At 32.0% G+C, this 57,155-nt stretch carries 64 protein-coding genes, 2 tRNA genes and 1 pseudogene (2 of these 67 only partly in view); 35 read left to right on the top strand and 32 right to left on the bottom strand.

What is annotated here, in order from left to right; all coding sequences use genetic code 11:
• Both A9601_RS11955 and pgeF read left to right on the top strand, forming a co-directional pair.
• Nucleotides 1-448: the final stretch of a Tab2 family RNA-binding protein gene (locus A9601_RS11955; RefSeq protein WP_011818037.1), read on the top strand. 458 nt of this gene lie to the left of the window's left edge; only the last 448 of its 906 coding nucleotides appear in the window; the start codon falls outside the window, past its left edge; its stop codon occupies nt 446-448.
• Between the two features lie 22 nt (nt 449-470).
• Nucleotides 471-1,253, top strand: coding sequence for a peptidoglycan editing factor PgeF (gene pgeF, locus A9601_RS18300; RefSeq protein WP_343205481.1), 783 nt, complete (start codon nt 471-473; stop codon nt 1,251-1,253).
• A gap of 6 nt (nt 1,254-1,259) precedes the next feature.
• Here pgeF and A9601_RS11945 read toward each other — a convergent pair whose 3' ends face one another.
• The 3 genes from A9601_RS11945 to hemH form a co-directional block, all read right to left on the bottom strand.
• Nucleotides 1,260-1,610, bottom strand: a complete 351-nt coding sequence (locus A9601_RS11945) for a hypothetical protein (protein WP_041484518.1) — start codon at nt 1,608-1,610, stop codon at nt 1,260-1,262.
• Nucleotides 1,611-1,677: 67 nt separating this feature from the next.
• A complete protein-coding gene (gene ilvB / locus A9601_RS11940; RefSeq protein WP_011818034.1) occupies nt 1,678-3,441 on the bottom strand; it encodes a biosynthetic-type acetolactate synthase large subunit in 1,764 nt (587 codons plus the stop codon).
• 136 nt (nt 3,442-3,577) lie between these two features.
• Complete coding sequence (gene hemH, locus A9601_RS11935; protein ID WP_011818033.1) at nt 3,578-4,753, bottom strand: ferrochelatase; 1,176 nt, start codon at nt 4,751-4,753, stop codon at nt 3,578-3,580.
• A 66-nt stretch (nt 4,754-4,819) separates the two neighbouring features.
• Here hemH and A9601_RS11930 point away from each other — a divergent pair, with 66 nt between their 5' ends.
• The 5 genes from A9601_RS11930 to A9601_RS11910 all read left to right on the top strand — a co-directional run bounded on the left by A9601_RS11930 (nt 4,820) and on the right by A9601_RS11910 (nt 9,250).
• The gene (locus tag A9601_RS11930; protein ID WP_011818032.1) at nt 4,820-5,989 is read left to right on the top strand and encodes a site-specific integrase; all 1,170 of its coding nucleotides are present in this window, start codon (nt 4,820-4,822) and stop codon (nt 5,987-5,989) included.
• Between the two features lie 34 nt (nt 5,990-6,023).
• Complete coding sequence (gene cobO, locus A9601_RS11925; protein ID WP_011818031.1) at nt 6,024-6,716, top strand: cob(I)yrinic acid a,c-diamide adenosyltransferase; 693 nt, start codon at nt 6,024-6,026, stop codon at nt 6,714-6,716.
• Nucleotides 6,717-6,844: 128 nt separating this feature from the next.
• Nucleotides 6,845-7,549 carry a UMP kinase gene (gene pyrH / locus A9601_RS11920; RefSeq protein ID WP_011818030.1) on the top strand — a complete coding sequence of 235 codons (705 nt, stop codon included), beginning with the start codon at nt 6,845-6,847 and terminating at the stop codon, nt 7,547-7,549.
• 22 nt (nt 7,550-7,571) lie between these two features.
• Complete coding sequence (frr, locus tag A9601_RS11915; protein WP_011818029.1) at nt 7,572-8,120, top strand: ribosome recycling factor; 549 nt, start codon at nt 7,572-7,574, stop codon at nt 8,118-8,120.
• On the top strand, nt 8,117-9,250 hold the full coding sequence (locus tag A9601_RS11910) for an NAD(P)/FAD-dependent oxidoreductase (RefSeq protein WP_011818028.1): 1,134 nt from the start codon (nt 8,117-8,119) through the stop codon (nt 9,248-9,250). The genes frr and A9601_RS11910 overlap by 4 nt, the downstream gene beginning before the upstream one ends.
• A 24-nt stretch (nt 9,251-9,274) precedes the next feature.
• Here A9601_RS11910 and tal read toward each other — a convergent pair whose 3' ends face one another.
• The 4 genes from tal to A9601_RS11890 all read right to left on the bottom strand — a co-directional run bounded on the left by tal (nt 9,275) and on the right by A9601_RS11890 (nt 13,992).
• The gene (tal, locus tag A9601_RS11905; RefSeq protein ID WP_011818027.1) at nt 9,275-10,276 is read right to left on the bottom strand and encodes a transaldolase; all 1,002 of its coding nucleotides are present in this window, start codon (nt 10,274-10,276) and stop codon (nt 9,275-9,277) included.
• A gap of 90 nt (nt 10,277-10,366) precedes the next feature.
• Entirely contained in the window at nt 10,367-12,118 is a 1,752-nt protein-coding gene (locus A9601_RS11900; RefSeq protein WP_011818026.1) for a peptidoglycan D,D-transpeptidase FtsI family protein, read from the bottom strand.
• Entirely contained in the window at nt 12,118-12,546 is a 429-nt protein-coding gene (locus A9601_RS11895) for a hypothetical protein (protein ID WP_011818025.1), read from the bottom strand. The genes A9601_RS11900 and A9601_RS11895 overlap by 1 nt, the downstream gene beginning before the upstream one ends.
• A gap of 84 nt (nt 12,547-12,630) precedes the next feature.
• A complete protein-coding gene (locus A9601_RS11890; RefSeq protein WP_011818024.1) occupies nt 12,631-13,992 on the bottom strand; it encodes a CPBP family intramembrane glutamic endopeptidase in 1,362 nt (453 codons plus the stop codon).
• Between the two features lie 116 nt (nt 13,993-14,108).
• On the opposite strand from A9601_RS11890, the gene A9601_RS11885 reads away from it, so the two are divergent.
• Nucleotides 14,109-15,437 carry a histidine phosphatase family protein gene (locus A9601_RS11885; RefSeq protein ID WP_011818023.1) on the top strand — a complete coding sequence of 443 codons (1,329 nt, stop codon included), beginning with the start codon at nt 14,109-14,111 and terminating at the stop codon, nt 15,435-15,437.
• A gap of 53 nt (nt 15,438-15,490) precedes the next feature.
• Here A9601_RS11885 and lepB read toward each other — a convergent pair whose 3' ends face one another.
• From lepB to A9601_RS11860, 5 genes are all read right to left on the bottom strand, one after another.
• The gene (lepB, locus tag A9601_RS11880; RefSeq protein ID WP_011818022.1) at nt 15,491-16,150 is read right to left on the bottom strand and encodes a signal peptidase I; all 660 of its coding nucleotides are present in this window, start codon (nt 16,148-16,150) and stop codon (nt 15,491-15,493) included.
• A 29-nt stretch (nt 16,151-16,179) separates the two neighbouring features.
• Nucleotides 16,180-16,536: a Spx/MgsR family RNA polymerase-binding regulatory protein gene (locus tag A9601_RS11875; protein WP_011818021.1), complete on the bottom strand. Its 357-nt coding sequence runs from the start codon at nt 16,534-16,536 to the stop codon at nt 16,180-16,182.
• Nucleotides 16,533-17,087 carry an inorganic diphosphatase gene (locus tag A9601_RS11870; protein ID WP_011818020.1) on the bottom strand — a complete coding sequence of 185 codons (555 nt, stop codon included), beginning with the start codon at nt 17,085-17,087 and terminating at the stop codon, nt 16,533-16,535. The genes A9601_RS11875 and A9601_RS11870 overlap by 4 nt, the downstream gene beginning before the upstream one ends.
• Nucleotides 17,077-17,331: a hypothetical protein gene (locus A9601_RS11865; protein ID WP_011818019.1), complete on the bottom strand. Its 255-nt coding sequence runs from the start codon at nt 17,329-17,331 to the stop codon at nt 17,077-17,079. The genes A9601_RS11870 and A9601_RS11865 overlap by 11 nt, the downstream gene beginning before the upstream one ends.
• Nucleotides 17,332-17,427: 96 nt before the next feature.
• Nucleotides 17,428-17,778, bottom strand: a complete 351-nt coding sequence (locus tag A9601_RS11860; protein ID WP_011818018.1) for a hypothetical protein — start codon at nt 17,776-17,778, stop codon at nt 17,428-17,430.
• 174 nt (nt 17,779-17,952) lie between these two features.
• On the opposite strand from A9601_RS11860, the gene A9601_RS11855 reads away from it, so the two are divergent.
• From A9601_RS11855 to A9601_RS11840, 4 genes are all read left to right on the top strand, one after another.
• Nucleotides 17,953-19,755, top strand: coding sequence for a proline--tRNA ligase (locus tag A9601_RS11855; protein ID WP_011818017.1), 1,803 nt, complete (start codon nt 17,953-17,955; stop codon nt 19,753-19,755).
• A gap of 26 nt (nt 19,756-19,781) precedes the next feature.
• Nucleotides 19,782-20,219 (top strand): photosystem II protein Psb27, encoded by a 438-nt coding sequence (psb27, locus tag A9601_RS11850; RefSeq protein WP_011818016.1) that lies wholly within the window; start codon nt 19,782-19,784, stop codon nt 20,217-20,219.
• An 81-nt stretch (nt 20,220-20,300) separates the two neighbouring features.
• Nucleotides 20,301-21,611 carry an adenylosuccinate synthase gene (locus A9601_RS11845; protein ID WP_011818015.1) on the top strand — a complete coding sequence of 437 codons (1,311 nt, stop codon included), beginning with the start codon at nt 20,301-20,303 and terminating at the stop codon, nt 21,609-21,611.
• Between the two features lie 15 nt (nt 21,612-21,626).
• Nucleotides 21,627-22,628 carry an adenosine kinase gene (locus tag A9601_RS11840; protein WP_011818014.1) on the top strand — a complete coding sequence of 334 codons (1,002 nt, stop codon included), beginning with the start codon at nt 21,627-21,629 and terminating at the stop codon, nt 22,626-22,628.
• A 5-nt stretch (nt 22,629-22,633) separates the two neighbouring features.
• Here the strand turns inward: A9601_RS11840 and cutA are convergent, their stop codons facing one another.
• Nucleotides 22,634-22,939 (bottom strand): divalent-cation tolerance protein CutA, encoded by a 306-nt coding sequence (cutA, locus tag A9601_RS11835; protein WP_011818013.1) that lies wholly within the window; start codon nt 22,937-22,939, stop codon nt 22,634-22,636.
• Between the two features lie 13 nt (nt 22,940-22,952).
• Nucleotides 22,953-23,750, bottom strand: coding sequence for a precorrin-6A/cobalt-precorrin-6A reductase (locus A9601_RS11830; RefSeq protein ID WP_011818012.1), 798 nt, complete (start codon nt 23,748-23,750; stop codon nt 22,953-22,955).
• 28 nt (nt 23,751-23,778) lie between these two features.
• On the opposite strand from A9601_RS11830, the gene A9601_RS11825 reads away from it, so the two are divergent.
• A complete protein-coding gene (locus tag A9601_RS11825) occupies nt 23,779-24,204 on the top strand; it encodes a single-stranded DNA-binding protein (RefSeq protein WP_011818011.1) in 426 nt (141 codons plus the stop codon).
• Nucleotide 24,205: 1 nt separating this feature from the next.
• Here the strand turns inward: A9601_RS11825 and A9601_RS11820 are convergent, their stop codons facing one another.
• Nucleotides 24,206-24,388 carry a hypothetical protein gene (locus tag A9601_RS11820; RefSeq protein WP_041484592.1) on the bottom strand — a complete coding sequence of 61 codons (183 nt, stop codon included), beginning with the start codon at nt 24,386-24,388 and terminating at the stop codon, nt 24,206-24,208.
• Nucleotides 24,389-24,429: 41 nt separating this feature from the next.
• On the opposite strand from A9601_RS11820, the gene A9601_RS11815 reads away from it, so the two are divergent.
• The 3 genes from A9601_RS11815 to A9601_RS11805 all read left to right on the top strand — a co-directional run bounded on the left by A9601_RS11815 (nt 24,430) and on the right by A9601_RS11805 (nt 26,988).
• A complete protein-coding gene (locus tag A9601_RS11815; RefSeq protein ID WP_011818009.1) occupies nt 24,430-24,960 on the top strand; it encodes a DUF2854 domain-containing protein in 531 nt (176 codons plus the stop codon).
• 63 nt (nt 24,961-25,023) lie between these two features.
• A complete protein-coding gene (gene argB, locus A9601_RS11810) occupies nt 25,024-25,875 on the top strand; it encodes an acetylglutamate kinase (RefSeq protein ID WP_011818008.1) in 852 nt (283 codons plus the stop codon).
• A 3-nt stretch (nt 25,876-25,878) separates the two neighbouring features.
• Nucleotides 25,879-26,988 (top strand): DUF3153 domain-containing protein, encoded by a 1,110-nt coding sequence (locus A9601_RS11805; protein WP_011818007.1) that lies wholly within the window; start codon nt 25,879-25,881, stop codon nt 26,986-26,988.
• Here the strand turns inward: A9601_RS11805 and priA are convergent, their stop codons facing one another.
• Nucleotides 26,989-29,265, bottom strand: a complete 2,277-nt coding sequence (gene priA / locus A9601_RS11800) for a replication restart helicase PriA (protein ID WP_011818006.1) — start codon at nt 29,263-29,265, stop codon at nt 26,989-26,991.
• 320 nt (nt 29,266-29,585) lie between these two features.
• On the opposite strand from priA, the gene rpoD reads away from it, so the two are divergent.
• Nucleotides 29,586-30,770, top strand: a complete 1,185-nt coding sequence (gene rpoD / locus A9601_RS11795; RefSeq protein WP_011818005.1) for an RNA polymerase sigma factor RpoD — start codon at nt 29,586-29,588, stop codon at nt 30,768-30,770.
• Between the two features lie 97 nt (nt 30,771-30,867).
• Complete coding sequence (hemC, locus tag A9601_RS11790; RefSeq protein WP_011818004.1) at nt 30,868-31,818, top strand: hydroxymethylbilane synthase; 951 nt, start codon at nt 30,868-30,870, stop codon at nt 31,816-31,818.
• 6 nt (nt 31,819-31,824) lie between these two features.
• Here the strand turns inward: hemC and A9601_RS11785 are convergent, their stop codons facing one another.
• Both A9601_RS11785 and A9601_RS11780 read right to left on the bottom strand, forming a co-directional pair.
• Nucleotides 31,825-32,412 (bottom strand): inorganic diphosphatase, encoded by a 588-nt coding sequence (locus A9601_RS11785; protein ID WP_011818003.1) that lies wholly within the window; start codon nt 32,410-32,412, stop codon nt 31,825-31,827.
• Nucleotides 32,413-32,475: 63 nt separating this feature from the next.
• Nucleotides 32,476-33,980: pseudogene (locus A9601_RS11780) on the bottom strand (carboxypeptidase M32).
• Between the two features lie 108 nt (nt 33,981-34,088).
• Here A9601_RS11780 and A9601_RS11775 point away from each other — a divergent pair.
• The 4 genes from A9601_RS11775 to A9601_RS11760 are packed head-to-tail and all read left to right on the top strand — an operon-like array spanning nt 34,089 to nt 37,617.
• Nucleotides 34,089-34,544, top strand: a complete 456-nt coding sequence (locus tag A9601_RS11775) for a secondary thiamine-phosphate synthase enzyme YjbQ (protein ID WP_011818002.1) — start codon at nt 34,089-34,091, stop codon at nt 34,542-34,544.
• 36 nt (nt 34,545-34,580) lie between these two features.
• Nucleotides 34,581-34,871, top strand: coding sequence for a 4a-hydroxytetrahydrobiopterin dehydratase (locus A9601_RS11770; protein ID WP_011818001.1), 291 nt, complete (start codon nt 34,581-34,583; stop codon nt 34,869-34,871).
• A gap of 29 nt (nt 34,872-34,900) precedes the next feature.
• Entirely contained in the window at nt 34,901-36,052 is a 1,152-nt protein-coding gene (locus tag A9601_RS11765) for a CobW family GTP-binding protein (RefSeq protein ID WP_011818000.1), read from the top strand.
• Nucleotides 36,053-36,078: 26 nt separating this feature from the next.
• Nucleotides 36,079-37,617, top strand: a complete 1,539-nt coding sequence (locus A9601_RS11760; RefSeq protein WP_011817999.1) for an ABC transporter permease — start codon at nt 36,079-36,081, stop codon at nt 37,615-37,617.
• Here the strand turns inward: A9601_RS11760 and A9601_RS11755 are convergent.
• Genes A9601_RS11755 through A9601_RS11740 form a run of 4 tightly spaced genes read right to left on the bottom strand, consistent with a single transcriptional unit; the run spans nt 37,614 to nt 40,775 of the window.
• On the bottom strand, nt 37,614-38,570 hold the full coding sequence (locus A9601_RS11755) for a lysylphosphatidylglycerol synthase domain-containing protein (protein ID WP_011817998.1): 957 nt from the start codon (nt 38,568-38,570) through the stop codon (nt 37,614-37,616). The genes A9601_RS11760 and A9601_RS11755 overlap by 4 nt on opposite strands.
• The gene (gene larC, locus A9601_RS11750; RefSeq protein ID WP_011817997.1) at nt 38,567-39,799 is read right to left on the bottom strand and encodes a nickel pincer cofactor biosynthesis protein LarC; all 1,233 of its coding nucleotides are present in this window, start codon (nt 39,797-39,799) and stop codon (nt 38,567-38,569) included. The genes A9601_RS11755 and larC overlap by 4 nt, the downstream gene beginning before the upstream one ends.
• A gap of 51 nt (nt 39,800-39,850) precedes the next feature.
• Nucleotides 39,851-40,450: a hypothetical protein gene (locus A9601_RS11745; RefSeq protein WP_011817996.1), complete on the bottom strand. Its 600-nt coding sequence runs from the start codon at nt 40,448-40,450 to the stop codon at nt 39,851-39,853.
• Between the two features lie 31 nt (nt 40,451-40,481).
• Nucleotides 40,482-40,775: a hypothetical protein gene (locus A9601_RS11740; protein WP_011817995.1), complete on the bottom strand. Its 294-nt coding sequence runs from the start codon at nt 40,773-40,775 to the stop codon at nt 40,482-40,484.
• Between the two features lie 72 nt (nt 40,776-40,847).
• On the opposite strand from A9601_RS11740, the gene xth reads away from it, so the two are divergent.
• Both xth and hemL read left to right on the top strand, forming a co-directional pair.
• Nucleotides 40,848-41,693, top strand: a complete 846-nt coding sequence (gene xth, locus A9601_RS11735; protein WP_011817994.1) for an exodeoxyribonuclease III — start codon at nt 40,848-40,850, stop codon at nt 41,691-41,693.
• 226 nt (nt 41,694-41,919) lie between these two features.
• On the top strand, nt 41,920-43,221 hold the full coding sequence (gene hemL, locus A9601_RS11730; RefSeq protein WP_011817993.1) for a glutamate-1-semialdehyde 2,1-aminomutase: 1,302 nt from the start codon (nt 41,920-41,922) through the stop codon (nt 43,219-43,221).
• 71 nt (nt 43,222-43,292) lie between these two features.
• On the opposite strand, the gene A9601_RS11725 is transcribed toward hemL, so the two are convergent.
• The 5 genes from A9601_RS11725 to A9601_RS11705 form a co-directional block, all read right to left on the bottom strand.
• Entirely contained in the window at nt 43,293-44,096 is an 804-nt protein-coding gene (locus tag A9601_RS11725; protein WP_011817992.1) for a prohibitin family protein, read from the bottom strand.
• 108 nt (nt 44,097-44,204) lie between these two features.
• Complete coding sequence (locus A9601_RS11720; protein WP_011817991.1) at nt 44,205-44,414, bottom strand: hypothetical protein; 210 nt, start codon at nt 44,412-44,414, stop codon at nt 44,205-44,207.
• 26 nt (nt 44,415-44,440) lie between these two features.
• On the bottom strand, nt 44,441-44,938 hold the full coding sequence (locus A9601_RS11715) for a YajQ family cyclic di-GMP-binding protein (RefSeq protein WP_011817990.1): 498 nt from the start codon (nt 44,936-44,938) through the stop codon (nt 44,441-44,443).
• 66 nt (nt 44,939-45,004) lie between these two features.
• Complete coding sequence (locus tag A9601_RS11710; RefSeq protein ID WP_011817989.1) at nt 45,005-45,517, bottom strand: hypothetical protein; 513 nt, start codon at nt 45,515-45,517, stop codon at nt 45,005-45,007.
• Between the two features lie 25 nt (nt 45,518-45,542).
• The gene (locus A9601_RS11705) at nt 45,543-46,652 is read right to left on the bottom strand and encodes a phosphotransacetylase family protein (protein WP_011817988.1); all 1,110 of its coding nucleotides are present in this window, start codon (nt 46,650-46,652) and stop codon (nt 45,543-45,545) included.
• Nucleotides 46,653-46,807: 155 nt separating this feature from the next.
• Here A9601_RS11705 and A9601_RS11700 point away from each other — a divergent pair, with 155 nt between their 5' ends.
• Nucleotides 46,808-47,527: an SDR family oxidoreductase gene (locus A9601_RS11700; protein ID WP_011817987.1), complete on the top strand. Its 720-nt coding sequence runs from the start codon at nt 46,808-46,810 to the stop codon at nt 47,525-47,527.
• Nucleotides 47,528-47,530: 3 nt separating this feature from the next.
• Here the strand turns inward: A9601_RS11700 and map are convergent, their stop codons facing one another.
• Nucleotides 47,531-48,370, bottom strand: coding sequence for a type I methionyl aminopeptidase (gene map / locus A9601_RS11695; RefSeq protein WP_011817986.1), 840 nt, complete (start codon nt 48,368-48,370; stop codon nt 47,531-47,533).
• Nucleotides 48,371-48,465: 95 nt separating this feature from the next.
• Between map and A9601_RS11690 the strand changes: the two genes are divergently transcribed.
• The 6 genes from A9601_RS11690 (at nt 48,466) to gltX (ending at nt 51,304) form a co-directional block, all read left to right on the top strand.
• The gene (locus A9601_RS11690) at nt 48,466-48,774 is read left to right on the top strand and encodes a PepSY domain-containing protein (protein ID WP_011817985.1); all 309 of its coding nucleotides are present in this window, start codon (nt 48,466-48,468) and stop codon (nt 48,772-48,774) included.
• 23 nt (nt 48,775-48,797) lie between these two features.
• The gene (gene rplS, locus A9601_RS11685; RefSeq protein ID WP_011817984.1) at nt 48,798-49,277 is read left to right on the top strand and encodes a 50S ribosomal protein L19; all 480 of its coding nucleotides are present in this window, start codon (nt 48,798-48,800) and stop codon (nt 49,275-49,277) included.
• A 53-nt stretch (nt 49,278-49,330) separates the two neighbouring features.
• A tRNA-Trp gene (locus A9601_RS11680) sits at nt 49,331-49,403 on the top strand.
• Nucleotides 49,404-49,438: 35 nt separating this feature from the next.
• Nucleotides 49,439-49,633, top strand: a complete 195-nt coding sequence (locus A9601_RS11675; RefSeq protein WP_002807701.1) for a hypothetical protein — start codon at nt 49,439-49,441, stop codon at nt 49,631-49,633.
• A 149-nt stretch (nt 49,634-49,782) separates the two neighbouring features.
• Nucleotides 49,783-49,856, top strand: a tRNA-Asp gene (locus tag A9601_RS11670).
• A gap of 17 nt (nt 49,857-49,873) precedes the next feature.
• Nucleotides 49,874-51,304 (top strand): glutamate--tRNA ligase, encoded by a 1,431-nt coding sequence (gltX, locus tag A9601_RS11665; RefSeq protein WP_011817983.1) that lies wholly within the window; start codon nt 49,874-49,876, stop codon nt 51,302-51,304.
• Here gltX and A9601_RS11660 read toward each other — a convergent pair whose 3' ends face one another.
• The 3 genes from A9601_RS11660 to tsaD all read right to left on the bottom strand — a co-directional run bounded on the left by A9601_RS11660 (nt 51,305) and on the right by tsaD (nt 53,923).
• Entirely contained in the window at nt 51,305-52,510 is a 1,206-nt protein-coding gene (locus A9601_RS11660) for a cation:proton antiporter (protein ID WP_011817982.1), read from the bottom strand.
• Nucleotides 52,511-52,670: 160 nt separating this feature from the next.
• The gene (locus tag A9601_RS11655; protein WP_011817981.1) at nt 52,671-52,847 is read right to left on the bottom strand and encodes a high light inducible protein; all 177 of its coding nucleotides are present in this window, start codon (nt 52,845-52,847) and stop codon (nt 52,671-52,673) included.
• A 5-nt stretch (nt 52,848-52,852) separates the two neighbouring features.
• Nucleotides 52,853-53,923 carry a tRNA (adenosine(37)-N6)-threonylcarbamoyltransferase complex transferase subunit TsaD gene (tsaD, locus tag A9601_RS11650; protein WP_011817980.1) on the bottom strand — a complete coding sequence of 357 codons (1,071 nt, stop codon included), beginning with the start codon at nt 53,921-53,923 and terminating at the stop codon, nt 52,853-52,855.
• A gap of 74 nt (nt 53,924-53,997) precedes the next feature.
• On the opposite strand from tsaD, the gene A9601_RS11645 reads away from it, so the two are divergent.
• Together A9601_RS11645 and psaJ are read left to right on the top strand one after the other, a co-directional pair.
• Nucleotides 53,998-54,552: a photosystem I PsaF protein (subunit III) gene (locus A9601_RS11645; protein ID WP_011817979.1), complete on the top strand. Its 555-nt coding sequence runs from the start codon at nt 53,998-54,000 to the stop codon at nt 54,550-54,552.
• Nucleotides 54,553-54,580: 28 nt separating this feature from the next.
• Entirely contained in the window at nt 54,581-54,715 is a 135-nt protein-coding gene (psaJ, locus tag A9601_RS11640) for a photosystem I reaction center subunit IX (RefSeq protein WP_011862490.1), read from the top strand.
• A 14-nt stretch (nt 54,716-54,729) separates the two neighbouring features.
• Here the strand turns inward: psaJ and gmk are convergent, their stop codons facing one another.
• Nucleotides 54,730-55,284 carry a guanylate kinase gene (gmk, locus tag A9601_RS11635; protein WP_011817978.1) on the bottom strand — a complete coding sequence of 185 codons (555 nt, stop codon included), beginning with the start codon at nt 55,282-55,284 and terminating at the stop codon, nt 54,730-54,732.
• 73 nt (nt 55,285-55,357) lie between these two features.
• On the opposite strand from gmk, the gene A9601_RS11630 reads away from it, so the two are divergent.
• Both A9601_RS11630 and A9601_RS11625 read left to right on the top strand, forming a co-directional pair.
• Nucleotides 55,358-57,058, top strand: a complete 1,701-nt coding sequence (locus A9601_RS11630) for an Rqc2 family fibronectin-binding protein (RefSeq protein ID WP_011817977.1) — start codon at nt 55,358-55,360, stop codon at nt 57,056-57,058.
• Between the two features lie 29 nt (nt 57,059-57,087).
• A protein-coding gene (locus A9601_RS11625; protein ID WP_011376025.1) for a hypothetical protein crosses the window boundary here: on the top strand, nt 57,088-57,155 show its 5' portion. 193 nt of this gene lie beyond the right edge of the window; the window shows 68 of its 261 coding nt (coding positions 1-68); its start codon is at nt 57,088-57,090; its stop codon lies beyond the right edge, outside the window.

The following is a 57,155-nucleotide window of genomic DNA, read 5'->3' as shown; positions in this document are numbered from 1 at the left end:
AAACCCTCCTACACCTCTACCAGAAGCAGTCAGGGGTGATGCTTTAACTATATCTGAAATATCAATTGGCGAATTAAAATCAGCAGAAAATTGGCCCATGGAATTTGGAGATATTTTCCCAATTCAGCAAAATGTTAATGATAATTACTTAGTTCCAGGATTAAGACTTTTTAGCAAAGATAGATCTTTAGCACTTTCTGCATGGTTTAGTTGTTTAGAACCTATTAAATTAGTCGTAAATAAGAACCAACTCATACTTGAAGCTGCAGAAGATGATAAGTGGCTGGTAACTGATTTACCAGAAAAAGATGCAAACATTTTGAATACAAAGTTTTTGGAGAATAAAAAAAATTCTTTTGGCTATCAATTTATTTCAATACAGTCAACGCCGTATATCGAAAAATTTGCAGGATTCTGGATCTTAAGAGATATTGAATTAATTTCATAAATTCAGTTTAGGAGCAGGAACTATTCCTTACAAAGAAATATATTTCTCAAAAGATGAAATTTATATTCAAAACAAAAAATTTGAGTATTATTCATCACCTATTCTTAGTCAAAATAATTTCAAACATGCATACTTCACGAAGTCTTGCTCTGAGAAATTTCTTCAATTATTAGGGAATCACTTTAAAGAAAATTCAATAAATTGTGTTTCCAATCAAATGCACAGCAATGTGATAGTGTTTGGATCTCATTCGCACAAAGGAACCAAGACTGATGCAGATGGTCTTTTTGGCAATAAATGCAGTCAAAACTTATGGGTTTACACAGCTGATTGTATGCCAATATTCTTTGCAGATAAAAGAACAAGAAATGTAGCAATCTTGCATTGTGGAAGAAAAGGTTTAGAAAAAAAAATAATAAAAAATCTGGTAAAAATTTTCGATACTTTTGGGACATCTAGAGATGACTTACTTGTTGCAATAGGACCAGCGATTTCTAAGGAACATTATCTAGTTGATAAAATGACACTCAAAGAATTTTATAGAAAGGCCGAAAACAAAAACATAACTGTCAAATTGACTAAAACTAAAAAAGATCTTAGTTTTAGTGATTCAAATCACATCAAAGAGCAAAACTTAGATCAACTTGATCTAAAAAGATCTGCCTATAAACAACTTTTAAATGAGAACATCCCTCATACAAATATAGACATCTCAAATTTATGCACATACAAATTCAATAATGAATTTTATTCCTGGAGAAGGAGCAAAACAATCTCGAGACAATGGAATCTTATTTGCTCATAAAGATAATTAACTTGAACAAATTTCACCAGTTAAGTCTTTAGCAACTAATAATTCGGTCATCTCCTTAGTCCCTTTTATATTAAAAACTTTTGCTAACAAAATATTCTCTTTGAAACCAAAGGGTTTTATTTTCACTTTGCTTCCCCTTGGGAATTCTTTCTTAAGTAAATTAGTTGCTTCAAGCTCATCATTTTCATTTACATCTACACAAAATAATCCAATCGTTAAATTTCTATTTTGATCCCCCACCAAAATAGTATTTGAACTTTTAATTTGAAGAATTTCAGCCGAGTTAACTATTACAGGATTAAAAACAATCAAGCAGATTATAAGTAAAAATTTTGATAATTTTTTCAATTCAGAAATATCTAAGGTTTGAATTATATTAAAGTTAATTTTTTGTAAAAGAAGAATTCAAAAAAAATTAATCTTCACAATTAACATATCCAACCATTTGAGCATTACTTTTACCAGGAGGAACCATTGGATAACAATTTTCACCTCTTCTGACAAGAATATTAATTAAGGCAGGGCCATCATGATCAAGCGCACTTTTTAATTCATTCTGTAATTGTTTTCTATCAGAAATTAAGTATCCTTTAACTCCAAAAGATTCAGCAAGTTTTACAAAATCAGGTTCACCACAACTCATATCAGATGAGGAATATCTTTCATCGTAGAAACTTTCCTGCCATTGTCTTACCATCCCTTGCCAGCGATTATTGATAATAATCAATTTCACCTTTAGACCATATTGAGATAAAGTGCCTAATTCTTGAATATTCATTAATACACTTGCATCTCCTGCAATACAAATTACATCTGAATTAGGTAAGGCTGCTTTTACTCCAATTGCCGCTGGCAATCCAAAACCCATAGTTCCTAAGCCTGCACTACTAATCCATTTTCTTGGAGAATTCCTAAGATATTGAGCAGCCCACATTTGATGTTGTCCTACATCTGTAGTGACATAAGCTTCTGGTGAAAGTTCCCTCACTTTTAAAAGAACTTCCTGTGGATAAATTTCTCCTTCTTTAGGCGGGTCATATAAAGGGTGTTTATTTTTCCAAAAATCAATTTTTTCTAACCAGTTTTTCGTCCGACAAGTAAATTTATTTTTTAGAGATTGCTCATTAATTTTTAGAATAGCTTTTGAAACATCAGAAACAATTGCAACATCTACGCGTCTATTTTTATTAACTTCTGCTGGGTCAATATCTATATGAATTACCTTTGCATTAGGCGCAAAAGTATCTAATTTTCCTGTAACCCTATCATCGAATCTAGCTCCAACAGCAATTAAAAGATCACATTCTGTAACAGCAAAATTTGCGTAAGCAGTTCCGTGCATTCCCAACATCCCTACTGATAAATTGTCTTTTTCATCAAAAGCGCCCTTACCCATTAAGGTTGTAGTTACGGGTATTTGATAATTCTTTGCCAAAGTTCTTATTTCATCATGAGCTCCTGAAGATATTGCCCCACCTCCCACATATAAAAGAGGTCTTTCAGAATCTTCTATAAGTTTAATTGCTTTATTAATATCGAAATCATTAATATCTCCGTTCCTTTTAAATCCTTTAGGAATAATCTCACCAGGCAAAACTCTTTGGTAATTAAAGAACTCCTGACCTACATCTTTGGGTATATCAATTAAAACAGGTCCAGGTCTACCAGAGGAGGCTATGAAAAAAGCTTCCGAAACTACTTTCGCGATATCTGAAGGATTTCTTATTACCCATGAATGTTTCACTATTGGAAGAGTTATACCAAAAATATCAGTTTCTTGAAAAGCGTCTGTCCCTATAGCAGGTCTTGGGACTTGGCCTGTAACTACAACTAGGGGGACTGAATCCATTTGAGCAGTTGCAATTCCAGTTACCAAATTTGTCGCACCTGGACCTGAGGTACCAAAACATACTCCTACTTCACCAGTAGATCTTGCATATCCATCAGCGGCATGGGAACCACCTTGTTCATGCCTTACCATGTAATGCTTTAACCAACCTTCTTGTTCCGCCTTATGAACAGCGTCATATATAGGTAGTATGGCTCCACCAGGATATCCAAATATAACTTTTACCCCATGAATTTTTAAAGAATCCATTAGTGCATCTGCACCAGTTATCCAAACTGGATTTTCATGTTTTGAACTACCCTTTGAAAAGGATCTCGAAGTAAGAGTCACTAAAGAAATTCAATATTTACTATAAATTTTAAACTTAATTAAATACTTTTGCCTCATTTAGAAATGTAATGTCAGAAATGTATTCAGAAAATCTTTCAATAGATTTAATTTTTTTCAAGTAAAAATCAATTGTTCTTTATAAAATGCCAAGTTTATGTAGAGGTCCAGAGCCTGAAATAAGTTCAATAAAAAGCACAAGAAAAATAATCATTGCCACCCTTCCGTTCCACACCTCTGAACTATTATTCCAACCCCATTGCCACTTTTCTTGGGGATAAAGTTTAACTTTTTCAGGCAACTTAGAAGCCTCCTCTAAATTAACTTGAGGCCCTTCCAAACAGGAAATCACGAGATCACTTAGACCTTCAATAAAAGTAGGATGAGTATTTAAAGCTTTAACTCTCCGAAAGTTTTTAATACCAGCCTTTTCAGCAATTTCTTTATATTCAATATCAATTTCTTGCAATGTTTCAATATGCTCTCCAACAAAACTTATTGGAACCACAATCAGATCATTAACATTTGATCTTCCAAGATCAGCTAACACTTCTTCTGTATAAGGCTTCAACCATTCAACAGGACCAACTCTACTTTGATAAGAAAGTGTATGAGGGTTAGTATGTCCTAAACATTTTTCCAGCTCATTTATTATTAAGAGAGAACAATCTTCAATTTGTTGTTTGTAAGGGTCTCCAGCTTCCTCTACGTAACTCTTAGGAACTCCATGAGCAGTAAAAAATATATGCGCTTTTGAAGGCAATTCACAAAGTGAAATTTGTTCAGAAATTAATTCAACCATAGACTTTAAATAACCTGATTGACTGAACCAACTCCTAACACATCTCATTGGAACCCTCTTAAATTCATCATCAGCATCCCTCAATTTTTTTAATTCCCTAAAGCTCGAACCACTAGTACTTATCGAAAAATGTGGATACAAAGGTATTACAACAACTTGATCTATGCCGTCGGCTTTCATATCAGCTATTGCTGATTCAGTAAAAGGATGCCAATATCTCATGGCAATATAGGTAGTAGCATTAAGTCCTTTATCCCGTAATTTAGATTGTAATTCTCTCGCTTGTTGTTCAGTTATCCTTCTGATAGGAGAACCTCCACCTATAGAAAGATAAGCCTGTTGTGAAGTAGTACTCCTCAGCGTACTAATTAACCAAGCTAGGGGCTTTTGAAAAACAGGAAAAGGCGTCCTGATTATTTCTGGATCAGAAAAAAGATTGTATAAGAATGGGCCTACATCAGTAATGCGTTCAGGCCCTCCTAAATTCATTAGTAAGACGCCTATTTTATCCATCTTAAAATTTATGGAGATTGAAAATCAACATACAAAACGTCATTATATGGACAATTATATAAGTAAATGAACTTAATTCAGGAAATTAATAATGTCAATGATAAATTTGCTACTCAAGGAAGCAAGCTTAAAATTGAGAAGAGAGGAGAGAAATTAAATATTCGTGGTTCACTACCCTCCAAAGAAGATAACAATAACTTTAAAATTCAAAGAATATCTCTTGGTTTAAACGCTGATATTTCTGGATTAGAGGAGGCCAAAAAAAAATTACAATTAATCAATTTGCAATTGGAATTGAATCAATTTGATTGGATTAACTGGATTGGCAACCCTTATAAAAAGCAAATAAAAGATGGTTCTGAATTCCCAAATAGATTAAATCAATTTGAAGAATTTTTTTTTAAAGAAAACAAAAGTGATTTTCGAACCAGCACTAGAAAAACTACTTGGAAAAGTTCTTACAAACCATATATGAAAAGAATCCTAAATATTTACAATGATTATGAAAATGAATCTTTAGAAAGAATATTTCAAAAAACACTTGAAAGTTACAAGGAAGGTAGCAGAAGTAGGAAACAATGCGCTACTTCTCTTAGTGTTTTGGCTAAGTTTTTGGAAATTAAACTACCAGAGGATTGGAAATTAAATTCTAGAGGATATGGTCTGAACAAAGCAGGATTTAGGGATCTGCCTAAAGACGAGTTAATTGTGAAACTTTGGGAGACAATCCCAAACAAATCTTGGAAATTTGTTTTTGGTTTGATGGCTACATACGGATTAAGGAATCATGAAGTATTTTTTTGTGATTTAAGTTCTCTAACTAATTTTGGGGACAAAATTATTAGAGTTTTACCTACTACTAAAACTGGGGAGCATCAAGTTTGGCCATTTCATCCTGAATGGGTTGAAAAGTTCGAATTATCAAAACTTGGTGAAAATCCAGAACTACTACCAAATATTAATACAGACCTTAAAATTACAACTTTACAAAATATTGGAAAAAAAATTACAGATCAGTTTAAGCGTTACTCTTTACAAATAAAACCTTATGATCTAAGGCATGCATGGGCAGTAAGAACAATTTTTTATGATTTGCCTGATACTGTTGCTGCCAGAATGATGGGACATTCGGTTAGTTTACATACTCAAACTTATCATCACTGGATTACTAAAAGAGATCAACAACAGGCAGTAAATAATGCACTTTTAAAAGTTAAAAGAGCTAAAAATATTTAAAGATTTATAATTATTTAATAAAAATTTGGATCATATGCAAGAAAAACCTTCATCTTCCGAGAAAATATTTAACCTCGATAATCAAGCAAATAAACTTGGAATGGGAGGTAAATTATCACCAGATAGCGATGAGAGCTCATATAAAAAAAGAATGCAGCAAAGAAAAGATATTCAAGCCGAAAGACTACAAATTAGAAAAACAAAAAAAGGATTATTGATTGTTTTTACAGGGAATGGGAAGGGCAAGACAACTGCATCTTTAGGTATGGCTTTAAGGACGATAGGACATGGCTATAAAGTAGCAATAATTCAATTTATAAAAGGAGGCTGGACCACTGGAGAAGAGAAAGCACTTAAAAATTTGTCTTCAAACATATCTTGGCATTCATTAGGTGAGGGATTCACTTGGGAAACACAAGACAGGATAAGAGATGAACAATTAGTTCAAGAGGCATGGCAACTAGCCAAAAAATACATAAAGAACGAATCTTATAAACTTATCATTCTTGATGAAATTAATATTGCGACAAAACTTGGTTATCTTGCACCCGAAGACATAATAACTTTTCTAGAAAGCTTAAATAATAGAAAAAATCATATTGTCTTAACTGGAAGAGGAGCGTCTGATTCAATTATCAATTACGCTGATTTAGTTACAGAAATGAAACTAATAAGGCATCCATTTAAAGAACAAGGAATAAAAGCACAAAAGTGTGTTGAATTTTAAATTGAAGCAAATTAATATTTAAATTTTATTTAGTCAGATTTAGAAATGTTTAAAGACGCAAGCAATATCTGAACAAACAATAAATTTGGTGCATTTACTTGCTAATGTCTTAAAAGTACAATTATTGAATGACTTACAAAAGAGTTCTCTTAAAACTTAGTGGTGAAGCACTAATGGGTGAAAAACCTTATGGTATTGATCCTGCTATAGTTCAGTCAATCGCGGAGGATGTTTCAAAAGTAGTCGAAAATAATGTACAACTTGCAATAGTTGTTGGGGGTGGGAATATTTTTAGGGGGCTTAAAGGGTCTGCAGATGGCATGGATAGAGCGACGGCTGATTATGTTGGAATGCTAGCAACAGTAATGAATGCAATTTCACTTCAAGATGGTCTTGAAAGAGTTGGAGTTGCAACCAGAGTGCAAACAGCCATCGAAATGCAGGAAATTGCCGAACCCTACATCAGAAGAAGGGCCATGAGGCACCTAGAAAAAGGTAGAGTTGTAGTCTTCGGAGGTGGATGCGGAAATCCATTTTTTACAACTGATACTACGGCAGCTTTGAGGGCAGCAGAGATTAACGCTGAAGTTGTTATGAAGGCTACTAAGGTTGATGGAGTATACGATCGTGATCCAAATCAATTTAAAGAAGCAAAAAAATATTCCTCTCTCAGTTATCAACAAGTTCTTAGTGATGAAATTGCAGTAATGGACAGTACTGCAATTGCACTTTGCAAAGATAATAATATCCCAATTATGGTTTTTGATATATTCAAAAAAGGGAATATTTCTAGAGCTGTTGCTGGTGAGCCAATAGGCTCTTTAATTAGTTAAAGATCATTTAATTTTTTTAATTATGAAAGAAAAAGAAATTCAAGAAAATATGAATAAAAGTATTGAAGCTACACAAAGAAACTTTAATACAATTAGAACAGGTAGAGCTAATGCTTCATTGTTAGACAGAGTAAGTGTTGAGTACTACGGAGCAGAAACACCAATCAAATCGCTTGCCACCATAAGCACTGTTGATTCACAAACAATCTCAATACAACCTTTCGATATTTCATGTTTACAAGCTATTGAGAAATCTATTTCTATGAGTGATTTAGGTATTACTCCAAATAATGATGGGAAAGTAATAAGAATAAATGTTCCTCCTTTAACAGAAGAAAGAAGAAAAGAATTTTGTAAATTAGCCTCTAAATACGCTGAGGAAGGAAAAGTAGCCTTGAGAAATATCAGAAGAGATGCTGTTGATAAAGAAAAAAAAGACGAAAAAGATGGCCTTATTTCAATTGACGAATCGAGAGATAATCAATCTGAAATTCAGAAAATTACTGATAAATATATCGCTTTAATAGAAACTAAATTGTCTGAAAAAGAGAAGGAAATTCTAAAAGTTTGATAGAATTTGATGTTGTAATAATTGGTGGAGGTCTATCAGGATCTTCCACTGCTCTTAACCTATCAAAGAAAGGATATTCAGTTTTAATTATTGAAAAAGAAAAATCCCAAGATTACAAACCATGTGCAGGTGGGATGGCATCTTCAATGCAAAGATTTCTTCCTTTAAATATAGAAGATTGCATAGAATCAAAAATTAAAAATGTTGAATTCAGATGGAAGGCTGCAGATAATGTAACTGCTGATCTGACTGGTGAATCGCCATTTTGGATTGTTAAAAGAGAAAAACTAGATCAATTATTACTTAATGAATCCTTGAGTAATGGAGCTCAGATAATGAGACCATTATTGATAGAAAAAATCATAAAAAAAAATGATAAATGGGAAATTACTTGCAATAACAAAATAAAATATATTACAGAATTTCTTGTAATTGCAGATGGCTCCCAATCGAAATGGGCGAGTTATTTCAATTTAGGGCCAAGAAAACCGAAATTTGCCAACACAATCTCATTAAGATTGAAAGGGTTAGGTGAAATACCTAGAGATGCAGTTAGATTTGAGTTTGGATTTATAAAATATGGTTTTGCATGGGCATTCCCCCTAAGAGAAAGCTTAAATATTGGTTTAGGTACTTTTATAAATAATGGTCTCTTAGAAAATCAGGCTATAAATAAACAAGTTATCAGAAGCTTCGGTTTTGATGATTTTACTAATAAAACAATTACTAAGAAACTGAGAATATGGAATGGCTTCCACTCAATTAATGGTGACAAAGTTTTAGCGGTTGGAGATGCAGCATCTCTATGTGATCCATTTTTAGCTGAAGGAATTAGACCATCTTTAATTAGCAGTTTTTATGCTGCAGAATACATAGATCAGTTCCTATCAGGGAAAGTAGATGATTTAAATCTTTATACGAAGAAGATTAACAACATTTGGGGGAAATCAATGGCTTGGGGGAGGAGAATAGCGCAGGTATTTTATAGATTTCCCAGAACTGGATATCAATTAGGTGTCAAAAGAAAAACAGCACCTAAACGTATTGCTCAAATATTATCAGGAGAAATGAGTTATGAAGATATTGCTAAAAGAGTTATCAGACGACTATTAACAAAAAGGGGGGCTTAATTCTTTTTCAATTCGAACTTAACTTTAGTTAGCAGGAATCAATTTATGATTTTTAATTTCTGAATATCTCTTTATTAGCAGCTCTTCTAATTCTTCTATAGCCTTACTGAATCCAGTGATTCCTTCACTAAGCTTTTCACTTGCCATTTGGTCTTCTAACATACTTAATCTGAAATCTTTTTCTTCAAATTCGTAATCAATAGAATTATTTATTTGGGTACTTTCATCTAATTTCCTAACTAACTCCCCTTTTTCTTTTTTAAGTTCCTCAAGAAATTTTGGTGCAATTGTTAAAAGATCGCAACCTGCTAATTCTTTTATTTCATCGAGATTTCTAAAACTCGCTCCCATTACTTCTGTCTTGAATCCCTTTTCTTTAAAGTAGTTGTATATCTGTGTTACCGAAATAACACCAGGATCTTCAGCACCAACAAAACTAGTTTTACCAGTTTTTGCTTTATGCCAATCTAATATACGGCCAACGAAGGGAGAAATTAGAGTTATCTTTGCATTGGCACAAGTTACAGCTTGGCAGAAGTTAAAAAGTAAAGTTAAGTTGCACTTAATACCCTCTTTTTCCAAAATTTCAGCTGCCTTAATTCCCTCCCACGTTGCTGCAATCTTAATTAAAATTCTTTCCTTTTCAATTCCAAAATTTTTATAAAGATTGATCAATTTTCTTGCTTTTTCTACCGTAGCGTCAGTGTCAAAGCTCAGTCTCGCATCAACTTCTGTAGATACACGCCCTGAAATAATTTTCAATATTTCTTTTCCAAAAAATACTGAAACTTGGTCAACAGTTTCTTTAATTAATTCAATTTCAGAGAATCCTTGGGACAGTGTCTTTTGTGAACTTTCTAAAGCTTTATCAATTAACTTCACATAATCAGGGTTCTTAGCAGCAGCAAGTATTAGCGATGGATTAGTGGTGGCGTCCCTTGGTTGAAATTTTTTTATCGAATCTAAATCTCCAGTATCTGCAACAACAACGGTCATTGAGGACAATTGTTCTAAAATTGATTTCATATCTAGATAATCGTATATATACATAAACTAGCTTTTATTCCTGATGAAATCATCAGATAATGAACTAAATATTTATAAAAATGGAAAATTTTAGGGTTTTTTAACAATCATTCCGTGATCATTAACATTAGGAGGTATTTTTTCAATTACTATCAAACTCTCGATAATTTCTTTCGCTACAGGTACTGCAACAGTTGAACCATATGCATATGATTTAGATGGCTCATCAACAACGACGAGGACAGCAAATTTTGGATCATTAACTGGTAAGGTTGCGACAAAACTACAAACTTTTTTATTTGTATATGAACCATTTATGGCTTTTTGAGAAGTACCCGTTTTCCCAGCTATCCTATAATCCTCGATTTTTGCTCCAGATCCACTACCTTTATCAACTACACTCTCCATCCATTGAAGAACAATTTTAGAGACATCCGGTGAAAAAAATTGTTTCTTTGGATTTTTATTAACTCTTTCTTTGAAAGTTGAGGTTACATGTGGAGTCACTTCAAAACCCCCGTTTGCTAGAGCCGCATGAAGTTGAAGCAATTTAAGTGGCGAGATTGAGAACCCTTTACCAAAAGAAGTTACAGCAGGCTCAATTGATTGATTTACAAATAAATCTTTGCTCTTTAGTTGGCCAGCAGTTGATTCAAATAAGTCAGTCTCTAAATTTTTATTTATACCTAAATTTTTTAGCCTATCCCAATAAATTGTAGGATCTAAATTTTGCATTATTTTTACCATCCCAACATTACTTGAAACCTGCAAAACTTTTGGATAGTCAATATATCCATTGCCTTTTTTATCCCAATTAGAAAGCGTCCATCCTCCAACATTAATTTTTCCAATATCTTCAACTACTCCATCTTTCTGGATTACTTTTTCTTCTAAAGCCAAGGCAAGATTAATAGGTTTAAAAGTTGAACCAGGTTCAAATAAATCTTGAGAATACCAACCTCTAAAGAGTTCAGAATTATACTGCCAAAATTTATTTGGATCATATGACGGAAATGTAACCAAGGAAAGAATCCGGCCATTATTAACATCCATAACTATGGCAAATCCCTTCTTGGCTTTCCATTTACTTACTTGCTTTGATAATGCATTGAATGACGCTTTCTGTAATTTTGAATCTAAAGTTAGGCCTAAACTTTTGTAATCAGAAATAAAATCACCTGGGGCTGAATTATCCGGTAGAGGAGTTCCATCTCCTCCTCTTTTTATTAAATTACTTTTATTAAAAACTTTAATTTGATTATCTAGATGAAGCTCTAAACCTGCTGAAGCCTTATTCTCATCATTAACAAAACCTACAAGATTAGAGTAAAGCTCCCCTTGTGGATAATATCTCTGCGAATATTTAAACAAATCAAGTCCGCTTATTTGAAGGTTCTTAATCTTTTCTGCCTTTTCTTCGGAAATTTTATCTAAAAGCTTGATGCCACTCACTTTATTATTAAATTTACTCAAGAGTATTTCACCATTTATATCCAAGATAGATGACAATTTTTCTGTAACTTCTTCAATACTGCGAACTCTATTAATTGAATCACCAGGAAAATTAAAATATTTTGGATGGGCCCATAATTTATAGAGCGGTTTATCGTAAGCAACTAGTCTATTATTTCTATCAACAATCGCTCTCCTTTTTTTTAAGGCGTTAGTTTTAGAAGACTGTATTAATCTAGCTTTCCTTTGTAAATCAGAAGCATTAAAGACTTGCAATTTAACTAACCTACCAAACAAACAAAATATTAATAGTAAGCTAAAAATATAGAGAAATTTAAATCTTCTTTGATCAAGGGGTATTAGACGAACGATTTTTTTGTATTTTTTCATCAATATCCCCTTTGATATTTGCTATCACTAAAACCTGCAATGAAACTACTTAAATTTTTCTTAAATAAACTTTCTTTTTTTTCTGGAAGTTTATCTAGATAGATTAAATCTTCAGGTTTAGTTTTTCTGTAAGTATTGATAGACTCAAGTTCACTAATATAAAATTCCTCAATTTTAGAAATATAATCAATGAGATTATTGTTAATAGCTCTTGTTTTAGATAAGTTTTTATATGTATTTGACCATTTTCTTTGACTATCAAAAGACGAGAAAAATAAGGTGAATATTAATACCAAAAGAGAGATATTAATGGTGTCAAAAATTTGATGTATTAATTTGATATTAATTTTGGATATTTTTTCAGAATTATTTTTACTTACATATGAACCTTTTTTTTTTAAATTAAGTTGATGCCCATAAGGTTTCATCTAAGATTTATTACTAAATAAAAGAAGTGTTATAAATTAAATAAACATCTTTTTGTTTGATTCGCAAGTAAAAAAATAAATTCTTTATGTCCTCAATAAAAACAAATTTAAGAAAGTCAATCCATTCCATAAAGAATGCATAATCACTGAGGAAAATAAACTCCCTGAAGCAATTCTCGTAATTGCTAATCCAATCCCTAGAACAAATAATGGCGGCATTTCTCCCAAACTTAAATGGGCTAATGCAAAGATAAAAGCTGAAACTATGATACCCGAAATAACTCCAAAATCTCTTGAAAGAGTTGGTAGTAAAATACCGCGAAATATAATCTCTTCAAATAGAGGAGCTAATAGAGTTGTTGTTACAAATAATAGAAAAAATGATAAGTAATTATTATTATTAAGAACAATTTCCAGCAACGGGTTACTACCATTCTGATTATCGATCAGACTATTCATAATTAGAGAGATCAATAAAACAAAAGGCACAATTGTTAACCAACCTTTAATTCCCTGAATAATTGCATATTTTATTGGCAAGAAATTGAACTGTAAATAATCCTTTTTAAAAGTAAATTCACCATTTAAGGATTTAATTTGATAAAAAACTATCCATAATGGAGGAATAGCCATAAAAAGATATCCAAAGAAAATTTTTAAAGATTGAGACAATTCATTAGAGATATTTTTAGAAAAAAGTTCGACCAAACTGATAGAAAATAAAGGTGATACCACTTCTCCTAAAACAACAAATCCACCCGCAATTAATAAAACCATATCAATTAGTTCTAAATCTAAGGATTTAATTTCTTTCCAACCAAACTTTTTCAAAGATATAGTTGTCCATATTATTTTTAAAGCCAGAATAGAGCCAATAAGTATTGTTAAAAGTGGTATTAGTCTTATGGCTAATATTTTAAAAAACATTTTGCTTGAAAATGATTTTGTTATTAATGCACTATCGTCAAAATCAAATTTCCTGCTTAAAAGGTGATATAAAAATCTATCACCTTTAAATAAATCAAATTTTTCAGAATTTACTTTATATGAATTGTTATTAGATTTTTTTTCTATCTCATCAATCAGAAATTGATAGTTTTTATCTTGAAAATCTTTGGATATATTTTTATAAATTAAAGGATCATTTGATTCTGAAGTAATTATTCGAATTAATTTATTTCTTTCTGTTAGCTCTTCAAATGAGACATCAGAGAGTGATTTATTTATTTGAACAACAGGATCATTAATGATAAAAAATTTTTTAAAATTTACAGGTATTGATTGGACAGATAATTCAGCAATTTCTTGCTCTTTTTGACTAATATCAAATGAAACAGATGGTCTATTTAAACTATCTCTTAATCCTTGTTGCCATACAAAAAAAGTTATGACGATAGAAATAAAAGCTAAAGTGAGTTTTGACTTAGAAGTATTTTGAAAGATCATAACTTATTATATTCTTGAAAACTATAGTTAGTTATCATTGAATTTCCTTATTTCTATGTATCTATTTTAATCACGCCATGAGATGATTAAATTATCTTAATTTTCAAATTTATATAATGACTATAAGATTAGTTTTAGTTAGGCATGGACTAAGCAGTTTCAATGCAAAAGGATTAATTCAAGGAAGAACAGACGATTCATTATTAACCGATGAAGGATACAAACAAGCCCGAAAAGCAGGAAAAGCATTATCAAAAATAAACTTCGATAAAATTTATTCCTCCCCACTTGTGAGAGCGGCAGAGACTGCAAAAACAATTAAAAAGACCTTCAAAAAAGAACAAAATATTGTATTCGACGATAATTTGCTAGAGGTAGATCTTGGTGAATGGTCTGGTCTAAAAATTGATGAAATAAAAAAGAAATTTCCAGAAATTTACCCTATATGGAAAAATGATCCAGAAAATCTAATCTTAGAAAGAAAAGATTATAAAACTTATAAACCAATTCAAGAGTTATTTTTGCAAGCAACAAATTTTGTAGAAAATATTTTAAAAATTTATCTAGACAAAGATGATGTAAATATTTTAGTTGTAGGACATAATGCAATTCTCAGATGTTTAATACTCTTTTTAATAGGAAAGCCTAAGCAAGGTTTTAGAAAAATAAGATTAGAAAATGCTTCTTTCTCAATACTCAATATTTCAAGGAAAGATAACTCTTACAAGACCCAAATTGAATGCTTAAATCAAACTTCTCATCTGAATAAAAATATTCCAAATCAAATTGGTGATTCTAGAATATTTCTAATAAGACATGGTGAAACTAACTGGAACAAAGAAGGTAGATTTCAAGGGCAAATTGATATCCCTTTAAATGAAAACGGAAAAAATCAAGCTAGAAAGACTTTTGAATATTTGAGAAATATTTCTTTCAATAAGGCATTTTCAAGTTCAATGCATAGGCCTTTTGAGACTGCACAAATAATCCTTCAAAATAGAAAAGATTTAAAAATAGAAAGAACAGATTCACTTATAGAAATTAGTCACGGATTATGGGAGGGTAAACTGGAAGCAGAAATTAGAGAAGAGTGGCCTGCTTTACTAAAAAATTGGCATGATAAACCAGAAGAAGTAATAATGCCCGAAGGTGAATCTATAAAAGATGTATCACAAAGATCCGTAGAAGCTTTTGACAAAATCTGTTTATCTCAAAAGGATAATGATCTAAGCCTTCTAGTTGCTCATGATGCAGTCAATAAAACTCTAATTTGTAATATCCTTGGCATTAATTATTCAAATATTTGGATGATAAAACAAGGGAATGGTGGCATAACTATAATCGATCTTTTTAATGATCCCAACAAGCCCCCTGTGATTAGCGCTCTAAACATTACAACACACCTAGGAGGAATAATTGATTCAACCGCTTCAGGCGCACTTTAAATTAAAACCCTTTTTAAAATTTATTTCATCAAGTTAGATGCTGAAAAAGGGTATTAATTATTGAAAAAGCCAACTTGACTAAGAGGCCAAAATCTTAAATATGCTTTACCAATTATCTCTTTTTTATGAAGAAATTTACTTCCAGGCCAATATCTTCCGTCCCAGCTATTTGCCCTATTATCACCTAATACTAAAAAATGTTCTTCTGGCACTTTTATGTTTTCAAATTTACCACATTGATTAAATCGTGATAATGAGCATTTATAAGAGACATAGGGTTCAGGAATTAATTTATTATTTATTATTAATTCACCGTTAGAGTTTACACTTACAATTTCTCCTGGAAGTGCCACCACTCTTTTAATATAAGCATCGCAAGCTTGATCCCTCAAACCAGGAATAAACGACATTGGAGGAAAACTCATAAAAAAACAATATCTTTTTTTTGGTAAGGGCTTAGATCTTGATGAGATTAATTTTTTGTCAAACGAGTAAGGTGAGTTAAAAACAACAATATCTCCTCTTTTTGGTAAAGAGTTTCTTAGCGAAAATTTTTCAATAATTAACCTATCATTTATTTGTAATTCTGGGAGCATTGAACCAGAAGGGATATAACGTGGTTCTGCAAAAAATGATCTACAAGAAGAAACAAAAAAAGTTAATGTAATTAGTAGACCCCATTCTTTTAAAAAACTTTTTATGGAACTAGGCATAGGATTAATAAAGTCTTGATTTTCTTAACTTATAAAAATTGTTTTGCATATTCAATTTCGTTAAAACCTAATATTACTTTTTTCCCTTCGTAAATCAAAAATGGTCTTTTTATTAACTTACCATCACTTAAAAGAAGTTGAATAATTTCTTCCTTTGACAAACTATCAATATCAAGATTAAGACTTTTAAAGGCTTTACCTCTTGTATTAAAAATCCTTTTCTTATCATCAGAGTATTGTTCTAAGGCTAGATTTAAATAATTAACAAGTGGAGGTTCTTTAACAATATCAATCAACTGAAATTCAAAATCTTTGCTTTCAAGCCACTTTGCAGCTTTTCGGCATGTAGAGCATTTTAAATAACTATAAAAAATTATTTTTTTCAATTTAATTTACTAATATTTGATTTCTTAAGTACTTTAAATTTTTTCTTTTTTGAAGGCAAACAACTTTTCAATAAATTTTCAACTACATCAAAATCCCTCCAACCATCAATTTGAACTGTTCTTCCATCGAGTCCTTTACTTGTTCTAAAAAATTCTGCAACATCCTCAAGCTGATTAGGCGCAATTTGATTAATACTCACTATATTAGCCTGCCTAGGATTAGCCATAGGCACACATAAAAGTTTTCCATCATAAGCACCACAATCATACATATCCAAAACTCCAATAGGTCTAGCTTTTATTAGACAACCCGCAAAAGTAGGTTCGTCCATGATCACCATTGCATCAAGGGGAGCTCCATCATCAGCAAGGGTATTTGGTATAAAACCATAATCAAAAGGGTACCTCACTGAAGAATGTAATACTCTGTCTAGGGCCATTATTCCTGCATCAGAGCAGTATTCATATTTATTCCTACTCCCTGCAGGTATTTCAACAACAATATTCACTATTCCCTTCATTGGAGATGGAGGTATTGAACTAAGGTCCATCTTTTTTAAAATCGTGATTATGAATTATCTCGTTTCCTTGAGAAAAAGGTCTGCCAATTAAAATGCTTATTGAAGGTAAAAAAATTGTCAAAAAGGCAAAAATAATACCTAAAGATGTTATGGAAAAACTCCTTATACTTAAGGGGTCATCATCATCTCTTTCAAAATCATTTCGATCAGAACCATGAGAAGATTCTTCGCTTGATTTACTTTGAATAAACTGCTTTGATTTCGTGTAACTCAAGAACTCTTAATTGGTAAAGATTAAGGAGATAATTAAACATCATTATCCTACATTCAAAATGTCAATAAATCAAAACATTGATTGGTGACTTTTTAATTACTCTTTTTCTAGCAAAGATCTAATAGATTTTAGTTCCTCTAATATTTGCGCCAGTATATTTTGAGAAGCGGACGAAGGTGTATTAAAGACCTCTACAGTGACTTCCTTTATTCTTAAAATATCTTTTGCAAATCTTGCTACTTCATTAGGATGGAATTTTAAAGGATCTTTTTGATCAGTCCTAAATTCGGGATTTAATTTTCTTGGATTAAAACTAGGGTTTAGATTTCTTAAATCTGTATTTGTATACCTATAGACAGAAGCTCTTGATCTATTTAGGAATTTTTGAACTTCATCAATACCTACTAATTCCTCTTCACTAGAAATATTTGAATCTATATTTTCCATAAACTTAAGAAAATGATTAAGAAGTAATGAACTTTTTAAAAAGTTTGAGCTTTATTACAGAAGAAGTTAGCAGAAAGAATATTCTTAGACTAGTCGGGTTGAGGGACTCAAGACACTTTAAATTGTTTTTTCATCTTAATTGATAAACTTAGATATTATTAAGGATTTTTCTGTATGCGCGTGACAACCTCATTTCCTCTGGGGACACTTCGTGACACACCTTCTGAAGCTGAGATTATTTCACATCAATTACTCTTAAAAGCTGGGTATATTCGCAGAGTTAACAGCGGTATTTATGCATACATGCCACTAATGCTTAGAGTTATTGAAAAAATATCCGCAATAATAGAGAAAGAACTTAATAGTATTGGTTGTACAAAATTACTATTACCCCAACTTCATCCTGCAGATTTATGGAAAAAAAGTGAAAGGTGGGAAGGATATACCGCAGGTGAAGGAATAATGTTTAATCTCAAAGATAGACAAGGCAAGGAATTTGGTTTAGCACCAACTCACGAAGAGGTGATCACGAGTATTGCATCAGAGACAATAAACTCCTATAAGCAATTACCTCAATGTTTTTACCAAATTCAGACAAAATTTAGAGATGAAATAAGGCCAAGGTTTGGATTGATGAGAAGTAGAGAATTCATAATGAAAGATGGTTATTCTTTTCATTCTTCACAAAACGATTTAGCTTCTTTCTATGAAAAGGTGAGCAATGCTTATGAAAATATTTTTAAATCTTGTGGACTTCAGACAGTAGGGGTTGAAGCTGATAGTGGAGCAATTGGCGGTGCTTCATCTAAAGAATTTATGGTCACTGCTGATGCTGGGGAAGATTCCATTTTGTTCACTCAAAGTGGTTCTTATGCTGCCAATATCGAAAAAGCTGTTTCTCTACCCTCTCAACCTATTCCACTTAAAGATAATATTCCAGAGTGGTTGGAAACACCTCATCAAAAAACAATTCTAGAAGTTTGCGACAATAACAATTTAGACCCAAGTCAGATTATTAAAGTAGTAATATTCCTTGCACAGTTCGAAGGTGAATTTAATGTCCCAATTCTTGCATGCATAAGAGGCGATCAACATATTAATGAAGTAAAGCTTTTTAACTTAATCAATAAACTCAATCACTTCAATCTCCTTAATCTTAAAAAGATTGAAGACAAAAAAACTATCGAAAAAAATCTAGTTGATTTACCCTTAGGTTTTATCGGTCCAGATTTAGATAACAATACTATTAAAGCTATTTCTAATTGGGAAAAACAATGGACAAGAATAATTGACCATTCTGCAAGTGACCTTTCAAAATTTATAAGTGGTGGGAATAAAGTTAATTTCCATAAAGTTTTTCAAGAATTTTCTTTTGATTCGAAAGACTATCTGATTGGGGATATCAGGAATGCCAAAAAAGGAGATAAGATAAGTGTTTATGATGATGAAGAACTTAAAGAAAAAAAAGGTATCGAGATTGGACATATTTTCCAACTAGGTCAGAAATATAGTGAAAAATTAAATGCAAAGTTCTCTGATAAGGACGGTCAGTTAAAAAATTTATGGATGGGTTGTTACGGAATCGGAGTGACAAGAATAGCTCAAGCTGCTATCGAACAGAATCATGATCAAAAAGGAATTTGTTGGCCTATCCATATTTCTCCTTTTGAAGTTATTATTATTCCCACAAACCTAAAAGATCCTATTCAAAGTGATCTTACTGAGCAAATCTATAGCAATTTTTTAATTAATAAAATTGATGTTCTTCTTGATGATAGAAACGATAGAGCTGGAGTGAAATTTAAAGATGCGGAATTAATTGGTATTCCTTTTCAGATAATTATTGGCAGAGATTCTATTAATAAAGAAGTAGAACTTTTATGCAGAACAAATAATACTAAGCTTAAAATAAGTACTGATAAATTGTTAGAAACATTTATTTCCGAATCTGAAATAATGTACAATAAAAAGTCTTGAGTCTTATTTTTATTGGGAGCTAAGTTATGTTACTGAAATGGGCATCAAAATTATTTTTTAAGAATCTTACTAAAGCTATATCTTTTGCAATATCCTTAATTGTTGTTTTTACACTATTTAGTTCCCCTTCCATAGCAGCAAAAACCGCTATGACAGGAGACTATACAAAGGATACAATTTCAGTTGTTAAAACATTACAAACAGCTGTTGATACTCCAAAAGATTCTCCAAATAAAGATGAAGTAAGAAGCGAGGCTCTTACACTCATAACTGACTATATTTCCAGATATAGAAATAGAGGAATGGTAAATAAAACGCAATCATTTACCACTATGCAAACAGCATTAAATGCTATGGCAGGTCATTACAAAAACTTTGCAAGTAGACCTTTACCAGATAAGCTTAAAGAGCGTTTAACCAAAGAATTTTCTCTTGCTGAAAAAATGGTTCTAAGAGAAAGTTGATACAATTCATTTACTTTTTAAAAGTAAACCAAGATTTTTGAATATATTAAATATTCGCACAAAAATAATGCTCTTCTAAAATTGGCCAATGTTGTTGTAATCGGAGCCCAATGGGGTGACGAAGGAAAAGGTAAAATAACGGATTTACTTAGTCGTTCGGCAGATGTTGTCGTTCGCTATCAAGGGGGAGTAAATGCAGGTCATACAATAGTGGTAGATGATAAAGTCTTAAAATTACATTTAATTCCCTCAGGGATACTTTATAAAAATACTTCTTGTCTAATTGGTTCGGGAACTGTTATAGATCCAAAAATCTTGCTTAAAGAAATTGACATGCTAATTGATAATGGAATTGATATCTCAGGATTAAAAATTTCATCAACATCACATGTAACAATGCCCTACCACCGAATATTAGATGAGGCGATGGAGGCTGATAGAGGTTCAAACAAAATAGGGACAACAGGTCGTGGAATTGGCCCAACTTATGCGGATAAGTCACAAAGAAATGGCATTAGGATAAGAGACTTGCTCAATAAAGAAAGGCTAAGTGATGTGATCGAAATTCCATTAAGAGAAAAAAACGGTCTTCTAGAAAAAATCTATGGCATAAAACCACTTAAATTAGAGGATATTGTTGAAGAATACCTTGACTATGGGGAAAGATTATCAAAGCATGTTGTTGACTGTACGAGGACTATCCATGCAGCCTCAAAAAACAAGAAGAATATTCTTTTCGAAGGTGCTCAAGGGACTCTACTTGACTTAGATCATGGTACTTATCCTTTTGTTACCTCATCAAACCCTATATCAGGAGGGGCATGTATTGGGGCTGGAGTGGGTCCAACTTTAATCGATAGAGTCATAGGTGTCGCAAAAGCTTACACCACAAGAGTAGGTGAAGGGCCATTCCCAACAGAACTGCAAGGGAGTATTAATGATCAACTCTGTGATAGAGGCAGTGAATTTGGAACCACTACTGGGAGAAGGAGAAGATGTGGGTGGTTTGATGGAGTTATTGGTAAATATGCTGTATCTGTAAATGGTCTTGATTGTTTAGCCGTTACAAAACTTGATGTGTTAGATGAGTTAGATGAGATTCAAGTTTGCATTGCATATGACCTCAATGGAGAGGAAATAGACTACTTTCCTACAAATTCAGATGACTTAAAGAAATGTAAGCCAATCTTCAAAAAATTAAAAGGTTGGCAATGTTCAACTGCAGATTGCAGAAAACTATCTGATCTCCCAGAGAATGCTATGAATTATCTAAGATTTTTAGCTGAATTAATGGAGGTTCCAATTGCCATTGTCTCGTTGGGGGCAAATAGAGATCAAACCATTGTAATTGAAGACCCAATACATGGTCCTAAAAGAGCACTGCTAAGGTAATTTAGTTCCAAATTAATGAAGGAATCCTTTAGACATTTTGAACATAAAAAAGTTGATCTCATTGGTCTGGGCAACGCAATAGTAGATATTATTGTAAATATTGAAGATGAGTTTCTTGAGATAAATCATCTTGATAAAGGATCAATGAATCTAATAAATTCTGATGAATCACAGAAATTGTTAGAAAATTGCAAAGTGATAAAACAAATTTCAGGTGGGTCCTCAGCAAATACCGTGGTTTCTTTAGCAGAATTAGGCAATCATGTGCAGTTTATAGGGAGAGTGAAAAATGATCAATTTGGGGATTTCTTTTCTGACGATATAAAAAAAAGTAAGACTATATTTAATACTCCACCAACTATTGAAGGTGCTCCAACAGCTCATTCAATCATTTTGGTAACACCTGATGCCCAAAGAACTATGTGCACTTACCTAGGTGCATCTGTAGAGTTTGAACCAAAAGACATTGACTTTACTGTAATTAAGGAAAGTAAATACTTATATTTAGAAGGATATTTATGGGACAGCGAATTAGCTAAAAAAGCTTTTATTAAAGCCGCCCAAATTGCAAAACAATCTAGTACAAAAATAATCCTTTCTTTGTCTGATTCATTTTGTGTAGATAGACATCGTGAGAGTTTCTTGGAATTAATTTATGAATACGTAGATATTGTTTTTTGTAATGAATCCGAGGTGTTAAGTCTATTTAAAAATGATAAATTAGCAAGCTGCCAAGAAGACCTATCTTCCTTATGTGAATTAGTCATAGTAACTCTTGGAAGCAATGGTTCTCTCATAGTTAACAAAAATAATATTGAAATAATTGAGTCAATAACGAAAGGCAAGATTATTGATACTACAGGAGCGGGAGATATCTATGCGGGAGGATTTATCCATGGATTAATAAACAATTGTTCCCTCAAAAAATGCGGAGAGATAGCTTCAATTTGTGCGGGGCAAATAATTACGCAATTAGGATCTAGATCGGATATTGATCTTAAAGAGTTAATAAAATAGATTAATCAAATAGTCTTATTCAACCAATCATAATATTTCATCTCAGCATGGTATTTTTTGTAAATAATCTGAGGGACATCATATGTGGAATTTTTATTTACGAAATCAATTAAACAATCTTTAAATTCAAGTTTACTTTTTATTGTGATTTCAAACTCTTTAGTTTCTTCAATATCATCATCCCACTTATAAATTGAAAAAATTTGCTTTATCGAAACACAAGCTGCAAGTTTATTTTGTATTAGTAATTTAGCCATTCGCAAAGCATTTGCGTTACTTGATTCAGTTGTGATCATAACTAATACTTCCATAATGAATTAAACATCAATATTTTTTAATTATGTGATTTATCAAATTGTGATATTGATCAAAAGAGTAAGAATAATCATTTTTAACTTTCGGCCTTTTAACCAAAAATAACTTCATCTTACTTCCAGAAACTATACTCTCCCAGTTTTTCTGAGAATAACTTCCAGATTCTCTGCATAGAACATAATCTATCTCCCAAAAATCACAAAGTCTTTTTTCTAAAATGCTATTATTATTTTTACTCGGTTCAAGTATCGCTATGTTGGAATTTTTAATACATGATCCAAAAGCTTTAGTTATACTCTCATAAGTTGGAAGAACCCTTGTAAATACATTTGCTTTACAATTCATATAATAACTAGCTGTCTCGTTAAGGAATCTTGATCCTATTGCAAGAAGAATATTCTTATTTGCTATATCAACATTATTTATATCCTTTAAATGATCAATATAAAAAAAATTATTAGTGTTATTTATTAGAGATTTCCTCTCAAATAGTAAAAGAGGTGTATTAATTTCTTTACATGCATTATTAAGATTTTTAGAAATTATTATGGCAAAAGGATGAGTAGCGTCGACAACGCATGTGATTTTATTTTTATTTATGAAATTAATTATTTGATCTTTATTATTTAATTTCCCCGTAATGATATGTAACTTTGGATTTTCGATATAAGCTTGCCCTGCTTTATAAGATAAAACACTTGCAAAGACTGAATAATTAAGTTCAAGAAGCCTATTAGCTATTACAGGTCCATCCGAAGTTCCTGATAGGATCCAAACATTTTTATAGCAATTTCCTGGATTCTGCATCAGTATGTCTTTAATTAAATAGTAAGTAATGAATCATTGTTTAATTCAGGCGGTCATTAATAGCGCTCCCCAAATGAGGTATACCAAAGAAAACCAAACTCCAATTGCAGAAATGATTGTTAATTTTAAAGGATTACGTAGTGAAGATCCAACCAGAAATCTCAAGATCATAGGATGGGGAAATATTGCCCAAGAAATGGTAGATGAACTAAAGGAGGGGCAAAATATTGTTATTGAGGGACGTCTAAAGATGAATTCTGTCACTAGAAAAGATGGAACAAAAGAAAAACAACCAGAACTAACAGCTTCAAAAATTCATCAAATATCGCCAGTTGATGTTATTAAGTCTGATCAAAAAGAAAATAATGAGTCATATGAAAATAAAGAAACCGCCAAAAAATCTAGTTGGGATAGTTCACCTTTAGTACCTGAAGTGGACGAAATACCTTTTTAAATCAAATATCAACATTATTTTCTTGAACACTTATAATTAATTTGCTTATTTTTCTTTCAAGCGCGGCAAGTTCGCTTCTGATTTCTGGCCATTTACCCTTATCAAGATTTTCTAGTAGCCATGCTCTATCTTGATCAAGTTTAAAAATTAAATCTCCTTGATTTACAGTATTAGAATCTTGCACAATACTTGTTAGCCCATTCAAACTCATTCTACTAAATCAAAATGAAGAAATACTTATCGCCTGGAAACTTAATCGTAACCGCTGGGGGTATATTAGCTTTTGTTGGAATGACTGCTTATTTTACAGACTCAGTAAATTTAAGTGTACCTACTTTTTTTTATGGAGTACCTATTTTCCTAATTGGCTTAGGCTTAAAGACTTCCGAAATACCTCCTGTAGAGTTATTTGACAAGACAAATTTTGCGACAAATAAATTTAATAGACCAAAAGAACTAACAGCATTAGTTAAAGATGTTACAAGATGGAGGTATGGGATAAAAGCTCATCTTGAATCGTCATTAGAATCTTTAAATTTGTGGGACGAGGATAACCCCCCTCAATTAAAAGAAATAGAAGAAATTACAAAGGAAGAAAAAAATGGTCTCAGAATGCGTTTCGTATTAAACGCTGTTCCTCTAGAAAAATGGGTTGAAAAACAAGAAAGATTAAATAGGTTTTTCGTCAAAGGTCTTGAATCAGAATTTATTATGGACGATAATAAAAAAGAATTTGATTTTATTCTCTTTTATTGAATATAGGGATATATTTGTAAAAACCTAATTTCTCAATTCAATCAAGTTTTATAAATTTTAATAATGAATGATTCTCAAAGAGTATCAATATTAAGCGAAGCACTTCCATATATACAAAGTTTCTCAGGTAGAAAAATTGTTATCAAGTATGGTGGTTCTGTTATGGAGAATGATAATTTAAAAAATGCTTTTTTTAGAGACATTGCACTTTTATCAACCGTTGGTGTTTGTCCGATAGTAATTCATGGAGGTGGACCAGAGATTAATAATTGGTTAAGGAAATTAGAAATATCTCCTAAATTCGAAAATGGATTAAGAATTACTGATCAAAAAACAATGGAAATTGTCGAGATGGTCCTAATGGGAAGAGTTAACAAAGAGATTGTAAAAGGGATTAATAAAACTGGATCCTTAGCTGTGGGAATATCAGGTCTTGATGGCAACTTAATTCAATCTAGAGAACTAGGAGATGGTAGCCATGGGTTAGTAGGAGAGGTTACAAAAATCAATCCTGAAATATTAGATCCTCTTATTTCTAAAGGATACATCCCAATTATTTCTAGCATTGGATCAACTTTGGAGGGTATTTCCCATAACATTAATGCAGATTTTGTTGCTGGAGAAATTGCTGCTGCAATAAATGCAGAAAAACTTATTCTTCTTACTGATACTCAAGGAATTTTAAAAGAAAAAGATGACAAAAATAGTCTTGTTGCAAAAACTAATCTCAAAGAGGCAAGAGATTTTATTGATAAAAAAATTGTGACTGCAGGTATGATTCCAAAGACAGAATGCTGTATAAGAGCTTTAGCCCAAGGAGTCAAAGCAGCTCACATAATTGATGGACAAATAGAACATTCATTACTTCTTGAGATTTTTACAAATTCCGGAATAGGTACAATGATAGTCGCCTAACCCATGAAAACTTATGAGCAAGTTTTAGAAAAAGTAGAACTTGCTTTAGCTAAAGGTGAGTATCATCATTGCATTGAATTTCTTTTGCCCATAATCGAATCATTTCCTTTATCAAGCAAAGAGGGAGTAAATTTAAGAACAATCTTAATTACTGCTTTATGTGGTATCAATAAAAGGGAGGAGGCTAAAAGGTTTTGTAAAGAACTTCTAAAATCTTACGATAATAAGACTAGAGAAAATGCAAAATATTTGATGGAAGTTATAGACTCTCCTGATATTAAAAAGCCAGAAAATTGGAATGTACAGTTTGAAAGCGACCCATCACTCAATAAAAAATCTCTTAACTCACTGCGCAAAAAAAGAGAAGTATTGAAGAAAAAAAAATTTATTAATGTAACTGAGACACCAACTGGTGAAACAAAACCCTTTCAGAAAGGCTTTTCACTGATCATTTTTTTAATACTATTATTATTAATTCCACTTTTAAGTGGCTGCGTAAGAATTGAGGATACCCTTGATCTTAGTGAACTTGATTCAATAACTAATAATTTAGTGATAGAGAGTAAATATATAAAGAAATTTCCTTGGCAATTAAAATTTGAAGAGAAGATGAAAGATATTTTTCCTGACGCAGAAATTGAACAAGACGAATCAACCTTTTCTTTGAAACATAAAAATCTCAGTTTAGAGGATACAAAGCAAGTTCTTAAAATCACCCAAAATACAGCTGGAGAGTTAGCGGGAGAGCCAACAAATATAGAAATTAATACTACTCAAAAAAACTTCATTTTTTTTAAAAAATACTTTTACAAGTTAGATTTGGATCTAAATTCTATTAAAGGCATTGATAATTTAGAACTCATTTTCAAAATTATCAACCCTAATAAAGCTATCCTTACCGATAAAAATAATTCAAATATAAAAATCACAAAAAATCTAATAATTTGGGATTTAAATCAAGGGCAGATAAATAGTCTTGAATTTTCTTTCTGGAGCCTCAACAAACTCTTGATTGGGATATCTATTATTTTAATAATTATAATATTGGCTTATTTATTAAGATTCTATAGATTTAAATTAGGTTCAGATTTACCTCAACTTCCATCAAACTAATTACAACTCTGCTGGATTAACATCTATTGTTAAAAAAACATTTTTTGGAATTAGTTTCCATAATATTGATCTATCAGGTAAAGGTATCTTTGTTCCTTCAGGACCATGTATTAATATCTGCCATCTAAATTTTTTTCCGACTTTAGCTATTAAACTAGGGGCAGGACCAATTAATTTCCAGTTCTTTTTCTCACAAAAACTGAGTAGATATTTTGCTAATTTTATTGCAATTGACTCAGTTAATTCATAATTTTCTCCTGATAATTTAAGTAGGCAAATTGTGCAAAATGGAAATAAATTAGCATCCTTTCTCAATCTAGAGTTTTCAATTAAGAATCTTTCATAATCTCTTTTTTGAAGATACGAAATCACCGGGTGGTTAGGTTTATATGTTTGAAAAATTACTTTCCCTTTTTTTTGTGCCCTGCCGGCCCTTCCTGCTACTTGCAAAAATAATTGTAATGATTTTTCTTCTGTTGAAATATCTGGGCGATGAAGCAACCCATCTGCTGCAATAACAACTGAAAGAGTAATATTGGGGATGTCAATACCTTTTGCCAACATCTGAGTACCGACAAGAATATCAGCATCACCTTTAGAAAACTTTGAAAGAATATCTCTATGACCATCCTTTCCTGAAGTTGTATCTCTATCAAAGCGAAGTACTCTTAAGTCAGGAAATTCTTCATTTAAAAATTCTATTACCCTTTGCGTACCAATTCCAAAAGGTTTGAAAGCAGTCGAATGACAATCTGGGCAACGATTGATCAATCTTGATTTATGATCACACCAATGACACCTTAACCATTTTTTTCCTTGTGATCCTAGATGAACTGATAAAGGAACGTCACAGTTGGGGCAATTTATTAAATATCCGCAATTTCTACAACTTAAAAATCCACTATGCCCCCTCCTAGGGATTAAAATTATTGCTTGCTCTTTTTTTAAGCGTAGTTGAGGAAGCAATTGTAATAATTCATTGGAAAAAATTTTCATATTTCCCATTTTGAACTCATCCCGCATATCAATAATTTTTATTTCAGGAGTCTCATTACTGGATATCCTTTGAATCATTCTTACCAATTTAAAATTCCTTTCAAAAATACACTTTTTCCAAGTCTTCATTGATGGGGTTGCACTCCCAAAAATTAACTTTGCAGAATTCCTTTTTACTATTTCAATAGCAATCTCTCTTGCGTCATAGCAAGGCATAGGACTATCTTGCTTATAAGAAACATCATGTTCTTCATCCATTATTATTACTCCCAGATTTTTGATTGGAAGAAAAACTGCCGACCTTGTACCTATTACTATTAAAGGTTCATTAGATTTAATAATTTTCTTCCAAATTAAAGTTCTATGCTCGGGAGAACAATTACTATGATATTCGTAAACAACATTATTAAATCGCCTACTAAACCTATCAATAAGTTGAGGAATTAATCCAATTTCTGGGGCTAGTATCAAACAACTTTTTTTCTTAAGAAATTGATCTTCAGCAATTCTCATATACACTTCTGTTTTACCTGAACCTGTTTCGCCCCAAAGAAGTAATGCATCTCCTGGTTTCATTGTTAGAAATTCTTGAAATGCAATTTTTTGCTCATTTGTAAGATTTGGTTTTTTCGTTGCGATATGATCTTTTAAAAAGGAATTTAATTTACTATTTATATTTTTTTTTCTTCTAGATTTAACAAGATAATTTTTACTGACCATTGAGTTAATTAGTGTGTAATTAAAACCAGACTTTATTAATTCACTTTGCCAATTACCTTTTTTAGATAAAGTATCCATTAAAAAAAATTCTTTTTTGGTTAATCCATTTTTCTTAATATCAAATTCTTTTTTAGTTTCAATCCATATTTGATCTTTTAATCCTTTAGAGAAATTTTTATATTTACCAATCCAGCCAGGAGGAAATGCAGTTTTAAACATTTTTAAATTACTAACCATATAAAAAGAGGCTAGGAAGTCTATCAATTCTCTCCAAGATTCATCAATTATTTTTTTCTGCAAAATACTTTCAACAAACAAATATCTTATGCTTTTTCCTCCAGTAATATTTGATTCATCATTATTGATTGTCGAAAAGTCTTTTTTGGAGATTACCAACCCATTCAATAATCTCCCCCTTAGTCTGACACTTACAATATCTCCAACTTCTGCTCCAAGATTATTTCCATCTAAATAGTAAAAGCTTTCATTACCACTACCTATATCAAGCAAAATTTCCAATTTATAGGAGATATTTAATAACTGATTACTTGCCGGCTTCAAAACTTTTTCTTAGTATTGGATTGTTGAACATTCCACAAAGTGTTTTTTGCACATTGTAAGTATCCTGCTCTTAAGGGAGACATGAAGCTCTGATCATTGACTGAAAATTCAAAAATGATCTGCCTGTCTGAGAAATCCCAAGACTTTTTACTTTAGGTAATCTATAGCACTATTTAAATTTTTCAACAATTTAGAAAACTTTTCTTATTCTCATTTTGTGAAAAAGTTTTTAAAAATTAAGGGGACTTTACTACTAAATGTTCAAATTAGCCCTAAATAAAATTTTATCTAGTTAAATTCACCGTAGAAAGGAGTCAATTATGTGTCCAGTAGCAGCAGAATCAAAGAATTCCAAGCCTAGTTCAAAAAAAAAGATCAATAAAAAAATGAATACAAATTTAGAAACAGTAGTTGAAGAAGATATTAATAAAAATAATCAAACTTTACAGACATCTTCTGAGTCAAACGAAAGCAATATTGAAAATAACAATAATGAATTTAGTGATTCTGAAGAAGAAGATAAAGGGCTAGGGAATATAAAACTTGGGCCAAAGGGTATCTACACTGAAGATTCAATAAGAGTTTATCTCCAAGAAATTGGAAGAATTAGACTTTTAAGACCAGATGAAGAAATTGAGCTTGCAAGAAAAATTGCTGACTTACTCCAATTAGAAGAGCTAGCAACTCAATATGAGTCAGAAAAAGGACATTTCCCATCTGTAAGAGAATGGGCCGAGTTAATAGATATGCCTCTTGCCAAATTTAGAAGAAGGCTTCTCTTAGGGCGGAGAGCTAAAGAAAAAATGGTTCAATCAAATTTAAGATTAGTTGTTTCCATTGCTAAAAAATATATGAACAGAGGTTTATCATTTCAAGATTTAATCCAAGAAGGAAGTTTGGGTTTAATTAGGGCAGCAGAAAAATTCGACCATGAAAAAGGTTATAAGTTCTCTACATATGCAACTTGGTGGATTCGCCAAGCAATTACAAGAGCAATTGCGGATCAAAGTAGAACTATTAGATTGCCAGTTCACTTATACGAGACAATATCCAGAATTAAAAAAACCACAAAAGTTCTTAGCCAAGAATTTGGCAGGAAACCTAGTGAAGAAGAAATCGCTGAGAGTATGGAAATGACAATCGAAAAATTAAGATTTATAGCTAAAAGTGCGCAACTTCCTATTTCTTTAGAAACTCCAATAGGGAAAGAAGAAGACTCAAGACTAGGGGACTTTATAGAGGCTGATATAGAAAATCCAGAGCAAGATGTTTCCAAAACTTTACTAAGAGAAGATTTGGAAGGAGTATTAGCCACTCTTAGTCCAAGAGAAAGAGATGTTCTCAGATTGAGATATGGAATTGACGATGGAAGAATGAAAACTCTTGAAGAAATTGGCCAGATTTTTGATGTGACGAGAGAAAGAATTAGACAAATAGAGGCAAAAGCTCTAAGAAAACTTAGACATCCAAATCGAAATGGGGTTTTAAAAGAATATATAAAATAAAAAAAGTTAAGTATAATAATTAGCTTTAAAAACTGGCAAAATAATAGCTTAAAATAAATTCGACTTAATTTTTAATTCAAACTCAAAATAATATTTAATGACTAATTTTAAGCTAAAAATAGCTAGTAGAAGAAGTAAGCTAGCAATGGTTCAAACTTTATGGGTTAAAGATCAACTAGAAAAAAATATTCCCAATTTAGAGGTATCTATAGAAGCCATGGCAACTCAAGGTGACAAAATCCTTGATGTAGCCTTAGCAAAAATAGGCGACAAAGGCTTATTTACAAAAGAGCTTGAAGCACAAATGCTCGTAGGCCATGCAGATATAGCAGTACATTCTCTAAAAGATTTACCAACCAATTTGCCTAATGGACTTAAATTAGGATGCATTACAAAAAGGGAGGATCCTGCAGATGCTTTAGTAGTAAACAAGAAAAATGACTGTTATAAATTAGAAAACTTACCTGAAGGTTCGATTGTTGGAACAAGCTCTCTAAGAAGACTTGCACAATTAAGAAATAAGTACCCACATCTTGTTTTCAAAGATATCAGGGGAAATGTTATTACAAGAATTGAAAAATTAGATGCAGGAGAATTTGATTGTATAATTCTTGCGGCCGCTGGTTTAAAGAGATTAGGCTTTGAATCAAGAATTCACCAGATTATCCCAAGTGAAGTTTCCCTTCATGCCGTTGGCCAAGGAGCACTAGGCATTGAATGTAAATCTGATGATAAAAAAGTTTTAGAAATTATAAGTATCTTAGAAGATAAACCCACCTGTCAAAGATGTCTAGCAGAAAGGGCTTTTTTAAGAGAGCTTGAAGGTGGATGCCAAGTCCCAATAGGTGTGAATAGTAAAATTCAAAATGAACAACTTTGCCTTACTGGTATGGTTGCATCTCTTGATGGAGAAAGGCTTATTAAAGATCAATATATTGGCGATATTAATGATCCCGAAGAAGTAGGCAAAGAACTAGCTAAAAAATTAAAGCAGCAAGGTGCCGAAGAAATACTAAGCGAAATATTTAAAAAATTTAGAGAAAAATAAAATTAGTTAATTTACTAATTTAGGATCAATTTCTATTTTGTATCTCTCTTCACAATCTTTAATCACTTTAACAGCTTCTTCTATCCCAAAAAAACCATTGACAGTACATGTTCCTGGTTTTTTTAGATCTTTGTAGTGCTCCCAATAATACTTTGTTTCTTTTAACCAATGATCTCCAAGGTCTTCATAACTTGAGATATGATCCATTCTTTTATCATCTGCTAGAACCGCTATTACCTTATCATCGACCTCTCCACCATCATCAAATTTCATCACCCCAATAATCCTTGCTTCCACAATAGATCCGGGTATCAATGGCTCAGTTACCCCAACAATTTCTACATCAAGCGGATCTCCATCTTCATCCCATGTCCTTGGAATACATCCATAAGCAAAAGGATACGCAAGTGATGAATAACCTACCCTATCAAGTTTAAGATGGCCCGTTTCTGTAATTAATTCATATTTATTTATGGTATTAGAGTTCAATTCAACAATAGTGTTTATTATTGTATTTGAGCTATCAGTGAAAGCATTTAGTATGTGCAATAAATTTGGAGTAACCCTGCTTGGGGGCTGATTTAGATTTGCCATCAGGAAATTATTTTTATTTATCTTACATCCTTACACCTAACCAAATTCTTCAAAAGTAATGTTTCAGCAAAAATCATTTATTTTAGACCTTAAATGATTAATAAAATAGTTTGGCGATAGTTCTTCATTAGTTACAGCTCTTACCAACTGCATACAATTAACTGATCTGCCATATTTATGTATATTATTTTTTAACCAAAAGATGATCTTTTGATATTCACCATTTTCAATTAAGTTGTCAATCAAACCTATGTCTCTTTCCATTTGAGAAGATATTTGCGCACTTATAACATGTCCTAACAAATATGAGGGGAAATATCCAAACGCCCCCTCACTCCAATGAACATCTTGAAGACAACCTTCTGAATCATTAGATGGTCTAATTCCTAGGAATTCATCATATCTTTTATTCCATTCTGTTGGAATATCTTCAGCAGGTAACCCTCTTTCAATTAAATCTATTTCAAGTTCGGTTCTTATTAATATGTGTAAGCCATAAGTCAATTCATCCGCTTCAACCCTATTTAATCCTGCTTCCAAATGATTAATCGATTTCCATAGCTCTAAATAATTATCAAGAGAACATCCAGCCGAAACAAATTTGTTAAAAAATCTTTTTGAAAAAGATTTAGATTTTACTATTCTATTTTCCCAAAATAAAGATTGACTTTCATGAATACCCATAGAGGTTGCTTGACCTAAAGGCCAAGCAAACCATTGATGACTTTGAGATGGCAAACCCTGCTCATAAATAGAATGCCCCCACTCATGCGCAGTTGCTAAAAAACTTGATAATGGTTCACCTTCAACAATTCTTGTAGTAATCCTGTAATCATTAGGCCCTAATGTAATCGAAAAAGGATGGGGAGATTTACCAACAACAACTAGATCTTTATCTCTGCCAAACTCATCAAGTAATTGAGTACATAAATTATGTTGAGATTCTGGACTCAAATCCCAATGATATTTCTTAGATTTATTAATAACTCTAATCAACTCTGGGAGAGTTTCTTTCAAAGGCTGAAACATTTTATTCAGCCACTTTAAAGTTAATTCAGGCTCAAAGGGTTGGGCTAAAGTTTCCCATGGTGAATATTGATCTGATGTTTGTTTTGCCTCTTCAATCCGCAATTTAACTAATTCTTTAAAGAAAGGGAGAAAAATTTTAAAATCTGATTTTTCCTTAGCTTCTTGCCAGCTTTCATACCCTTTAGATTTTGCCTTTGCTAGAGACTCAACTAATTTAGGATCTAAATTTCTTTCTCTATTAAATTCCTTCAATAAAAGACTAATATTTCTTTCTTTATCTTTTATGAGAAGTTGATTATCGGATTTCGTTCAATATCTGCTAGTTCATTTTTAGCAGATTGTATTAAATTAGAAAATTCCTCGGAAGAATTTCTTTCGTGCAATACTTTTGCAATATAAGTAAGTTGTTCAGACCTCCAAGAAGCACCTTTCTTTGGCATTCCAGTATTCTGATCCCAATAAAGTGTATTTTGGATTGAACCTAATATTTGTGTTTCTTTAAGGTAAGCACCTAGTTTATTCCAATGAGTATCAGCCAAAGATTTAAATGGAAATTAAATTTATCTTAAGATAAAAATTTTAATGTCTGCAGTAAAACATGTATCTTTATCCATAATAGGATATCGATTAATTAAGTTTTAACTTATATGGAACAAATATTTTCAAAATTAAAATTCATAACCAATGGCGAGGGTTTTATTGATATCACATATGATTTAAATTTATGTGTTGAAAAAAATAATTTTCATTCCGGAATTTTAAATTTAACTTCACTTCATACAAGTTGCAGTTTAACTATTAATGAGAACGCAGATCCCAATGTACTGAGGGACCTAAAAAAGTATATGCAATCTATAGTCCCCTATAATTCCTACTTAACCTTATCAAAAAATAGAGAAGAAATATCCTATAAACATTATCAAGAAGGGGCTGACGATATGCCAGCACATATTAAAACATCCCTAACAAACACTTGTTTATCTTTGAGTTTTCAAGACGGTAAAATTATGCTTGGCACATGGCAAGCAGTTTATTTATGGGAACATCGATTTGATCAAAAAGAAAGAATCATTAATGTACATATAATTGGTGAGAAAACGTAAGATATTTATAATGTAATAAGTCAGATTTCTTATTTAATGGAACCCTACATTTTGCAAGATGAAGAATTGAATGAATTAGTTGTCAAAATACCTGGCTGGGAAATTAAATCTAAACAAATCCAAAGAGAATTTAACTTCGCTAATTTTATTGAAGCCTTTGCTTTTATGACTAAGGTTGCTTTAATCTGTGAAAAATATAATCATCATCCTAACTGGGAGAATGTTTATGCAAAAGTAATAATTAAATTAAATACACATGATCTGGGAGGTATTACGAATCTGGATCAAACATTAGCTTCGGAAATCAACAAAATTTTCGATCAATAAAAATATAAACTTGTTTTCAACTATTCAAAATGTCTAAAAATTTATTGCCAGTTACAATTATTAGTGGATTTTTAGGTTCTGGCAAAACTACACTACTAAATCATATTTTAAAAAATCAAGTTGGTATTAAAACAGCTGTTCTAGTCAACGAATTTGGAGAAATCGGAATAGATAATGACTTAATAATAGAAGGCTCAGAAGATATGATCGAATTAAATAATGGATGTATATGTTGCTCTATCAATGGCGAGTTATTAAATACCGTATCCAAAGTTTTAGAAAGAGCTGAAAAATTAGACTATTTGATTGTTGAAACAACTGGATTAGCAGATCCATTACCAGTAGCCATGACTTTTGCGGCTGGTGATCTTAGAGAAAAAGTAAGATTAGATTCGATAATCACTGTCATTGATGGCGAAAATTTTGATTTTGAAATTAATAATACAAGTATCGCCTATTCTCAAATTTTATACGGAGATATCCTTCTTCTTAATAAATCTGATTTAGTAAATGAAAAACAATTAAAGAAAATAGAAGAGTTTATAAATAAAATAAAAAAAGAACCAAGGATTTTGAGATCAACTAATAGTGAAGTTGCATTACATACAATAATGAGCGTGGGTCTATTTGAGACGGATACTTTTGAATTCGAGAAAAATAAAAAAAATATAGAACAAAATTCCCACGATCACTCTTCTCATTCCCACGATCACTCTTCTCATTCCCACGATCACTCTTCTCATTCCCACGATCACTCTTCTCATTCCCACGATCACTCTTCTCATTCCCACGATCACTCTTCTCATTCCCACGATCACTCTTCTCATTCCCACGATCACTCTTCTCATTCCCACGATCACTCTTCTCATTCCCACGATTTGATCAATAATATCGAGGGTTTTACCTCAGTTTCATATGAGACATTTGAACCATTTTCTTTAAGGAAGTTTCAATATTTCTTAGATAATCAAATCTCAGAAAATGTATTTAGAGCAAAAGGAATATTATGGTTTATGGAAAGTGAAAGAAAACACATTTTTCACCTATCTGGAAAGCGGTTTTCTCTAGATGATGAGGAATGGACAAAAGAAAAATCTAACAAGATAGTATTAATTGGGAAAAACTTAGATCACCAAACTATTAAAAATCAACTGTCATCATGTAGATTTAATTCAGATTAGAGTTCATATTAGGATTTAATTATTTTTTGAAAATACTTATTAAAGGATTTAAAAAAGCATTAACCGAATTAAAACTTTTTTATTTTACTTCGTTTATTGTCGCATTTTTAGTAATCATTCCAATTTCCAATTTTCTTCTTGAAGGAGTTCAATATGTTGTAAGTGGTAATTTTTCATTAGGTATTGCTGGGGCAGAAGAGATATTAGAAACTTTAAAAGTTTTAGTACTAACAAGTTTTTTTGGAGGAGGATTAGGCACTTTAAATGGATGGTTACTTTCAAATTGTGATTTTAAGTTCAGAAAAGTTCTCCGTATTTGTCAACTCATTCCACTAGCCGCCCCAGCATACCTAATGACAGCTGTTTTGCAGGATTTAGGAAGTATTTTTGGGTATCAAGTAACCGGTTTATGGTGGGGCGTATTAATACTTTCAATTTCTACTTATCCATATGTATTCATTCTTGCTAACGAAAGTTTTAATAAATTTGGAGTTAATCAAATCAATGCTAGTAGAGGACTAGGAGTTGGGCCATGGAGGAGCTTCTTTAAAATCGCTTTTCCAATGGCGTTACCAGCACTAATAACAGGGATAAGTTTAATGTGTATGGAAGTAATGAATGAGTTAGGTACATTTGCTTTATTAAATATTCCAAGTATTTCTACAGGTATAGCCGAAAATTGGATAATTGAGGGTAATCCAAAAAGTGCTATTGGACTATCTTTGGTAGCTTTATTAATAATTTTTACTTTAATTATTTTTGAAAAAATCTCGCGAAGAAAATCAAAGAGGTGGAGTGAAAATCCTGCATCAAAAGATTCTCAAGGGTGGGAATTAAAAAAAACAAGAGCTTTTTTAGCAATAACAATATCTTTATTCCCTCCAATTTTCTCTTTTGGAATTCCATGTTTTTGGGTTCTGCTCAATATCGATCAAATTCAAAAAGGGTTATCGATAGAATTACTTACCCTATCATTCAGGACCATAAGTCTAGGATTATTTACAGCATTAATAACGATGTTATTCTCTTTAATAATTTCCTTAGCAAGACGTCCGAATAAAAGCTTATTACTAGGACTTATAACAAACCTTGCGGGAATAGGTTACGCAATTCCGGGTACTGTATTAGCTTTGTCTTTAATAAGCATTTCTTCTTCAAAATTCAATTTCATTGCTATTTGCTTGCTGATTTGGGGTTATCTTGTTCGATTTTTAACTATTTCTAAGGGTTCTATTGATTCAAGTCTTGAGAGAATTTCTCCTAGTATTGATGAAGCTGCACTTGGACTAGGAGAGAATTGGCCAGGAATCATCAAAAGAATTCATCTACCTCTTCTTCAAGGACCAATATTTGTAGGATCACTTTTAGTTTTTGTAGACACGATAAAAGAATTACCCATAACTTTTATTTTGAGACCATTTGATTTTGATACATTATCTGTGAGGATATATCAATATGCTGGAGATGAAAGAATGGTAGAGGCGATATTACCAGCCATTTTTATCATGACTTTAGGCCTTATTGCATCAATTACATTGATACCAAGCTTAGAGAAAAAAAACTAAATTCTTTTAGAAAATTTTCTTATTAAGAAAGGTAGGCTTAAGAACAAATCTGCCGAGGTAGATATAACCCTATAATAAACTAAGCTAATAAGAATTACATTTTGTGGAATACTTTTGCCCACAAATAAAAGGAGGCAAGCCTCAAAAACCCCAAGTCCTCCTGGAGCTGCTGGGACTACCAAGCCTAAAGACCATGACAAAGAAAAGATTACCAATAAAAATATAATGTTCAGATTATTAGTTGTATAAAAGGCATTTAAGCAAATATAAAAACCAACAAATTTAGATAAAACAAAACCAATTTCAAGTAATAAAGCTCTAGTAGGGAAAAAAGAAATTATATTTATTCTCTCTGCAAAATGGTCCTTTGAATTTGGAAGTCTCAAAACCTCAAATACTTTTCCTTTAAGAAGCCCTATTCTTTTTAAAATAAGATAAACTAATTTCCTATTTAAGAATACTAAAGGAGAAATTAAAAAAAAATAAAGTGGTGAAAAAATCAATCCAACCGATGCCAAGAGAAAAGATCCACTCAACATAAAATAAGGTTCTATGAGCGTCGAATATAAAGCAATCTTTGGATTACTTATTTTTTTTATAAAATTAAATCTTTCAACAAAATGCCAAACCCCTCCTGGAACATATTTAAGAATATTAGTTAAAACATAAAAAGAGATTAGGTTATTACTTTTAAATTCTTTCCCGAACCATTTAACAATATATTTCCATGCATAAGCGTTCAAGTAAATACTTAAAACACAAAATAAAAATGATAAGAATAGATTAATTCCATTTCTTTCTAAATTAATATCAAAAGAAATTCGATCAATATTATCAAAAAAATAGATGCAAAAATATAACAAGCTTGAAATAAAGAAAATACTCTTTAAATTACCAAAATTAATTTTTTTAATGAATTTCAAATATTGTTGCTTACTTATATTAAATCTCATTTCCAGTTTTCAAATGCTTTAAATTTTTCACCTGATTCTTTTATTATTGTTCTTATTTCGTAAGTTGATATTTTATGCTCTAGTTGTAATCTCAAAACCTCATCATTTTCTGGTTTCGTAATTATTGATCCATCTGGTTTCAAAGTTTGTTTAACTTTTATATTTCCAAAAGTAGTTGAACATTCTCCTCTGCGTCTAAGTAATATCCATCTAGATTGGGTCCTTTCACGAACCCCAATAGTGTTGGAATAATCAAACCATAATCTCCTAAAAAACTCTTTTTTCTCTATGGGCAAGATTACTTGAATAGAAAATCCAATTCTATTTTTTTTCATATTGATAGCTTGATAGGAAACGTCGTAAGCTCCCTCAATTCTAAGTTTCTCCACAAAATTAGATATATCTTCAGGTGTTTGGTCATCAATCCACGCTTCTTGAATAGATATCTCTTCACACTTTGGACTAATTTGTTCATTATCGTTAATAGGAAAATTCTCAAATGAAGTAATTTTATAAACTCTTACCAAATTAGGGAATGTAAATTTTAGATTACCAATGCCGACTCCATAGGATTTAATAGAATATTTTGAGGGAGGTTCAAGATAATCGACTAAGTTAGCAAGTAAAGCAATACCAGTTGGTGTTGAGAGTTCACCCTCTATTGAGTTAAGGCTTGATAAAACCTTGATATTTTTTTGCCTTATTAGCTCTATTACAGCAGGAGGTGGAACAGATAATTTACCATGTTCAGTTTGAACAAAACCTTTCCCCAGCATTGGTTGATTACAATAAACCCTTTTTGGATTTAAGTAATTCAATGCAGCACATACTCCAATTATATCCACCAATGAATCTAAAGCTCCAATTTCATGAAAATGAACTTCATCAGATTTAATGCCATGAACTTTTCCTTCCGCAATTGCTAAAGATTCAAATACTTCATAAATTATTTTTTTTAATTTCTCTTCTAAGTCGCCATTTAAAATAAGTTTTTTGATACTTCTCCAAGTTCTATTAATAGGACTACTGTCAGTATTATTAACCTTTGCCTTGATGCCTCGGATTGAACAACTTTTTGATTCCTTAAAGTCTAGTTGATATAGATCCTTTAATCCAAGATCAATAAGTGGCTGATCAATAACTTTTTTAGGCACTCCTAAATCATAAAAAGCTCCTAACAACATATCTCCAGAGATACCTGGAGAACATTCAATTAAAATATCATCCATAAATCAAAGATTTTTAACTGGTAAAATTGCGGTGAAAATCAACCTTTCATTCTAGTTATTTTTAGAAAGATTTTTTTCAATCACTTCGTACTTAATTAATTGCAAAGAATTTCCATCTCTGTTGATATCTAAACTGACAAAACTATGCACAAGCTCAAGAGAAAGCTCTCCTTTTATAACTAATTTAAAATTTTTATTTTTTAAATTTTTTGATTTTACAGCAGGGCAGATTTTAATAACAATTTCTTTCTTTTGAGTGTTAACAAAAACTAATTCTCCTCTAACAGAAAAATAATTGTCTTTTAGATCTAATTCTTCTAATAATTTGGAGAAGTTAGTTTTTGAAGAATCATTAGGGAAATCATTCAGTTGATAGGGATCCCATATCCCTGCGACCTGTAAATGCAAGTTTTGAGTATTTTTATTCTTTGGATAAACAATCCAATAATAACTTTTCTTTAAATCAATATGCTTTTTTAAAAGTGATAATGCTTTACCAAGAACTACTGTTTCAATTTTTTCTTCTTTATTGTCAATTAAAAATCCTCTATTTAATTGATCATTACTAAGGGGAGTGAATTTACCATTAATAATACCGATTGCTCTGTGCTGTAATTGGTTAGTAACTTTTGGGATAGGGTTTTTTAACATATTAAAAATTTGAAAATAACAATTTATCGTATTAAATTTCTTGATTTTCCTTCAAACTATTAAAAGACCTTAACGCATCGTCAATTGCATCAGAAGGATCAGTCGCATCATTCATACTATTCTGTCTCCGAATCATTTCCACAAGTTCAAAAGGATTAGTTGGAAGAGCTGAACTATCATCTTCTGTTTTAGTTGAGGTATCGATTTCTAATTCTTCAAATAAATATTCAGCATTTAGACAATCACTTTTTAAGGATATTAATAAAGTAAAAAAAATTACAACCGAAATTGGTTTAGAAACGCTTTTGCAAAAATAATTTTTCATTTTATTTGATTTCAAAATTCTTTAAAGCCAAAAATTTTTTGCTATTTTAATTTTACATAATTTGGGAGAAATTTGTTAATAGCAACTTGGAATGTTAACTCTATAAGAACCAGACTTTCACAAATATTAGATTGGATTAATAAATCCAATCCAGATATTCTATGTTTGCAGGAAACAAAAGTGGTGGATGATAATTTCCCTATTGAAGCTTTTGAAAAATTAGGATATTCAGTAGAGATTTACGGACAGAAATCATACAATGGTGTGGCTATTATTTCCAAAATAAAGCCAGAAAATGTTAAAAAAGGATTCTACGGTTGTAATGACACTAATCAAAATATCGAAATTTTCCTAGATCAAAAAAGATTGATTTCTGCAGATATTAATGGTATTAAAATCATAAATGTCTATGTTCCAAATGGATCTTCTCTAGATTCTAGTAAGTTCGAATACAAAATTAATTGGTTAAATTGTTTAGCTTCATTTTTAGATGATCAAGAAAAAAAAGGAGCATTAATTTGTCTAATGGGTGATTTTAATGTTGCTCCATCTAACTTGGATATTCATGATCCAAAGAAATATGAAGGAGGAATAATGGCATCTGAGATAGAGAGAAGTGCACTAAATAATGTTCTGAAAAAAAGATTAATAGATTCGTTCAGGATTTATGAACAAAATACTGGCCATTGGAGTTGGTGGGATTACCGTAATAACGCATTTGAATTAAATAAAGGTTGGAGAATAGACCATATATATATCAGCAAAGAACTGTCATCAAAACTTAAAAGTTGTGTCATAGACAGCTGCCCTAGAGGTAATTTACGCCCAAGTGATCATGCCCCAGTAATGATAGATCTTAACTTAAACGAAATAAATGCAGATTTTTTTGAGGATGAGGATAATTTCTTCGAAATATAAATGAAATAAATTGAATTTCTTTAATGTCTGAAAACGCTTATTAATAAAGAGTTATCGTAAGTAAGATTGTTTTTTATCATGATTTCTTTAAAATTAATAATTTACAATCCAAACTATCGCAATAAAAATATCATAATGTAGAATTTCATTCTGATTGACAAAATTTTTACTTATTTCTAATTTAGAACATGACAAGATTTTTCTCAAAACACCATTTAGCTAAATTGTGACTGACATATTAAATTACACAAAATCTGAAGAAATTTTCTCTGCAGCCCAGCAACTAATGCCAGGAGGAGTTAGTTCTCCAGTGAGAGCTTTTAAATCTGTAGGTGGCCAGCCAATTGTTTTTGACAGAGTCAAAGGTCCTTTTGCTTGGGATATTGATGGGAATAGATATATTGACTATATAGGAAGCTGGGGGCCGGCTATATGTGGACATGCCCACCCTGAAGTTACAACGGCATTACAGGAAGCGATTGAGAAAGGGACAAGCTTTGGTGCTCCATGCGTTCTAGAGAACAAACTTGCTGAAATGGTAATAGATGCAGTCCCGTCTGTAGAAATGGTTAGATTTGTTAACAGTGGAACTGAAGCATGCATGGCTGTTTTGAGACTCATGCGAGCATTTACTGGAAGAGATAAAGTTATTAAATTTGACGGTTGCTATCACGGTCATGCGGATATGTTTTTAGTGAAAGCAGGATCTGGTGTAGCCACTTTGGGTTTACCAGATTCTCCAGGTGTTCCACGGACAACAACTGCCAACACACTTACTGCACCCTACAATGACCTTGAAGCAGTAAAAAAATTATTTTCTGAAAATCCTGATGCCATATCGGGGGTTATACTCGAGCCTATAGTTGGAAATGCTGGATTCATTACTCCAGAACCTGGTTTCTTGGAAGGATTAAGGGAATTAACCACTGAGAATGGATCCTTATTAGTTTTTGACGAAGTAATGACTGGATTTAGAATAAGTTACGGAGGCGCTCAAGAAAAGTTTGGGGTTACTCCTGATTTAACCACCCTTGGCAAAGTAATTGGCGGAGGCCTACCTGTTGGAGCTTATGGGGGTAAGAAAGAAATAATGTCAATGGTAGCGCCTTCAGGACCTGTATACCAAGCAGGAACTTTAAGTGGCAATCCACTCGCAATGACTGCTGGAATAAAAACTCTTGAACTGCTCAAACAAGATGGTACTTACGATAAACTTGATTTAATAACTTCAAGATTAATTGAAGGGATAATTCAGTCTGCAGAAAATAATGGTATCGCTATCAACGGTGGAAGTGTAAGTGCTATGTTTGGATTTTTCTTATGCGATGGGCCTGTTAGGAACTTTAATGAAGCAAAAACAAATGATGCCGAACTTTTTGGTAAGTTGCATAAAGAAATGCTTCGACGAGGAATTTACCTAGCGCCAAGTCCCTTCGAAGCTGGTTTCACATCACTAGCTCACAGCGAAGAAGAAATTGATAAAACTATCGAGGCTTTTGATGAATCTTTCAATGCAATAAAAAAATAATCATCTACTTATCTTTCTTTAAAGAAAGATAAGTAAATGATTAAAACTTTAGAATAATTATATTTAAATAATTATCTTCTACCACCAACTATTACTGGAGGAGAACCTCCTTCTGAACCTGGCAATCCAGGAACAACTTGTGTACTACCATCCCATTTGTCGAGAAATAATTTGAAAAGTACCTGATCGTCGAGACTTCTATTTAATGTTTCATATCTAAGTGCTTCTTGTTCTGCAATTTCAACTTCTGTCTTTGCTCTGAGTAATTGCTGACCAGCTATTTGCTTTTGTTCAATAGCAGCTCTATATTCTTCAGCGATCTCTAATCCAGTTAGATCTAAACTTTTAACATCTACGTAATCGAATGAATTAAGTTCTTGTGCAACAGTATCTCCTACTTTCTCAGAAATCACTGCGAATTCAGTAGCAATTGTTTCTAGCTCATATTGAGAAAAAACTGATTTAAGAGCTTTTAGCAAAGATGGCTGAACAATTTTTTGATAAACATCGCTATTTCTGCTTGCAATAGTAGCGAAAATCCTTCCTGCTTCGTTAGGTTTTACTGAGTACTTAACAGTAGCGGTAGCTCTAATAACTTGAAGATCTTTAGTTAAAGTTTCAAATTTTTCAGGTTGAACTTGAGTTTTTATATCAAATGGATATACAGACTGAATAAATGGAAGTTTAAAGTTTAAACCAGCTCTCCTAGAGGGTCCACTTACTTTCCCTAATGTTGTAACAACTGCAACTTGTCCTGAAGGCACAACAAAAAGAGATTGGGTAAGTAAAAGAAAGCCAGTAAAAGACAATACAATCAAAAGAGTTGCTGTCCCACCAGGACCTGTTGGTGTGACATTTTTAAAGGATGTTGACATTAAATTTTTTCTTTTAATTAATCATATTTAAATAGACTAATTAGTGCATTAATAAGACATTTAATTAAAATATTTTTTTAATAATTGTGAATTTAAATACAGATATTTTTAGTGAATATTTGATTTAAATTCTTGCAAAAGTTCTAAATAAAGATCCTCATCTATCTCCCTTATGTCATATTCAGAGGGTAAAACACCATGCTTATGCTCATGTACCGCCATCCAACAAAATTTCTCTATTTCTCCTTTTGAAAAACGAGGATATTCTTTTACCTTCTTAATGAGTGATTTAATGAGAGATTCTGAATGATCTGCCATATTCTTAAAATAACCCTACTAAAATATTATCTAAAGTTATTAGCTTTTAGAGGAATGTTCAAAGACTCTTCCAACTCACTAACAAGCTTAATTGCTAATTGAAGATCATTTTTGCTCTTACTAGCTACTCTGAGAGTTTCTCCATTGATACTGACATTAATTTTTTTTATTTGATCTCTTATATTTTTACTAATTTTCTTTGCAATTTCTTGTTTAATTCCTTGTTTTAATAAAATTGTCTGTTTGATTCTATTACCGCTAACCATTTCAGTTTCACCGTAGTCAAATATTTTCAAAGATAAGTTTCTTTTTATTGCCTTTTGTCTAATTATGTCATTTACAGCATTTAAGGTTAGTTCGCTATTGGTGATTATAAAGATATTTTCTTTATCTAATTCAACCGAAGTATCCGTACCCTTCAAATCGTAACGCTGAGAAATTTCCCTTTTAACTTGATCCAAAGTATTGACTAATTCTTGTCTATCAAAATCAGAAACTACATCAAATGAAAAACTTTCTGCCATAGTAAATTATTATACGCTAAATATTATTAGCATAAATCATCTTTTATTAAGGGGAAATGGGTTAATTTAATCAAAAAATAACAAACTAACCACTTTGCCCATTTCTTCAGCACATCTACAACTATTTAGCAAAGTTTCACTATCGTGAAAGGCAAAGCATATTAATTGATCGCACCTAGTAATAATTTCTTGATTACAAAGACTACTTGCAAGTGGCAAAGGTAATTCATCATTTTCACTTTTTTCAACCAAATGCATAACCCTCTCAAGTTGGTCCTTTATTTCAGGAATTTGTCTATCAAGACTTTGTGGTAATAAAACAGTTAATAATGATGGATTAATATCTAAGACCGCTCGAATAACAGCTGCATTAACACCTTGAGATCCAGACGTAAGGATATTATGTCCTTCCTCTGCTAACGACCTTGCTATCAACTCAATTAAGTGGATATCTACGACCGGCACGTGTCTACTACCTAAAAAAGCAATTCTCCTTTTCCCATTATCTTGGAGTTTTGCAAGTTCTTGAGCTAAGGCATCAACACCTTCAGTTGCTGGTAGATCTAAAGAGCGACTCAAAATAATAAAGTTCCTATATTTGAAATTAGCATTTATCTGAAAAATTGCAGGGAAAATCTATCTTTTCGAGAATTCTTTTTAGATTTACATGCTCTTGAACTAATTGAATAGCATAAGAAGCTTTAATTGATTCATGTATTCTGACATGACCAAAAGCTTGTTCAATAATTTCCACAGAGGAAAGAGTATCTAATTCCACCTTTAAAATTGGCACCTCCAATTCCTCCGCTCTATGAATCAATTGTGACAAAGGATCTCCTAAACCAGTTAAAATAAGGCATTGAGTTGAAGCCTCCAAAGCAGCAAGTTGGATATCAGTTCTATCAGCTCCAGTAACTACAGCCATATTTCGTCTTCTCCTGAAAAATTCCATTGCAGAATTTACCCCCATTGCACCAATGCTTAATGTTTCAACAAGCAATTGATCTTTTTCAGGGCAACAAATTACTTGGGCATCTAGTCTTCTTACAAGCTCGCCTACGGTGACACTTCTAAGAAGTGGGGATTTAGGCATCACTCCAAACACCTCAATATCCAGATCTTTAAGAGAGGGTATTATTTCATTTTTTACTTTTTCGAGTTCTTGCGGCAAAACTCCATTTAATACAACTCCAGCCAATTTATCACCTAATTGTTTTTTCGCATCAAGTAATGAATCCACACTTTTACAATCTTCCCATAAATTTACAATTAAAACTTTCGCATCTAAATCCTTAGCTAGTTGTGGGAGACTTAATCCATAAATCATACCCTCATGAAGACTTCCGGCTGCCTCTAAAATATTAAGACCTTCAAAATCATCATTAACCAATTCTTGAATCTGATCAAAACCTTTTCCTGGGAGTAAGTCTTTATTGAAGATTCTTTTTTCAGCTGAGATATTATCCAATAACCCTACTGAAGAAATTAAATTCTCCTCTTCGATATTAAGCGTTGATCCAATAAACTTAACATCATCATCTATTAATCCTTCATAAGACATTGAGGGAAGATTTGTAAGTTCAATACACGTTGCTAAAGGTTTTCCAATGCGTACTTTTTTTTTCTTCTGTAAAAGTTTTTTTGCTATCCCAAGAACCATTGCAGACTTACCACTAAATGGCTCACATGAGCCGATTAATAATATATCGCTCATAATTTAGTAAATTATTTATTAATAGGTTTAAGATAATATTTTTTTCAGAACTAAACAAATATTTATTTATGAGTTTTAATCAAATAAAAAAATAAAATAGTCTTTTTTTGGTAAATTTATTTTAATTCTTTGGTATATCATAAAAATCAAGCAAAATGATAAATCTAACCAAAAACGAAAAAACCATAGGGATTACTGGAGCCTCAGGTGCGCTAGGGAAAGAATTAACAAAGTTGTTTCGTCAAAAAGGATATAAAGTGATTGGATTTACTCATAGTAAAACTAATTATGAAATAAATCTTGAATCTCCAAATGAATGGATTACATGGGAATGTGGGAAGGAGTCGTCATTAAAAAAACAATTAGAGCATATAGACATTTTGATTTTGAACCATGGTATCTATGATTTGAGTAGAGAAAATTCTAATTATGAAAACTCAATTGAGATAAATGCACTAAGCAAATTCAAATTTTTAAATTTATTTGAAGATATTGCTCTAAGCAATGATTCACAAACAAAAAAAGAGATTTGGATAAATACATCTGAAGCAGAAATATTACCCGCCCTAAATCCATCATATGAGATTAGTAAATCCCTTATCGGTCAATTAGTTTCTTTCAAAAAAAATCTACTGGATAAAAATACAAAGAAAAAATTAATAATTAAAAAAATCATCTTAGGGCCTTTTAAATCAGAATTAAATCCTCTCGGAATAATGAGTCCCAAATTTGTTTCTAAAAAAATTTATGATCTAGCCAATTCAAAAAATTATTTAGTAATAATTAGTCCAAACCCTTTAACATATGTACTTTTCCCATTGAAAGAATTTTTTAATTATTTATATTGCCAAATTATCTATAAATATAAATCTTAGTGCCTAGAAATCTCGATCTGTCAATATTTCAATACCATCTTTTAAAACAACTATTGTATGCTCCCATTGGGCAGATAGTTTTCCATCTTTTGTTATTACGGTCCATCTATCATTTAGTGTTTTGCAAAATTTAGTCCCTTCATTAACAATAGGTTCCACCGCTAATGTCATTCCTTCGCGAAGGACGACGTTAGGCAATTCTTTGGTCCGAAAATTAAATACCGATGGTTCTTCATGAAGATTTCGTCCAACTCCATGACCTGTGTAGTCTTCTACAACACTAAAGCCATTTTTTACGACAACGTCTTCGATTTCCCCAGCCACATCAAGAAGTGTATTCCCGGCTTTGATTTTCGAAAGGCCCGCATACAATGCTTTAAAAGCTACATCACTAAGTTTTTGAGCCTTTGGACTAACTTCTCCTACACAAATTGATATACAACTATCTCCATGGAAACCATCTAAATATGCCCCTGTATCAATTTTAACCAAGTCACCATTTTTAATTATTTTATTTTTACTTGGAATACCGTGGACAACCTCATTATTAATACTAGAACAAATACTAGAAGGGAATCCATGGTAGCCCTTGAAACTTGGCACAGCTCCAAAACTTTTTATCCTCTTTTCCGCGAAATCATCTAAATCTTTTGTACTCATTCCAGGTTTAATTAAGTCATTAATTTCTCTCAAAACGGTAGCTACAATTCTGCTAGATTTTTTCATCAAATTTATTTCCCGTGAAGACTTTATCTCGATTCCTCTTCTCCTCTGAATAAAAGGAACTTGATCATTAGCTTTGGAATTATTTTTATTTAACAAAAGATCTGCAAAATGTCTCATTGGAATAAATAATAGTAATAAGTAAATATCTTCAAAATAGCCTTTATGATCTTGGCTACCTTAAATCTATCAATAACAATAGGAAAGAAACGAAAATGAAAACTTTATTTAATTCTAGGCAATTTCATAAGGCTTTGGCGCCCTGGATTTTTCTTCCATTATTTATATCTTCAATTACTGGTCTTCTATATAGGGTTTCAAAAGATTTACTGGGTTACTCTAAAGAACAAGTTCATTGGTTAATGTCTCTCCATGAGGGCGAATGGCTTGGAGATAATGGAGAACTTATATACGTAATATTTAATTCCCTTGGAGTTTTATGGATGCTCGTCACAGGATTCCAAATGTTTTCAAAAACAATTTCATTTACCAAAAAGGTTACTAAAGGCGAGACAAAAGGTTAAGATATAGAACTTGTAGGATAATAATGACCAAAATGGCCAAAGAGAAACAAGAGAAGGATTTAGAAACCGGTATTAAAGCTGAGGCATCAGTTGATGTAGCAGTTGAACAAAAAGAAAAAAATACGGTTTCTGAGACTAAGCAAACCTTAAGCGCATCCAATCTTATTAGGGAATTTGAGAACGAACAATTAAAAAAAGAATTACCAGAAATTTATGTTGGTGACACTGTTAAAGTTGGAGTGAAAATTACAGAAGGTAATAAAGAAAGAGTCCAACCTTATGAAGGCGTTGTCATAGCAAAAAGACATGGAGGAATTAACCAGACTATTACAGTTAGAAGAATTTTTCAGGGTATAGGCGTTGAAAGAGTATTTATGCTACATAGTCCACAGGTTGCCTCTCTAAAAGTTGAACGTAGAGGTAAAGTAAGAAGAGCTAAGTTATTCTATCTGAGAGATAGAGTAGGAAAAGCTACTCGCGTTAAACAACGCTTTGATCGATAAAGTTGTAAATTAATCAACCTATTGGTCACAAAGGCGCTTATAATCATTTAAATGCGTCGTTAGTTCAGTTGGTAGAACGCAGGTCTCCAAAACCTGATGTCGGGGGTTCAAGTCCTCCACGACGCGTTTGATCAACATTATGTAAATTATTTTTTCATAAGATGGAGTTAGATCTTCAACCTGGGGACGTAGTAAAAGTCCTCGAATCAGCAGCTTTAGGATGGGTTCGTGCAAGAGTCATCAGAGTTAAATCTGGTGGGAGAGTTGTCGTACAAAGTGACCAAGGCAGAGAATTTACTGCTAGAGGCAATCAAGTTAGGTTGATAGAACCTGCTGGTTTTAGACCTCAAAAATAAATAGTTACATACACTAAGGCAGTTAAAAAACTAATTATTTCTGTAAATCCTCAAATTAATAAATTTTTTTTATTACAACCCCATAAATTAAGTATTATGATCTGATAATTTTAAGAATGAAGTTCTAAATAAATTTAGAACAAAACTCTGGGACCGTAGTTCAACTGGTTAGAGCACCGCCCTGTCACGGCGGAAGTTGCGGGTTCGAATCCCGTCGGTCCCGTTTTTTCTAAAAGAAATTTGGAAAAACGTTTAAGACTAGCCCCGAGTCCAACGGGTTTATTTCATATTGGGACAGCGCGAACAGCACTATTCAATTGGTTGTATGCACAAAAAATAGGTGGAAAATTTCTTATCAGAATAGAAGATACAGATTTTCTTCGATCTAAATCTGAATATACAAAAAATATATTACAGGGCTTGAAATGGCTTGGACTTAAATGGGATGAAGAACCTATAAAGCAAAGTGACAGAATTTCGATTCACAAAAGTCATATCAAAAAACTATTAGAATGTGGAGCTGCATATAGGTGCTTTACATCAGAAGATGAAATATCTGAATTAAGAGAAGAACAAAAAAAGAAAGGATTACCTCCAAAGCATGATAATAGACACAGAAGTCTTTCAAAAGAAGAAATAGAAACATTCATATCCCAAGGGCGGACTTCAGTAATAAGATTCAAGATTGATGAAAAAATTGTTATTAAATGGATAGATCAGATAAGAGGCGAAATCAAATGGCAGGGGAAGGATTTGGGCGGTGATTTAGTTTTATCAAGAAGGGCCAAGGGATATGAGATTGGCGATCCTTTGTATAATCTTGCAGTTGTAGTTGATGATAATTTCATGAATATTACTCACGTCGTAAGGGGTGAAGACCATATCTCGAACACTGCAAAACAAATATTGATTTATAACGCATTAAATTTTAATTTGCCAACTTTTTCGCATACACCCTTAATACTAAATAGCGAAGGGAAAAAATTATCGAAGAGAGATTGCGTTACTTCAATCGATGAATTTAGAGAAATGGGATATTTACCTGAGGCCCTATCGAACTATATGGCATTTTTAGGTTGGTCTCCAAAAACTGCCGACAGAGAAATACTTTCACTTGAAGAGATATCTGAAATTTTTGACTTATCAGAAATAAATAAAGCTGGAGCCAAATTTAGTTGGGAAAAACTCAACTGGATTAATTCTCAATACATAAAAAATATGGAATCAATAAAGTTAGTTGAGATCATGAGAACTTACTGGGATGAAAATGGTTGGGAACCGCCATCTCAAGAATGGGCTAATAAGTTAGCAATTTTGATTAGAGACTCTATGACTCTTTTAAAAGATTCAATTGATCAATCTAAACCATTTTTCTTAATACCTACAATTCAAAAAGAAGGTCAAGATTTTCTGGAAAATCGGGAAAGCAAATTATCTTTAAAACTAATCTTAAATTATTTAATTGAGAAAAATACTATAAAACTAAATAAAGAGAAAGCCAAAGAAATAATAAACGAAATCTCAAAAAAGCATAATATTAAAAAAGGGATATTAATGAAATCATTAAGAGTAGCCTTTTTTGGATCTCTCATTGGGCCAGATTTAATTCAAAGTTGGGAGCTTTTCGCAGAGAGTAAAACTGATAGAACTCGAATTGAAAGATGTCTTTAATCAATCAAAATTATTTTTTTGGCCTAATTTAAGTCTATTCACCAAAGGTTTAGCTGAAAGTCCTTGTATTCCTACCGTCATCAAAATAGTAAGAAAAACTAAACCTTGAAGACGGCCAGCCCCAAGGATACCAGCCTGCTCTAATCTGATAGAAAAAAGAGAAGCTACAGCTGCAGTAACAATACCTCTTGGGGCTAACCAGGCTAAAAATATTTTTTCTTTTAAGTTCAAGTCTCTCCCCATTGTTGCTATCCAGATAGAGATAGGGCGAACAATTACCATCAACATAAAAACGCAAACAAACCCTCCCCACCCTAGCGGACTTAATTCACCCCAAGAAACGTCAGCAGCCAAAAGAGGGAAAAGAACTGTTATTGCTAATTGAGCTAATTCACCTATTAGATTATCCAATCTCTCCTTATCTATAACTTCTCTTTTGCCTACAATAAAACCTGACGCGACTGAAGCCGGCAAGCCTGATTCTGGTAAAAAATATTCACAAATTCCATACACAAGAAAAATAAATCCAAGGGTAACTTGAAGCTCTATACCAAATGAGGCTTCATTTTTTATTTTTTTTAAAATTTCTGATAATAACCATCCTGCATTTAATCCGATTAAAACTCCTCCTCCTAATCTTTGCATTAATGCTATAAATACATCGTTAATCCCACGAAGATCCCCTAAAGTCAATTCTAAAAGCAGTAATGCTAGTACTGCACCAATTGGTTCAAGCAGCAACCCCTCAGCTTTTAAAACTTCCGAGAGTGGGGAAGCTAATTTTATTTGTTCCACTAATGGAGAGACAACTGTTGGTCCAGTAGCTAGAACTATGGCACTATATATTCCTGCGACTTGCCATGAGAGGCCAGCCAGCCAATGAGCAATGAAAATTCCAGCTGATAATGAAATAAAAAGTCTTACCAATGAAATTTTTAAAACAGTATTTCTTATATTCCCCTCAGGAAGTTTTAAATTTAATCCCCCTTCAAAAAGAACCAAACAGACCAAAAGCCCCACAATAGTTTCAAGCCCTTGCCCGAGATCTAAAGGCTCAACAAGTCCCAGTCCTGATCTTCCAATTAATAATCCAGAAAGCAATAAAATAACAACACTTGGGAATCCTGTAAAAGAAGAAAATAATCGAGCGCAAGCGCCTGCAAATACAGTTATCCCCCAAAGTAATCCAAGCCTTTCAGGCGTCATATAAAATTATAAATAATAAAAACATTCATTATTTTGATTAAATCAATAATCTTATCTCTAGTCCAATAAAAACAATACTTTTTAATTTAATGCATCGGCTGAACAAGAGTATTTTAAAAAATTCTTTCAAAAATACTTTTAAGAAAATTAATTTTTTCTATTAAGAAAACTTGCTTATTAAAGCAATAATTATAAAAATAATTCCTATACCAACAGTTGCCATCCTGCCATTCCATATTTCAGCTTGAGGGGTAAAACCTCTTTTCCACAAATTCAATTCCTTTTTATCAACGAAGTTTTTTGTCTCATTAATCTCGATTTTAGGTTGTTTGTTCATTAAAATTAGAAAGGAGGGGTTTCTTCATAAAGGTTATCTGCTTGTTCAATTGATAGTCTTCCTGCGACACCTAATTTAAGAGAACTAAAATGATCCTTAAATTTGATTCTGAACAACGCCGCTGCTCCAATCATTGCCGCATTATCTGTACAAAGATCAAGAGGGGCTAAATGAACTTTAATAGATTTTTTACTAGCTTCACTAATCATCATTTTTCTTAATGTATTGTTAGCAGCCACTCCCCCAACCACAACTACAGTATCCAAGCTATGATCTTGTGCGCATTTTATTGTTCTATCTACCAAGACCTCTGCCACTACTCTCTCAAAACTTGCAGCAATATCTGGAATTGGAACGGTCTTCCCAGTCAAGTTTATTCTCTCAACTAATCTTAATACGGCAGTTTTTAAACCACTAAAAGAGAAATCATATTTAAGAAATCCACCTTTTTTATCAGAGATCTTACATTTTGGTAAATTAAATTTCATTGGGTCCCCATTTTTAGCAATCTTTTCAATTGCCGGTCCTCCTGGATAACTAAGACCTAATAGTCTGCCAACTTTATCAAAGGCTTCTCCAGCAGCATCATCAAAACTTTTCCCAAGTCTTTGCATCCCCCTACTATCATCTACCTTTATCAATTCAGTATGCCCGCCACTAACAAGTAATGTCAGAAAAGATTTCTTTGGATAGTTTTCTGAAAATAGAATTGAAGATAAATGCCCCTCCAAATGATGAATTCCCAAAAATGGTTTTGAATGTAACATGCAAAGTGATCTTGCAGTTATAGAGCCAACTCGTAAACAACCAACTAATCCAGGAGCTACAGTTGAAGCAATATAATCGACTTCCTCAATTTTAATTTTTGCTTCTTCTAGAGCCTTATCTAAAACAAAAGGTAATAATTCTAAATGCTTTCTAGCTGCAAGTTCAGGCACAACTCCTCCCCATTTTGAATGATCTTCAATTTGAGAGGCAATTATATTTGAATGTATTCTGAAAGTATCGCCAATATTAGAAACTATTGAGACAGATGTCTCATCACAACTTGTTTCAATAGCTAAAACTTTATGCATTTTTGATTCAACTTGTTCTATTTTAATATTAATTTCTTACTTAACACACCATAAGGAATTAAAGATTGCAACTTATGAAATTCTTTTTTTCAATCATAACCTCAGTTTTTCTGTTCCTCGGAATTACTCCAATTGCTCTAGCTGCAAATGGGCCTGCCTTAAACGCAGATAGAGCTAGCACAGAATATACCGCTTCAGCCCTCACAAAATGCTCTGAAAATCCTAAATTCATTGAGAGAGCAAATTCTGCAACAACTCAAAAAGACATAGCAAGATTTGAAAGATATGGAAAAGCATCATGCGGAGATGATGGTCTTCCTCATTTAATAATTGGACCTCCTCTTGAGCCATGGGGGGCCCTTCTAAATAGAGGTCATGAAGGAGATTTACTTATTCCCGGAGTATTGTTCATTTACATTGCTGGAATTATAGGTTGGTCAGGAAGAGAGTATCTCATTGAATCAAAAAAGACTAAGAATCCAGCAGATCTTGAGATCATTATTGACCTAGACTTAGCCAGAAAATGTCTTGTAAAAGGAGCCCAATGGCCGCTTCTTGCTAATAAACAAGGTAGAAATGGAGATTTAAGAGAGAAAGATAACAATATTACACTTAATGGTCCTCGCTAAACATCCTTAAAAAACTTTCATAAAACAAATGTTCAAAATTCTAAACACAAAATTTGTCAGATCTGCTCCAGTGGTAGCAGCAATTTGGCTAAGCCTTACAGCTGGAATAATTATTGAATTTAATAGGTTTTTCCCAGATTTATTATTCCATCCAATGAGTTGATAAATAGAAAATAATCAAGTTTTTATTAACTTGATTATTTTTTTTGCTGTTTCATCAACATCGTGATTTGTTAATGCAAAATCAAATTCATTTGATACTGAAATCTCATAATTAGCCCTTGAGAGTCTTTTTTTAATTGCCTCTTCTTTTTCGGTACCTCTATTTCTTATTCTTCTCTCTAACTCTTCTTTATCCGGAGGAAGTAAAAATATTGACTGTGAATTAGGAAACTTATTTTTTATTTGCCTTGCACCCTCTACTTCAATTTCAAGTAGTACGGTAAATCCCTTTTTTATTTTCTCATTAACAGAAGACAAAGGCGTTCCATAGTAGTTTCCAGCAAATTGAGCCCATTCAAGGAAAAGATTTTGTTCAATCATTTCTTTAAACTTTTCTTGGTTTAAGAAATAATAATTTTCTCCGTCCTTCTCTCCCTCTCTAGGTTCTCTAGTAGTTGCAGATATTGAAAGCCAAAAATTTTTTTCTTTACATAATATTTTTTTGACAACTGTTCCTTTACCTACCCCGCTGGGTCCAGTAAGGATAATAAGTTTTTTTTGATCTTTCATATTAAATTTTTTACAGTAAAATAAACTTCTTGCGAATTAAAAAGTAATAATGCAAAAAGGTGTTCCACAGATAATGGATATTACATCTATTAGATCTGTCTTGCATTATTTGACACAGAACATCTTACCTACAAAGTTTGAGACTGCCCAACAACCAGAGCATAGTACAATTCAATTATGTTTCAGAGGAGTTGATTCTCAAACATGGTTAGAAGTTTCATGGAATGGGGACTCTCCAAGAATACTAAAAATAAATAAGCCAGAAAAGATTGGGAGAGAAAGCACACTTTCTAAACAAATAAGATACGGATTAAAGTATATGGCTTTAGTTTCGATTGATCAAGATGATTTCGAGAGAGTTATAAAATTTAGTTTTGCGAAAAAACCTGGAGATGAAATTAATAAGTATTTAATTTTTGAATTAATGGGAAAACATAGTAATATTTTTTATTTAGATAATAAACATAAAATAATTGCCGTTGGTAAACAAATCAAATCAAGTCAATCTAGTTTTAGAACAATTTCAACAGGATCAATTTATTCTGGCCCTCCAGTCAATCTTAAAAAACAACCTAGAGAAGATGAGTCTTTTCAATCATGGAAAGACTCAATTTCAATAGTACCTGAGTCTTTGAAATACTGTTTAATAAATACATATCAAGGAGTAAGCCCTATCCTCACAAAACAATTAGAGGTTATTAGCGCAACTGTTAATTCAGAAATAATGGGAAAAAATATTGATTTCATTAGCAACTCAGACTTAATGGAGATATTTAAAAATTGGAAGATTTGGATAAACAGGTTTAAAAACAATAACTTTAATTTTTCTACATTCAACAAAGATTTTTATTGCGTTTGGTTTTTTAATAAGGAAATTAATTCCGAAAATAAAATAGATTTATGCACAAGCTTAGAGAATTATTATGATTTTCATCTGAAACAAAAAAAACTTGAATTATTGGAAAAGAAAATTGAAGGGATAATTTTTAAACAGACCATTACTGAGAAAAAGAATTTAAATATTCAATATGATCTTCTGTCAAAATCAGAAAACTACGAGACATATAAAGAAAAAGCTGATAATATATTTGCTTCACATGAAATTAAAAAACAAGACATTATAAAGGGGCAAAAACTATATAAAAAATCAAAAAAACTTAAGAGATCTAGAGAATTAGTAAAAGAAAGATTAAATATTTACAAAACAAACATAGAGAGATTAGACGAATTCACTACGCTTCTAGAAAATTTAAATTCTTTAAATCATGAAAAACTTTCTATGAGAATAAAACTATTAGAAGAAATTATGGAAGAAATTTGTAACGAGTTTAATATCAATATTAAGAAGCAAAGAGAAGATCAGAAAAGGACATATGAGATAGAGTCTTCACCAATTCAAATTAACACTCCCACAGGATTAAAGCTTCAGGTAGGGCGAAATATGAGGCAAAATGATTTAATAAGCTTTAAATTCTCAAAAAAAGGCGATTTATGGTTTCATGCACAGGAATCACCAGGCAGTCATGTAGTTTTGAAGTCTTCATCTCAAGTAGCATCTGAACAAGATCTTCAAATAGCTGCAGATTTAGCTGCTCTATTTAGTAAGGCAAAAAGAAACATTAAAGTTCCAATTAATTTAGTAAAGATTAAAGATTTACAAAAAATCAAAAACGGAGGACCTGGATGCGTTTCCTTTAAAAATGGAGAAATTATTTGGGGAAATCCTACAAGAGGAGAAGATTACATTAAAAAAAATCTTAAAACAGTAATTTAGTTTATAATAAAAAAAATTTTTAAATCTAAATGTTTGATTTTCTTTTAGGCACTCATGAATTTTTAGGAAATCATAGTTTTCCAGAATTTATTGTTGG

Origin of the sequence: Prochlorococcus marinus str. AS9601 (genome assembly GCF_000015645.1) — a bacterium.
Lineage (GTDB): Bacteria > Cyanobacteriota > Cyanobacteriia > PCC-6307 > Cyanobiaceae > Prochlorococcus_A > Prochlorococcus_A marinus_O.
Note: the sequence above shows the minus strand (reverse complement) of the source record. Positions and strands in the feature narration are given on the sequence as shown.

What these genes read in the sequence shown, in the direction of transcription:
- hemH (WP_011818033.1), bottom strand. Translation starts at nt 4,753, where the DNA reads ATGGATAAAATAGGCGTCTTACTAATGAATTTAGGAGGGCCTGAACGC.
- A9601_RS11930 (WP_011818032.1), top strand. Translation starts at nt 4,820, where the DNA reads ATGAACTTAATTCAGGAAATTAATAATGTCAATGATAAATTTGCTACT.
- cobO (WP_011818031.1), top strand. Translation starts at nt 6,024, where the DNA reads ATGCAAGAAAAACCTTCATCTTCCGAGAAAATATTTAACCTCGATAAT.
- pyrH (WP_011818030.1), top strand. Translation starts at nt 6,845, where the DNA reads ATGACTTACAAAAGAGTTCTCTTAAAACTTAGTGGTGAAGCACTAATG.
- frr (WP_011818029.1), top strand. Translation starts at nt 7,572, where the DNA reads ATGAAAGAAAAAGAAATTCAAGAAAATATGAATAAAAGTATTGAAGCT.
- tal (WP_011818027.1), bottom strand. Translation starts at nt 10,276, where the DNA reads ATGAAATCAATTTTAGAACAATTGTCCTCAATGACCGTTGTTGTTGCA.
- A9601_RS11900 (WP_011818026.1), bottom strand. Translation starts at nt 12,118, where the DNA reads ATGAAAAAATACAAAAAAATCGTTCGTCTAATACCCCTTGATCAAAGA.
- A9601_RS11895 (WP_011818025.1), bottom strand. Translation starts at nt 12,546, where the DNA reads ATGAAACCTTATGGGCATCAACTTAATTTAAAAAAAAAAGGTTCATAT.
- A9601_RS11890 (WP_011818024.1), bottom strand. Translation starts at nt 13,992, where the DNA reads ATGATCTTTCAAAATACTTCTAAGTCAAAACTCACTTTAGCTTTTATT.
- A9601_RS11885 (WP_011818023.1), top strand. Translation starts at nt 14,109, where the DNA reads ATGACTATAAGATTAGTTTTAGTTAGGCATGGACTAAGCAGTTTCAAT.
- lepB (WP_011818022.1), bottom strand. Translation starts at nt 16,150, where the DNA reads ATGCCTAGTTCCATAAAAAGTTTTTTAAAAGAATGGGGTCTACTAATT.
- A9601_RS11870 (WP_011818020.1), bottom strand. Translation starts at nt 17,087, where the DNA reads ATGGACCTTAGTTCAATACCTCCATCTCCAATGAAGGGAATAGTGAAT.
- A9601_RS11860 (WP_011818018.1), bottom strand. Translation starts at nt 17,778, where the DNA reads ATGGAAAATATAGATTCAAATATTTCTAGTGAAGAGGAATTAGTAGGT.
- A9601_RS11855 (WP_011818017.1), top strand. Translation starts at nt 17,953, where the DNA reads ATGCGCGTGACAACCTCATTTCCTCTGGGGACACTTCGTGACACACCT.
- psb27 (WP_011818016.1), top strand. Translation starts at nt 19,782, where the DNA reads ATGTTACTGAAATGGGCATCAAAATTATTTTTTAAGAATCTTACTAAA.
- A9601_RS11840 (WP_011818014.1), top strand. Translation starts at nt 21,627, where the DNA reads ATGAAGGAATCCTTTAGACATTTTGAACATAAAAAAGTTGATCTCATT.
- cutA (WP_011818013.1), bottom strand. Translation starts at nt 22,939, where the DNA reads ATGGAAGTATTAGTTATGATCACAACTGAATCAAGTAACGCAAATGCT.
- A9601_RS11830 (WP_011818012.1), bottom strand. Translation starts at nt 23,750, where the DNA reads ATGCAGAATCCAGGAAATTGCTATAAAAATGTTTGGATCCTATCAGGA.
- A9601_RS11825 (WP_011818011.1), top strand. Translation starts at nt 23,779, where the DNA reads ATGAATCATTGTTTAATTCAGGCGGTCATTAATAGCGCTCCCCAAATG.
- A9601_RS11815 (WP_011818009.1), top strand. Translation starts at nt 24,430, where the DNA reads ATGAAGAAATACTTATCGCCTGGAAACTTAATCGTAACCGCTGGGGGT.
- argB (WP_011818008.1), top strand. Translation starts at nt 25,024, where the DNA reads ATGAATGATTCTCAAAGAGTATCAATATTAAGCGAAGCACTTCCATAT.
- A9601_RS11805 (WP_011818007.1), top strand. Translation starts at nt 25,879, where the DNA reads ATGAAAACTTATGAGCAAGTTTTAGAAAAAGTAGAACTTGCTTTAGCT.
- rpoD (WP_011818005.1), top strand. Translation starts at nt 29,586, where the DNA reads ATGTGTCCAGTAGCAGCAGAATCAAAGAATTCCAAGCCTAGTTCAAAA.
- hemC (WP_011818004.1), top strand. Translation starts at nt 30,868, where the DNA reads ATGACTAATTTTAAGCTAAAAATAGCTAGTAGAAGAAGTAAGCTAGCA.
- A9601_RS11785 (WP_011818003.1), bottom strand. Translation starts at nt 32,412, where the DNA reads ATGGCAAATCTAAATCAGCCCCCAAGCAGGGTTACTCCAAATTTATTG.
- A9601_RS11775 (WP_011818002.1), top strand. Translation starts at nt 34,089, where the DNA reads ATGGAACAAATATTTTCAAAATTAAAATTCATAACCAATGGCGAGGGT.
- A9601_RS11770 (WP_011818001.1), top strand. Translation starts at nt 34,581, where the DNA reads ATGGAACCCTACATTTTGCAAGATGAAGAATTGAATGAATTAGTTGTC.
- A9601_RS11765 (WP_011818000.1), top strand. Translation starts at nt 34,901, where the DNA reads ATGTCTAAAAATTTATTGCCAGTTACAATTATTAGTGGATTTTTAGGT.
- A9601_RS11755 (WP_011817998.1), bottom strand. Translation starts at nt 38,570, where the DNA reads ATGAGATTTAATATAAGTAAGCAACAATATTTGAAATTCATTAAAAAA.
- larC (WP_011817997.1), bottom strand. Translation starts at nt 39,799, where the DNA reads ATGGATGATATTTTAATTGAATGTTCTCCAGGTATCTCTGGAGATATG.
- A9601_RS11745 (WP_011817996.1), bottom strand. Translation starts at nt 40,450, where the DNA reads ATGTTAAAAAACCCTATCCCAAAAGTTACTAACCAATTACAGCACAGA.
- A9601_RS11740 (WP_011817995.1), bottom strand. Translation starts at nt 40,775, where the DNA reads ATGAAAAATTATTTTTGCAAAAGCGTTTCTAAACCAATTTCGGTTGTA.
- A9601_RS11725 (WP_011817992.1), bottom strand. Translation starts at nt 44,096, where the DNA reads ATGTCAACATCCTTTAAAAATGTCACACCAACAGGTCCTGGTGGGACA.
- A9601_RS11720 (WP_011817991.1), bottom strand. Translation starts at nt 44,414, where the DNA reads ATGGCAGATCATTCAGAATCTCTCATTAAATCACTCATTAAGAAGGTA.
- A9601_RS11715 (WP_011817990.1), bottom strand. Translation starts at nt 44,938, where the DNA reads ATGGCAGAAAGTTTTTCATTTGATGTAGTTTCTGATTTTGATAGACAA.
- A9601_RS11705 (WP_011817988.1), bottom strand. Translation starts at nt 46,652, where the DNA reads ATGAGCGATATATTATTAATCGGCTCATGTGAGCCATTTAGTGGTAAG.
- A9601_RS11700 (WP_011817987.1), top strand. Translation starts at nt 46,808, where the DNA reads ATGATAAATCTAACCAAAAACGAAAAAACCATAGGGATTACTGGAGCC.
- map (WP_011817986.1), bottom strand. Translation starts at nt 48,370, where the DNA reads ATGAGACATTTTGCAGATCTTTTGTTAAATAAAAATAATTCCAAAGCT.
- A9601_RS11690 (WP_011817985.1), top strand. Translation starts at nt 48,466, where the DNA reads ATGAAAACTTTATTTAATTCTAGGCAATTTCATAAGGCTTTGGCGCCC.
- rplS (WP_011817984.1), top strand. Translation starts at nt 48,798, where the DNA reads ATGACCAAAATGGCCAAAGAGAAACAAGAGAAGGATTTAGAAACCGGT.
- A9601_RS11675 (WP_002807701.1), top strand. Translation starts at nt 49,439, where the DNA reads ATGGAGTTAGATCTTCAACCTGGGGACGTAGTAAAAGTCCTCGAATCA.
- A9601_RS11660 (WP_011817982.1), bottom strand. Translation starts at nt 52,510, where the DNA reads ATGACGCCTGAAAGGCTTGGATTACTTTGGGGGATAACTGTATTTGCA.
- A9601_RS11655 (WP_011817981.1), bottom strand. Translation starts at nt 52,847, where the DNA reads ATGAACAAACAACCTAAAATCGAGATTAATGAGACAAAAAACTTCGTT.
- tsaD (WP_011817980.1), bottom strand. Translation starts at nt 53,923, where the DNA reads ATGCATAAAGTTTTAGCTATTGAAACAAGTTGTGATGAGACATCTGTC.
- A9601_RS11645 (WP_011817979.1), top strand. Translation starts at nt 53,998, where the DNA reads ATGAAATTCTTTTTTTCAATCATAACCTCAGTTTTTCTGTTCCTCGGA.
- psaJ (WP_011862490.1), top strand. Translation starts at nt 54,581, where the DNA reads ATGTTCAAAATTCTAAACACAAAATTTGTCAGATCTGCTCCAGTGGTA.
- gmk (WP_011817978.1), bottom strand. Translation starts at nt 55,284, where the DNA reads ATGAAAGATCAAAAAAAACTTATTATCCTTACTGGACCCAGCGGGGTA.
- A9601_RS11630 (WP_011817977.1), top strand. Translation starts at nt 55,358, where the DNA reads ATGGATATTACATCTATTAGATCTGTCTTGCATTATTTGACACAGAAC.